Source organism: Corynebacterium sp. 122RC1 (genome assembly GCF_024580955.1).
In the GTDB taxonomy this organism is placed as follows: Bacteria; Actinomycetota; Actinomycetes; order Mycobacteriales; family Mycobacteriaceae; genus Corynebacterium; species Corynebacterium kozikiae.
Genome location: NZ_JANIKD010000003.1, coordinates 113,977 through 170,654, shown reverse-complemented (window position 1 = coordinate 170,654; position 56,678 = coordinate 113,977). Strand labels below are relative to the sequence as shown.

The window sequence follows — 56,678 nt, the reverse complement described above, 5'->3', positions numbered from 1 at the left end:
GGCTCGTGGCCGATGGCTGAGACAACCGGGGTCTGCATCTGGGCCACCTGGCGCTGCAGTGTTTCCTCAGAAAAGGGGAGGAGGTCTTCTACTGAGCCGCCGCCGCGGGCCACGATGATCACATCTACCTCAGGGTTGGCCTCCAACTCCTGCAGCGCAGCAACTACTTCCGTGACGGCGCGGGCGCCCTGCACCGCGGTGTTGCGCACGGTGAAACGCACTCCCGGCCAGCGAGACTGAGCCACCGCCAGGACGTCGCGCTCAGCCGCTGAACCACGGCCGGTGATTAATCCGATGTTGTTGGGCAAAAAGGGGAGGGGCTTTTTGCGGGCGGGGTCGAATAACCCTTCGGCGGCCAGTTGGTGGCGCAGCCGCTCAATGCGGGCGAGGAGTTCACCCACACCCACCTGGCGGATCTCGGTGACCCACAAAGAAAAGGAGCCCCGGCCGGAATAGTAGGCGGGCTTGCCATAGACGGCGATCCGGTCTCCGTCTTGCAGATTCAGCGCCCGCATCAACTGTGTGTTGCAGGTGATCTGGACGCTTTCTTCCTTTTCTGGGTCCCGCAGCGTGAGGTAGCTCAGTTTCCAGGAGGGTTTCATGCTGAGCTGGGTGATTTGGCCTTCCACCCACACAAAGCCCAAACGCTCAATCCACGCCTTCACCTTGGCATTAAGCACACTCACCGGCCATGCGGCCTCTGGTGAGTGCGCTGCCTGCTCTGCTTGGCTCATCGTTTTTGCCCGCCTTCTTGCTGCATTCCACCATCATATAAGCTCTTACAAGCCGAGCTCGGGAAATAGGTTAGGCTGGTTGCCATGACTGACGCAGCAAACCCAGCAAACGCAACCACCGAAAGTGCCTTAGCCCCGACCCCTGGCCACGGGCGCGTTCTTCTGGCTGCGCCACGAGGCTACTGCGCTGGCGTGGACCGTGCCGTGGAGACCGTGGAGAAAGCACTGGAAAAGTACGGTGCACCCGTGTACGTGCGCAAAGAGATCGTACACAACCGCTATGTTGTGGATACCCTCGCCGAACGTGGCGCGGTGTTTGTGGATCAAACCTTTGAAGCACCAGAAGGTGCTCACCTGGTGTTTTCTGCCCATGGCGTGAGCCCAGCGGTCCACGAAGAAGCCCGTAGCCTCTCCTTGAAAACCCTGGACGCCACCTGTCCACTTGTAACCAAAGTGCACAACGAGGTCAAGCGCTTCGCTCGCGATGGCTACCACATCCTGCTGGTGGGCCACGAGGGTCACGAGGAAGTAGAAGGCACCGCCGGTGAAGCTCCCGACGTCACCCACCTGGTAGATGGCGTGGAAGGCGTAGAGAAGCTCCCAGATTTCCTGCACAACGAGAAGTTGGTGTGGCTTTCCCAAACCACGCTATCCGTGGATGAAACCATGGAGATCGTGAAGCTGCTGCACGAAAAATTCGAGCACCTCCAGGATCCCCCAAGCGATGACATCTGCTACGCCACCCAAAACCGCCAGGTTGCTGTGAAGGCAATCGCTGCAGACAGCGACCTTTTCATTGTGGTAGGTTCCCAGAACTCATCGAACTCCAAGCGCCTCGTGGAAGTAGCCCTACAGGCCGGTTCTAAGGCGGCGTACCTGGTAGATTACGCCAAGCAGATCGACCCAGCGTGGCTGGAAGGCGTACACACCGTGGGTCTCAGCTCCGGGGCGTCCGTGCCGGAAATCTTGGTGCAGGAAGTACTGGCGTTCCTTGCTGAGCGCGGCTTTAGCGATGTGGAAGAGGTCACCACCGCAGCGGAGAAAATCACTTTCGCCCTGCCGCGCGACTTACGGCCGCAGCACAACTAATCTTCTGCGTAGAGGTCCTCGCTGAATCGGCGGGGGCCTTTGTTCTGAGCTGGCTGCGGGGTGACTGGCTTAGGTGCCTGAACGGGCTTCGCGCTGGGCTTGGGTGCATACGTGCGCGCGCCGCGGGTTTTGGGGGAGTCCAAAGACGAACGCCGGTTGCGCCGTGGGTTGCGTGCAAGCAATTCCTCCACCGTCACTGATCCTGAGGTCCTGGAGCGTTGCGCCTGCGTGCGGCTCTTCGTGGCTGCTTGCTGGAGAACGTCGTTACTGCGCTGCTGATGCTCCCGCGCGCGTTCTGCACGAGCCGCGCTGTTGCGCTGCTGGCGGCGGAGCAGGCCGACGCGCCCAAAGGCGAGTGCCGCTGCCGCGAGGGTGGTCAGCGCCATCCACGGGAAATGTTGGGTGAGCGGATAGATTGAAGTGACAAGTTGTGTGCGGCCAAAGGCACCCCCCGAGCTCATCACCACAATAAAGCCCGCCGCCAGCACGCTGAGGCTAAACCAAAAAGGCAGTGCCGCCACAAATAAAAACAACGCCTTGGGTTCCGTGATCAGCGCAAACACAAGCGCGAAGACCACGAATAGTACCAAGTGAAAGGTGCTGATGGTGCCAGCGTAGATGCTGAACAAGGTTCCCACAGCCAGCGCTATAAGCAGCGCTGCGTACGCGGTCCACAGGGAAAACCCGTAGAAAGGACCATTGGCAGCGTGGCTGCGAGCGCGCTTGCGGGGAAAGGCTTGAGACACGAGACTACATTCTACCGATCGTGGAGGCGTCCGAACAATTGCGTGAAGCGATCAGAGGCATCGGTGATCCGGTTGCGCCTGGCGGCGCGAACTTTGCCGGCTTCCTCGCCGTATTTGCCGGACATCGAGCCGGCGAAGGTAGCGAACTCGATCTGGTCGGCCGTCTTTTCGCCACTTCGCAGCGCCGTCATGTCCTGGAGGTAGCGCAGCAGCACCGCAACCATGGCTGCAAACGGCACGGCCAGCAATGCACCCACGATCTGGAAGAGGCTGCCACCCACGGTCACTGAAAACAGAATGATCACAGGGTGCAGGTCCATCGCCTTGGACTGCAGCATAGGGGAGAGGATGTTGCCCTCTAGCTGCTGTACCACGATGATGATCACCAGCACGATGATCGCCTCGGTGACACCGAGTGACACCAGCGCCACCAGTACCGCCAGGAAGCCGGCAACGAAGGCGCCAACCAGCGGCACAAACCCGGCAATGAAGGTGAGCACCGCAAGCGCCAAAGCCATTGGTACGCCCACGATCACCAGGCCCAGGCCAATGAACACTGCGTCCACCAAACTCACGATGGCCTGCGCTCGGATGAAGCCGCCGAGGGTGATCCAAGACCTGGTGAGCCACTCAGTAAGGTGCCAGCCTGCGCGGCGGCCCACAACTGAGCGTAGCCACGGCAGGAAGCGGTCGCCGTCTTTGAGGAAGAAGAAGGTCAGTACCAGCACCATACCGAGGGTGACCAGTGCACTCGTGGCAGCGCCAATGCCTGAGAAGATTTCGCCCGCAATGGAGCCACTGCGCTGTTGCACCCATTGCACCGCGCGGTTGATTTGCTGGTTGAGTTCGTCAGCGTCCAGATTCAGTGGCGGGCCCTGTGCCCAGATCTGCAGCGTCTGGATTCCCTCGAACGCTTGGAAATACAGGGTTTGGGATTGCCGCCCAATGTCTGGGGCAATCATCCAAATGAGTGTGCCAAAGGCACCAAAGGAGGCCAGGATGGTGAGCAGGGCTGCCACACCGGGGTGTAAGCCGGCTTTCCGCAACGCTAAGGTGGGCGGCCACAAGACGGTGCACACAATCAGGGCCAAAATGAGCGGCAGCAGGCCGCGCCAGAATTGCTGGATCAGGTAGAAGCTGGCAAAGGTCGCGGCGGCAATAATCAGCAGGCGCAGGCTCCATTGCGCGAGGACCCGCACGCCGTCCGCGATCACCTCAGTGCGGTCAACCTCGCCACCTGCGGCCTCCAGTTCTTCAAACACCTGCTCCGCTTGCTCCGCCGAGGGAGAGTCGCTGGGATGCAAAAACGCCTCACGTTCCGCACCGGAATCCGCGTTGGTAGTAGCGCTCGAATTCGGGGCGTCTTCATGAGGCGTTTGAGGTGCATTGGGAGCGTTCACAGCTCACCATTTTGCACTATTGCGCACTATTTTGCTTCCTCCTGGGCAATGAGTACTTCATCGGTGGCGTACTCGGCATCACCGAGTTGGCCGGAGGTTTCATCAGGGTGCTTCATCAAGGAAGTGAGGGAGAAGGCGAACCCGCCCCAGATCACCACGATGAACAGCAGCATCATCATGATCGCCATACCGGACATGGTTATTTCTCCTCTCGAGTCTTGCGGTACTGCTCAACTGCAAAGCCGGCTACCCGCTGAGGGTCGTACTTGCGTGGCTTGCCAGGGATGCGGGTGAGCACTGGCTCCACGCCGAAGTCCGAGCCAGGAGGGCCGTCGATTGGGGTGTCTTTTGGCCAAGAGAGCATGCTCAGCACCAGCGATGCCACAACAATCAGGCCAATCACGCCCCAACCAAACCAACCAAGTTGGGTGGTGGTGTATCCACCGTAAGGTTCTGCTATCAGTCCGGCGATCTCCTGGAACAGCGTGAAACCGAGCACCAGGGTGGTCACGTTGATCACACAGATGCGCCAAATGGTGCCAACCTGGAAGGAAGACACCATGTTGAGGTGCGCTGAGAATTCCTCGATGCGGCGCAAAATCCAGTCGATCACGATGATGGAGATCAAGGCGATGGCCACGATGCCGATGTTGTTGGTGAACTTGTCCATGATATCCAGCGAGGCAAGCCCGGAGGTGGTGGAGAACAGCACCAAGGAAATCACGGCCATGAGCAAACCAGTTGCAATAGCGGTGGTTTTGCGCGGCAAGTTCAGCTTGTCCTTGACGGCGGAGACCACAACCTCGAACAGGGAGAACAGGGAGGTGAAGCCGGCGATTGTCAAGGAGCCAAAGAAGAGCACACCGAACAGCGCGCCAAACGGCATCTCATTGATCACGGCAGGGAAGGCTACAAAAGCCAGGCCAATACCGGAGGTAGCCACCTCATCCACGGCAACGCCTTGGCTCAGCGCCATGAAGCCCAACGTTGCAAACACGCCAATGCCTGCGAGCACTTCAAAGGAAGAGTTTGCGAACGCAGTGGTGAGCGCGGTACCAGTGAGATTGGAGCGCGGCTTGAGGTAGGAGGAGTAGGTGAGCATGATGCCGAAGCCCACTGAGAGGGAGAAGAAGATCTGGCCGTAGGCCGCAACCCAGACGGTGGGGTTCTTCAGTGCTTCCCAGTTCGGGGTAAAGAAGGCGTTGAGGCCATTGATTGCGCCATCCAAGAACAGCGCGCGCACCACCACGATGATAAACAGCACGGTGAGCAGCGGCATGAAGAACTTGGACACGCGGCCAATGCCAGCGTCCACGCCCATCGCCAAGACTACGATCGCTGCAATCCACACGAGTGCCAGGGCGAGGGTGATCGATGGCACGAAGTCTAAGGAGAACGCAGCGGTTTCATCGAATTGCAGGAAGTCTGCAAAGAAGTAGGTGTTGGTGTCCGCACCCCAGGCGCGGTTGAAGGACTTTACGGTGTAAATGGCGGCCCAAGCGATGATGGCGGCGTAGTACACGGTGATGAAGAAGCTGATTCCTACCTGGATCCAGCCCACAGCCTCAGCTTTCGGGTGGAAGCGGCGGAACACCAGTGGCGCGGAGCCGCGGTAGCGGTGGCCCAATGCAAAGTCGAGGAACAGCAGTGGGATGCCGGCGGTAAGAAGTGCCACGAAGTAGGGCACAAGGAATGCGCCGCCACCGTTTTCGTAAGCTACGTAGGGGAAGCGCCAAATGTTGCCCAAGCCCACAGCGGAACCGATAGCTGCGAGGATAAACACCCACCGTGAGGAGAATGTTTCGCGGCGCTGACTCTGAGTTTCCATGAGCCAACCTTTCAAATTAATGCTTTTTCAGGTTTCAGGCGCTTGCTCGGTGGTGCTTGGTGGGCTCCTGGGTAAGCGCGTGCCCTCACACAGTGGCCTGCGTGTAAGGGTGGTTGCAGGACTGTGAAGAGGTGAAGGTACGCCTAAAACTACTGTATAAACGGTTTTAATCCCAACAAGTGGGAAACCAAAAGTTGGGGGAGTGCGCAGTCCCGCGGGGAAAAGTGCAAGAAAAGATTGCTAGGATAGCCCCTTGTGAGTCTTACACTTGGTATCGTCGGCCTGCCTAACGTGGGCAAGTCCACCCTTTTCAATGCCCTTACCCGCAACGACGTCCTCGCGGCGAATTACCCCTTCGCCACGATCGAGCCCAACGTCGGTTTGGTGGAGCTGCCGGACACCCGCCTGAACCGGCTCGCCGAAATCTTCGGCTCTGAGCGAATCCTGCCCGCAACCGTCTCTTTTGTGGACATCGCCGGCATCGTGAAGGGCGCTTCCGAGGGCGAGGGCATGGGCAACGCCTTCCTGGCGAACATCCGCGAAGCCGATGCCATCTGCCAAGTTGTCCGCGCATTCGCCGATGACAACGTGATTCACGTGGACGGCAAGGTGGACCCCTCCACGGACATTTCCGTGATCAACACCGAGCTCATCCTCGCGGACCTGCAAACCATTGAGAAGGCGTTGCCGCGGCTGGAAAAGGACGCGAAGAAAAACAAAGACCTTGCTGAAGTGGTGTCCGCAACGCAAAAAGCCAAGGAAATCCTGGAGGATGACCGCACCCTGTTCTCCGCGGCCAAGAACGGCGAGATCGACCTCTCGCTCATCCGCGAACTGCACCTCATGACCGCCAAGCCGTTCCTCTACGTGTTCAACTCCGACGAGGAAGTGCTCACTGACGACGCGCGCAAGGCTGAACTTCGGGCACTGGTTGCTCCGGCGGATGCGGTGTTCTTGGATGCAAAGACGGAAACCGACTTGCTGGAGCTCGACGAAGAAGAAGCCATGGAACTGCTGGAGTCCGTTGGCCAAACCGAGCCTGGCTTGCACTCTCTGGCTAAGGCTGGCTTTGCCACTTTGGGCCTGCAGACCTACCTCACCGCCGGCCCCAAGGAAACGCGCGCCTGGACGATCCACAAGGGTGACACCGCCCCAAAGGCAGCCGGCGTCATTCACACCGATTTCGAGCGTGGCTTCATCAAGGCCGAGATCGTGTCCTTTGATGACCTCGACGCCGCCGGCTCCATGGCAGAAGCCCGAGCCCAAGGCAAGGTCCGCCAAGAAGGCAAGGACTATGTGATGGCTGACGGCGACGTGGTGGAGTTCAAGTTCAATGTGTAGCTAGGTGCTGTCGGTCGAGGCGGGGGCTCGACCAGGGTGCAATGCCTAGGAACCAGGCGCTTTACTAGCTGATGATTGACTACTTGCTGAGTACTCAGTATTCTGACGCTATGGGTGAACGTAGTGAACGTACTGAACGTCGTATTGAACTTGAACTGACCCAAGCCGACGCAGCTCGACAGGCTAAGGTCTCTCTCGCGACTTGGCGACGCTGGGAATCTGACCCTGACTCGGTTAGTGTGAAAACTCGGATCGCTTGTGGGGACGTTCTCGAGGGTACTTCTGCGTTCGAGCGAGCGCTCGTAAAATCGGCTGAGGCGTTCACGAGTTCATGGCGAAATTCGCCTCGGCTTACGCCACGGCAAGCTTATGCAATAGCTGTCGAGCTGGACAGTTGGGCCGATGGTGAGATTGCGGAGTGGCTGCAGGATCCGAGTGCACCACTCCACGAAGTTGCTCCTTTTTGCCATTTCGATCTTCGCGTCATGATGCTTGTGGGGGAGAATCGGGCCTGGGTAGAAGGTGTCAAGCAACGCTGCCGAGTCATCTCAAACGAAATCGAGGCGGGCACGCTTCCCTTTGACCGTACAGGGCCTCTAATCGACGAGATTCTGATCGGCGCAGCACTCGATGGTGCGCAGTCGTTGCTAAAGGACATGCCTGAACTCTTCGAACGGATCCCGTCGCAGGGTGCCGTCGATGATGATGACGACTTTTACCTGATCGGGGACGACGACTGGGACGTTGTATCGGATGGTTTCGATGATATCTGTAGATGGGACGAATGGGAGGTTCCGATCCTACAAGGGCACCCGCTTCTTCCTGCTATTCTGGCCGAACGTCACCCATTCACTTGGTTCGATGGGGGCGAGGCCTCCGGGAGAGGCTACTTACAGCGACTATCAGGTCTGGTTGTCGATGAATAAACCTACGGCGCGGTGCATCGCATTGAACCACCAGGTAGAGCTGACCCGCTTCCTTGACCTGAAGCGGGCACAGGGTGTAGACTTGAACCAACACGACAGGCTTGCTTCTCGCGATGAGACGCGGGTCTGTTCTTTTTTGTCCGCGCCCCGGTGTCTGGGGACACGAGGGTGATGATTGCGTGACGACTCCGGATAGTTCTTATGCGAAACCTTTTCTAAGTGTCCCCGAACAGATTCGCCGACTACGTTCGCGTGGCATGGACTGCGGCGATGACGTGTACGCGTCCAGCATCCTCGAAAAATACGGATATTATCGGCTCTCGGGGTACTGGCACATCTACCGTGACCCCCCTGAGCCTCCTGGACCCCGGTTCAATGATGCTGGCCAAGAGATCCGTCTGGACACGTTCTTACCTGGGACCAGCCTAACCCGTGTCGTGGCGCTCTATGAGTTTGATCACGAGCTCCGCGGCAGGCTCGGGGACGCGCTCAGTATCATCGAGACGGCGTTCCGTTTTTTCATCGGTCACCGACTCGGTAGGATCGGCACATTCGCGCACCGCGATCCTGAGGCTTTAGGCGCAATGACGCGGGCTCCACAAGAGTCACCGCTGCTGCGCACTGTACCGACCACCGCTTACTGCGAATGGCTCGAAGAATACGACCGCCACGAGAGACGCGCGAAAGGAGACTTCGTTCTTCACTTTCGTGAGCATTACGGCCCTCACTTACCGATTTGGGTGGCCACGGAGGTGATGTCATTCGGACTGCTGAGTAACCTTTACAAACTAATGCCACAGTCTGACCAGGAGATTCTCGCTGCACGCTTCCAAGTCCACTCCGCCGATGGTCGTGGAGATCGCGGCGCACTGGCCAACTGGCTTAATTCCCTCAGACAGTTGCGCAACATTTGCGCTCACTATGGCCGTGTGTGGAATCGCGCTTTTGACGTCCTAATTGACGCGCCCGGTCAGGCACGCAAAAGCAACGAGGATCTCCTTGCTCCGCTCGTTGATAATAGGGTGAACAACAAGCTCTACGGCGTGCTCCTTGTGATGAGATACCTTCTGTTGAGCATCGATCCCGCTGACAACAGCGTGGCGGACCTCGTTAGATATATCGAGCAGCGGTCCCGCGACCTTGGTTTTGGCATCGGGCAACTGGGATTCCCACAAAATTGGATGCAGAACCCCCTTTGGGATAGGGGTTTTCACATTGATCGTGGACCAATGGTTGCCGCTAGTTTGCTTGACCGAGTAGACATCCTCACTGCGGCTCAAACTCGTGCAACTCTTACTTTTGCGGAGCCGAGGCCCACGGCGAAGTCTCGCACACCCGAACAGTGGGCAGCAGCTAAACGGGCAGCTCAGAAAAGCCTTCTTCGCGCATACCGCAGCCATGAAGTAGTCATTGAGGTTGAATTAGGAGGCCTGAGGTATTATCCCTCCTTCCAGTTCCGCGGCGGAAAGATCATTGACGCCCTTGCTGAGATCAACAAAGAGCTCCTCTCTTCGTGCACACACCTGAATGGGACTGACAAAGCGAGGGCGCTGCTGGACTGGTGGCAGACTCCACTTCCAAACCTGGTTACAAACGCGATTGGGGGCAACCAGTCACCGCTCCACCTGTTGAACCAGGTCCCGGAAGCACAGTTCGAGGCGATAGTGCAAGAGGCGGGCGCACTGAAGACTTTCAATCCGTAGGCGTGCCTGCTTCTTTGATCGAGCATCTGATGGCCTACAGACTATTGGAGGAATGCATACTGAAATACTTGCCGGGTGTTTTGCTATTGCGCACGAATTCTGGATCAACTCACGTTGCCTGAGCCACACGAGCCGGCGGCAGATAAAAATTGTAGATCATCTGTATCAGCAAAACTTGGTGGAGCTTAGATTGAACGAGTTTCGCAGTTCATACCCACCCGAGCAGGGCATCAATTTCGCGTTTCGCCTGTTCAGCGCCGGCTTCGTAGTTTGCCTGCAGCTTTGCTAATTTGCGCTCGGAGTTGCCGATCAACATGCGCTCCGGGTAATACACATACGCCGCGCCGCTTTGCTCCAGTGCGTCGATCTCATCGGCGGTGGCGTTGTACCGCTCGTGGCGAGTGCTCACAGCGCGCGCAACCGCGGGGTAGCGGCGCAGCACTCGCCCAGCGGAGCTCGGCTTCCGACGAAACCCGCGAGGCCGCGAACGCAGCACCACAAAACGCTCGTAGCCAGCCTCTTTGGCCGCGTCTAGGGCCAGGCCGCCGGAGGCGCCAAGGGCGCCATCAACATATGGCACGCCATCAATGTGGGTGATCGGCATGAACAGGGGCATGGTGGAGCTTGCGCGTACGCGAACCACAAGATCGTCTACGGTGGGGCAGTCTTGTTTGCCCCAATGCACTGTCTCCCCGGTGTCCGCGCGCATTGCACTGATGTCCATTGCGCTGGGATGCTGCCGGAATGCCTCAAAGTTGAAGGGGTAGGGCCCTTTGGTGGATTCCTCGTAGATGAAGCGCGAGTTGAAATACCCTTGGCCGCGCAGCCAAGAACCAAAGCCCCCTGCCCGCGGGTCTACCACCATGTCGATGAAGCTGGCTTTGGCCCGCTCCGCATCCCTGGATAAGTACGCTACGGCCAGCGACGAGCCCGCACTGATCCCCGCAACCATCCCGAAGTCCTGGCGCGCGTCGATAAGCAGCTCCACCAGGGGTGCCAGGTAGCTGTTTCGCGTGCCGCCGCCTTCAATGATCAGCGCAGTGCCGCTCATGTTAGTGCTTCTTGTGCGGAATGAAGTGCATGATGGCCACTACGATCGCGCCCACGATGAGGCCGAAGATGAGGGAGAAGAACGTGTCTACCAGCCACATCACAAAACCGCCCAGGTGCTCCACCTTGTCCGTCATGGAGTGGACAAAGCCGTAGGGAGCGTGCCAGCCGAGCTCGTCGAGGCCCACGAGGAGGATGTGGCCGCCAACCCAGAGCATGGCGAACATGCCGATGAATGCAATGACCTTGAGCACCTTTGGCATTGCGGAAACCAGGCCGCGGCCAAAGCGCTGAGCAGCTCCGCTTTCTTTCTTGGTGAGCGCCAGACCCATGTCATCCATCTTGACCAGCAGCGCCACGGCGCCGTAGACGCCCACGGTTACCGCGATTGCCACGGTGATCAGCACGGCAGCTTCCATCCAGATGGTTTGGTCAGCCACCTCGTTGAGGGAGATCGCCATGATTTCCGCGGAAAGGATGAGGTCCGTGGTGATTGCGCCGCGGACCAGCGAGTCTTCGTCCTTGGCGCCTGCCTCGTCCTCTTTTTCATGCTGCTGGCCGGAGACCAGCTCCCACACTTTCTCTGCACCCTCAAAGGCCAGGTACACGCCGCCCACCATCAGGATCGGGGTGAGCGCCCACGGTGCGATGGCGTTCAACACCAACGCGATGGGGAGGATGATCACGAGCTTGTTGAACATCGAGCCCTTGGCGATACGCCAAATGATCGGCAGCTCGCGGGCGGGCTGCACGCCCTGCACGAAACGCGGGGTCACGGCGGCGTCGTCTACCACCACACCCGCAGCTTTCGCGGAAGTTTTTGCGGCAGCGGCCGCCACATCGTCAACGTTTGCCGCTGCGGTGCGCGCGATCAGCGCGACGTCATCAAGCAGGGCAGCGAGTCCACCGGCCATAACAATTACATCCCATCTTGAAGGTGATTCGTCCCGCTCATTCTATGCGTTGGGAAAGCAGATTCCTCATAGAGCGCACTCTTTGTGATGTAATTGCGGAATGGAAGTCTTGTTTGCGTTTGGTCTCACCTTGTTTGCGGGGCTTTCCACGGGGATTGGCGGGGCAATTGGCGTTGCCACCAAAAGGTCCACTGACCGTTTCCTCGCCGCCACGTTGGGGTTTTCCGCCGGAGTGATGCTCTACGTCTCCTTCATGGAGATCTTGCCCAAGGCCACCGAGGAACTGGGCGCTGCATTGGGGGAGGTGCCCGGGAACTGGGCAGCGGTAGCATGTTTCTTTGCCGGGATTTTGCTGATCGCTGTGATCGACCGCCTGGTTCCCACGGCCATCAATCCACATGAGCGGCAGGGGGTGGAGCAGCGTAAGCGCGCCATGAAGCAGATGGGTGTGCTCACCGCCATCGCAATTGGTATTCACAACTTTCCGGAGGGCTTTGCCACCTTCCTGGCGGGCCTTACAGACCTGTCTATTGCATTGCCCGTGGCCGTTGCTATTGCAATTCACAACATCCCGGAGGGTATTGCGGTGGCTGTGCCCATGCGGGAGGCAACCGGGTCCAGGAAAGCGGGCTTTTGGTGGGCGTTCATCTCCGGCCTTGCGGAGCCCGCGGGGGCACTCGTTGGATACCTTATTCTCTTGCCATTTTTGGGTCCGGTTGCGCTGGGGGTGGCGTTTGGCATGGTGGCAGGCATCATGGTGTTTATCTGCCTGGACGAGCTTCTGCCTACCGCGGTGGCCACAGGCAAACACCACACCGCTATTTACGGGCTGATCGGGGGCATGGCAGTGATGGCGCTTTCACTGCTTTTGTTCCTGTGATATAAACATGAAATTAGTTCTACGGGTGCTCAAAAAGTGGGCTGAGAAAGACCGTTGAACCTGATCCGGGTAATACCGGCGATAGGGAGTGAACGATGCAACGTTGGCGTGTTATTGATATCCTCATTGCTTCCGTTTTGGGCATTGCCTGCGGATTGCTGTTTTGGATTTGGAATTCTATTGGCTACGCGTGGTACACCGCCGCGGACGCGTTAACACCTGGTTTCGGGGGTATAGCCACTGGCATTTGGCTGATCGGCGGGCCAATTGGTGCCCTGGTGATTCGCAAGCCGGGTGCCGCGATATATGTTGAGGTGCTGGCAGCCGCGGTGAGTGCGGCGATTGGCAACCAGTGGGGGATTGAAACCCTGTATTCGGGTCTTGCCCAGGGCATTGGTGCCGAGATCCTCTTCTTGATCTTCGCGTACCGCCGCTTTGGCCTGGTTGTTGCGGCGCTTTCCGGCGTCGGTGCCGCTGTAGGTGCCTTCCTGCTGGAGCTTGTGACCAGCGCAAATTACGCAAAGTCCTTGGCTTTCAATCTCACCTACCTCTCCACGATGGCCATTTCCGGCATCATCCTCGCCGGTGGTCTGGCGTACTTCTTGGTCAAGGCTTTGGCCGCGACTGGCGCCTTGGACCGTTTCGCCGCAGGCCGTGAGGCGCGGGAACTGGTGTGATCCCTGGTGAAGTTGTAGCGCTTGGCTATGGGTACCGCCATGCCAGCCGCAAAAACCCTGCATTCACGGGGCTAGACTTCCATATTCGCCCAGGCCAGCGAGTGCTGCTGCTGGGGCCCTCCGGAGCGGGCAAATCAACACTCCTCGCTGCAATAGCGGGGCTTGACGACGAAGGCGAGCACTTCGGCAAAATCGCAGCTACCGGCACCGTTGGCATGGTGCTTCAGGACCCCGACTCCCAGGTGATCGCTTCCAAGGTTGGCGACGACGTGGCCTTTGGCTGCGAAAACCTCCAGGTGCCGCGAGAGGAAATCTGGCGCAGGGTGCCGCTTGCCCTGCAGAAGGTGGGCCTGGACCTGCCGCTAGACCACCCAACAGCGCAGCTTTCCGGCGGCCAAAAGCAGCGTCTCGCGCTGGCAGGGGTCCTCGCGATGGGGGCTGACATCGTTCTGCTGGACGAACCAACTGCGAACCTCGACCCCACGGGAGTGGAAGAAGTGGTGCGAGCGGTGGCTGCGGTGGATGCCACTGTCATCATTGTGGAACACCGGGTGTCTACCTGGATTGAGCAGGTAGGCACCCTCATGGTGCTCACTGAAACTGGCTCCGTGATCATGGGGCCGCCGGAAGAGATCTTGGCTGAGCACGGGCAATGGCTTGCTGAGCAAGGCGTGTGGATCCCCGGGCAGGACCCGCATTTTCCGCCTGCGATTGCTAAGGATGCTCCCGCTGTGATTGAAACCCAGGACCTCGTGGTCGGGTGGGACGCTCCGGTGACCGGGCCTTTGAATCTCCACTTCCCTGAAGGAGTTTCAACGGTGATCACTGGGCCAAACGGTGCGGGAAAATCAACCCTGCTGCTCACGCTCGCCGGATTGCTACCACCACAAAGTGGCCAGGTCCGCGTGAACCTGGATTTGGGGCCGGACCCGTGGAAGTGGAAGTCGGCTCAGCTTGCCCAGCGTTTTGGTTATGTGTTCCAAGACCCTGAGCACCAATTCGTGACGGCGTCGGTAGAAGATGAGCTAGGGGGACAGGGCGGTGACCTCCTTGCCCGTTTGGGTCTTGCACACCTGGGCAAAGCGAATCCTTTTACGCTCTCCGGTGGGCAAAAGCGCAGGCTGTCCGTTGCCACCTGTTTGGTGAATTCTCCGAAAGTGGTGTTTTTGGACGAGCCCACGTTTGGCCAGGATCGTACTACCTTCCGCGAGCTCGTGGGCCTGCTGCGTGAGCTCACAGACAGGGGCACAACGGTGATTTCCATTAGTCACGATCCCTTGTACTGCCGCGCGATGGGGGACAAGGTGGTGGCGCTGTGAACCCCTTGGTAAGGATCATTGGGCTCGCGGTGCTCACCACGCCATTGCTGCTGAGCGTGGATGTTGTCTCTGCGGTGGTGGCGCTCACGTGTACGGTGCTGTGCGCACCACTGTTGGGCGTCGGCTGGGCAACGCTTCTGCGCCGCGGCGTGCCGATCTTAGTGGCTACGCCGATCGCAGGTATTTCGATGGCGCTCTACGGACGGCCTGAGGGCAGGGAGTACGCGTCGTTTCTCTTTGCCCACATCACGGACAATTCCCTGCAGTTGGCACTCGCGATTATGGTTCGTGTGCTCGCCGTGGGCCTGCCGGTGGTGGTGCTGCTCGGAAACATCGACCCCACTCGCCTCGGCGACGCCCTCGCGCAAATCCTCAAGCTCCCGAGCCGCTTCGTGATCGCCGCTGTGGCCTCCACCCGTTTGATTTCGCTCTTTCAGCGCGATTGGCAGTCCCTTGCACGTGCCCGCCGAGCCCGCGGCATCGCGGATCAGGGCCGCATTAAAAACGCTTTCTCCATGGCATTTGGCCTGTTGGTGTTGGCGCTGCGCAGGGGGTCGAAGCTGGCCACCGCCATGGAGGCCCGTGGTTTTGGGCGTTCCTCTACTCGCACCTTCGCCCGGCCTTCCTCCTTCGCCGCCGTTGATTACGCGCTCATCGCTGGTTGCGCCGCCATTTCCACCACCGCCCTCACCACTGCGGTGCTCACAGGCTCCTTCCGGTTCCTCGGCGCATGATTGTGCTTATCGACGGGCCATCGGGCGCCGGGAAAACAACGTTCGCTGGGCAGCTTGGGGCGGTGCTTAGCTGGCCCGTGGTTCACCTGGATGATTTTTATCCCGGTTGGGGTGGTCTTGCAGCTGCGCGTGACATGGTGGTGCGAGACGTCCTGGGGAGGCGGGGTTTCTGGCGTTGGGATTGGGAACAAAACGTTCGCGGTGAGTGGGTGGATCTTGACTACGAGCATCTCATCATTGAGGGGGTGGGGGCGATATCTTCGGAGTCCCTGGACGCGGGGGAGACGTTCGCAGTGGTGCTCACTGCCCCCGAACAGGTGCGCCGGGAACGTGCCTTGGCTCGTGATCCCTATTACAAACCTTATTGGGAGATGTGGGCTTGCCAAGAAAAGGAGCATTTCGCGCAGTTGCCGTGGGAAAGGGTGCATGTGATTCGGGGGTAGGGAAATGTACCCCTGTAGTGGCTTTTTGTGGGAATAGTGGCCAATGGCTCAGGATTCCCGGGTTTACGCCCGTGAGCTGCGGCGATGGGTGAAATGAACTCTAGGTAAACGGCGCATTTCCTGCTGTTTGATAGTTATTGTGATGTGTTTTGGACCCTCACCGGCTTGCATGACGTACGTCACGCATTATTATCCCTCTTGTCCCGTAGTTCATAGAGAATGAGGTTCACTTATGACCCTGAAGAAGACCTTTGCGGTGGGCATGTCCGCCGCCCTGGCACTTGGCCTTGCCGCTTGCTCCAGCAACAACTCGGAGAACGCTGCATCCTCGGATTCCGGCACGAACTACGTGTTGGCGAACGGTTCTGAGCCACAGAACCCACTGATCCCAGCGAACACCAACGAGACCGGCGGCGGCCGCATTGTGGACCTCATCTACTCCGGCCTCGTTTACTACGATTCCGAAGGCCAGGCTCACAACGAGCTCGCCGAGTCCATCGAGCTCGAAGGCGAGAAGACCTACCGCATCACGCTGATCGAGGGTGCTACCTTCGCAGACGGCACTGCGATCACCGCCGAGCACTTTGTGAACACCTGGAACCACGCAGTGCGTGAGTCCCTGCTCAACGCTTACTTCTTCGAGCCAATCCTCGGCTACGAAGAGGGCGCAGAATCCATGGAGGGTCTCCAGGTTGTGGATGAGCGCACCTTCACCGTTGAGCTCACCCAGCCAGAGTCTGACTTCCCAACTCGACTTGGCTACTCCGCGTTCTACCCACTGCCTGCAGAGGCGCTTGAGGACTACGCGGCATTCGGCGAGAACCCAGTGGGCAACGGCCCTTACAAGCTGCTCGAGTGGAACCACAACTCTGACCTCACCATCGTTCCAAACGAGAACTACGACGGCCCACGTGCCGCTCAGAACGACGGCGTGAAGTTCGTCTTCTACGCTTCCCAGGACGCTGCGTACGCAGACCTGCTGGCCGGCAACCTGGACGTGCTCGACGCAGTGCCAGACTCCGCATTCTCCCAGTTCGAGTCCGAGCTCGGTGACCGCGCTGTGAACCAGCCTGCGGCTATCTTCCAGTCCTTCACCATCCCTGAGAAGCTGGAGCACTTCTCCGGCGAAGAGGGCGTGCTGCGCCGCCAGGCAATCTCCCTGGCTATCGACCGCAACGAGGTGACCGACAAGATCTTCCAGGGCACCCGCACCCCAGCAACCGACTTCTCCTCCCCAGTGGTGGACGGCTACTCCGATGCCATCGAGGGCAACGACGTGCTGGAGTTCAACCCAGAGCGTGCACGCGAGCTGTGGGCACAGGCTGACGCCATTTCCCCATGGTCCGGTGAGTTCACCCTCTCCTACAACTCCGACGGTGGCCACCAGGCATGGGTTGACGCTGTGACCAACCAGCTCAAGAACAACCTGGGCATCGACGCGATCGGCAACCCTTACCCAGATTTCAAGTCCCTGCGTGACGACGTCACCAACCGCACCATCTCCGGTGCATTCCGTACCGGCTGGCAGGCAGACTACCCACTGGTCTCCAACTTCCTGGTTCCGCTCTACGCAACCGGCGCAAGCTCCAACGACGGTGACTACAGCAACGCAGAGTTCGACGCACTCCTCAAGGAAGCTGCAAACGCTGACTCCCCAGAAGCAGGCATCGCTCTCTACCAGCAGGCACAGGCAATCCTGATGCGCGAGCTGCCTTCCATCCCACTGTGGTACTCCAACGTGACCGGTGGCTCCTCTGAGGCTGTCTCTGGCGTGGTCTTCACCTGGAAGTCCGTACCTGAGTACCAGTCCATCACCAAGAGCTAAATAGCGTCCTCACCCTCGCCCCGCCCTAGGCGGGGCTTCGGTGTGTACCCAGAAAAGAGATCACCACAATGTTGCGCTACATTGGGCGGCGCCTGCTCCAGATGATTCCGGTCTTCTTCGGCGCGACGCTCCTGCTCTACGCACTCGTCTTCCTCATGCCCGGTGACCCCGTCGAGGCACTTGGTGGCGACCGCGGCCTCACCGAAGCTGCACGTCAACGCATCATGGAAGAGTACAACCTCGACAAACCATTTATCGTGCAGTACTTGCTCTACATCAAGGGCATTTTCATGCTGGACTTTGGTACCACTTTCTCAGGCCGCCCAGTGGCTGAGGCGATGGCGAACGCCTTTCCGGTGACGCTCCGTCTGGCAGCAATGGCGTTGGTCTTTGAGGCGGTATTCGGCGTGATTTTCGGCGTGATCGCCGGTGTACGCCGCGGTGGAATCTTTGACTCCACAGTCTTGGTAACCTCCCTGATCGTGATCGCCGTGCCTTCCTTCGTGATTGGCTTCGTGTTCCAGTACTTCGTTGGTGTGAAGTGGGGCCTGCTGCCCGTCACGGTGGGCTCCAACGTTTCATTTAAGAGTTTGCTCATGCCGGCGATTGTGCTCGGCGCGCTGTCCTTCGCCTACGTGGTGCGTCTGACCAGGCAGTCCGTGAGTGAAAACCTCCGCGCGGACTACGTTCGGACCGCTCGAGCAAAGGGTCTGAGCAACGGCGCCGTGACCACCCGCCACGTCCTCCGAAACTCGATGATCCCAGTGGCCACCTTCCTTGGTGCCGACCTCGGCGCCCTCATGGGCGGCGCCATCGTTACTGAGGGCATCTTTGCCATCAACGGCGTGGGCGGCACCATCTACCAGGCAATCATCAAGGGCGAGCCCACCACAGTGGTGTCCTTCACCACCGTCCTCGTGATCGTGTATATCGTTGCGAACTTGCTCGTGGACTTGATCTACGCAGTTCTGGACCCAAGGATTCGTTATGCATAGTGAACGCTTTGTAGCTGAAACAGATGAAACCGGCTTGGGTGCCGTAGACGCCGTCGCCGACGAGTCAGCCCCCACCTCAGTCTGGGGCGAGGCCTGGAAAACCTTGCGCCGCCGCCCCCTGTTCTGGGTATCCGCAACATTGATCCTGATCGCACTGCTGCTGGCACTGGTCCCGCAGTTGTTCACCTCTACGGATCCCAACTTCTGCGAGCTCAACAACTCCTTGAATTCGCCTACCGACGGTCACCCGTTTGGCTTTGACCGCCAAGGCTGCGATATCTACGCCCGCACCATCTACGGCGCGCGTGCGTCGGTAGCCGTGGGTGTGCTCACCACCATCGCTGTTGTGCTGATCGGTACCACGGTGGGCGCGTTGGCTGGATACTTCGGTGGCATCCTCGACTCCCTGCTGTCTCGCCTCACGGACATCTTCTTTGCCGTGCCGCTGGTGCTCGCGGCAATCGTGGTGATGCAGATGTTCAAGGAGTCGCGCACGATCGTCACCGTGGTGGTGATCTTGGCACTCTTCGGCTGGACCAACATCGCCCGTATTACCCGCGGCGCCGTGATGGCCACCAAGAACGAGGAGTTCGTCACCGCCGCCCGCGCGGTTGGTGCCTCCAAGTGGAAGATTCTTACTTCCCACATCCTGCCCAACGCGGCAGCGCCAATCATCGTGTACGCAACGGTGGCGCTGGGTACCTTTATCGTTGCAGAAGCCACCCTATCCTTCCTGGGTATTGGCCTTCCTCCGAGCGTGGTGAGCTGGGGCGGCGACATCGCAAAGGCGCAGACCTCTCTGCGTAGCCAACCCATGGTGCTCTTCTATCCCGCTGTTGCGCTTGCCGTGACCGTGCTGAGCTTCATCATGATGGGCGACGTTGTTCGCGACGCCCTGGACCCTAAGGCGAGGAAGAAATGAACCCACTCGTAGAAATCAAGGACCTGAAGGTCTCCTTCAGCTCCACCACCGGCACCGTGGATGCCGTGCGTGGCGTCAACCTCACCATTTACCCAGGCCAATCCGTGGCGATCGTGGGCGAGTCCGGCTCCGGCAAATCCACCACCGCCATGGCGCTCATCGGCCTGCTCCCAGGCAACGGCAAGGTCACGGGCGGCCAAATCCTCTTTGAGGGCAAGGACATCACCCACCTCAAGGACATGAAAGAGTACCGAGGCAACCAGATCGGCCTCGTGCCTCAGGACCCAATGAGCAACCTCAATCCCGTGTGGCGCGTTGGTACCCAAATCAAGGAAGCCCTGCGCGCCAACCGTGTGGAAGGCGACCACAACAAGCGCGTGGCCGAACTCATGGAAGAGGCAGGCCTCCCGAAGGGCCGTGAAAAGCAGTACCCTCACGAATTCTCCGGCGGCATGCGTCAGCGTGCGCTCATCGCCATGGGCTTGGCTGCGCGGCCAAAGCTCCTCATCGCCGACGAGCCCACCTCCGCCCTGGACGTGACCGTGCAAAAGCGCATCCTCGATCACCTCGAGGGTCTCACCGAAGAACTCGGCACGGCAGTGCTGTTCATCACCCACGACCTCGGCCTGGCGGCGGAACGAGCAAGCCACTTGGTAGTGATGCACCGCGGGCGCATTGTGGAGCAGGGGCCGTCGTTAGAGATTCTGCGCGACCCACGCCACCCATACACCCAGCGCCTCGTGAAAGCCGCTCCATCCCTTGCCTCCGCGCGCATCCAATCTGCGCAGGAAAAGGGCCTGGAGTCCAACGAGCTCCTGACCCACGGAACCGCTGGCCAGGAGGTTATCCGTGTGGAGAATCTCACCAAAGACTTCAAAGACCTGCGTGCGGTGAACAACGTGTCCTTCGGACTTAAGCAGGGCACCACCTTGGCTGTGGTGGGGGAGTCTGGTTCCGGCAAATCCACCGTGGCCAACATGATCCTTAACCTGCTGGAACCCACCTCCGGCAAGGTGTACTACAAAGGCACCGACCTTTCGACGCTCAACTCGAAGCAACTCTTCGAAATGCGCCGCAAACTCCAAGTGGTGTTCCAAAACCCCTACGGTTCCTTGGATCCCATGTACTCTATTTTCCGCTGCATCGAGGAACCCCTCGTGGTGCACAAGGTAGGGGACCGGAAGGCGCGCGAGAAACGAGTTGCAGAGCTCCTCGACATGGTTGCCATGCCCCGATCAGCAATGCGACGTTACCCCAACGAACTTTCCGGTGGTCAACGCCAACGCATCGCTGTAGCCCGCGCGCTCGCACTTAACCCAGAAGTGATTGTGCTCGACGAAGCCGTATCCGCCCTGGACGTGCTCGTGCAAAACCAGATCCTGGAACTCCTTGCAGGGCTCCAGAGTGAGCTCTCTTTGAGCTACCTCTTCATCACCCACGACCTTGCCGTGGTGCGCCAAACCGCAGATGAAGTAGTGGTAATGGAAAAGGGCAAGGTAGTAGAGCAAAATACCGCCGACGAGCTCTTTGCCAACCCTCAGCAGAAGTACACCCAAGACCTGATCAACGCAGTACCAGGCCTTAGCTTGGATCTATAAGCTCCACGCTTTCGGCCCACTGCAGGTCAACGCCTACGGAGCGGAGCCACGCCATGGGATCATCCCCATGGCGAATAATCCCTTCCACTGCGTTTAGGGTGGTCTCAATAGCTCGCTCTGCCTCCTCCGCACTAATCAAACCGGCGGAGGTGGCGGCAGCGAGCTCATCAATATCCTGGACCGCCACAGCGCCCCCTGCTCGCCACACAAGATCCACATACAGATCCCTGGTGGTCCACTTGCCATCGACTTCGCGGATGTCAGCTACGTCTATGTAGAGGTCTTCGCGGTCAATGCCTTCACGGTAGTGGAACACATTCACCCGCAAACCGAGTTCCGGCAGCAGCCAGCTTTCCAAGTAGCCAAAATTCGGGTGGTTTGCGCCCCGGGCCATATACAGGCCGAATTCAGTTTCTTTGAAGCTATCTACCTCGCGCAGGAAGCCTTTAGGATCCGTGTTCGTGAGGGCTTTGACATCAAAAGTCTCTTGCTTCACTGGATGCATTATTTCACCTCGAACAAAGCTGCGGTGGGAAGGTAAGAACATTGATTCGCTGCGCCTTCTGCAAGCGCGATCACGGTGCCATGGCCTGTTGCTGCCGTGCCTGACAAAGTGATGGGCCCTTCAGGATTGATCCCGTGGAATTCCAACTCGGTGCGCCCATACTGCAAGGTGTTGATATTGAACCAGTGGACATTCATATCTTGCGGCCCCTGAGCTGGGGGAGTGCCGAGCGCGGTGAACACAAAGGTAGTTTCACCGGCCTTGGCGCCCGGAAGTGGGATTTCGGCGGGGCCGGGAACTGCGATGGTGGAAGCGACTGCATTTCCGCCCTCGATGCATCCCAGGCCGAGGCTTGGCCAATAGAACTGTGTGAATTGAGGAGCGTTTTCCGGCATTGGGACACCGCCACCTGTGCCTCTGAAGAAGTCCGCAATAGGTGGTGGGAGCTGCTCTAGGATATGTGGCGCTGGGCGGCCGAGTTCATCAAGGAGCGGCGCTGCTTGAGCCGGGGTTGCTGGAAGTAGCAGTAGCGCGGCGATGCATAGACGCTTCAAATATACTCCTGTCACACGGGTTTACTTTAGTAACTTCAGTTTCTATGTCAAGCTATTCCTTAGATCGAACTCCGTGATCATTTCGTTACAAGACGTGCATAAAGGCGTGATGTGCAGTAGTGTTTTGCTAATGCATATTCACCCTGAGTTTCGCAACGTAGCAATCGTCGCTCACGTTGACCATGGCAAAACTACGCTGGTAAACGCAATGCTGGAACAATCCGGTGTTTTCGGAGACCGCGGTGAAGTGACCGACCGAGTGATGGACTCCGGTGACCTGGAAAAGGAAAAGGGCATCACCATCCTTGCTAAGAACACCGCTATCCGCCGCAAGGGCATGGGCAAAGATGGCGCTGATCTTGTGATCAACGTGATCGACACCCCAGGGCACGCGGACTTCGGTGGCGAGGTTGAGCGTGGCCTGTCCATGGTGGACGGCGTGGTTCTCCTGATCGATGCTTCTGAGGGGCCACTTCCGCAAACCCGCTTTGTGCTGGGCAAGGCGCTTGCGGCGAAGATGCCAGTGATCATCGTGGTGAACAAAACCGACCGCCCTGATGCGCGCATTGATGAAGTGGTGGAGGAAGCACAGGATCTCCTGCTGGAACTCGCCTCTTCGCTCGATGATCCAGAGGCGGCAGAGGCGGCTGAGCAGCTTTTGGACCTGCCTGTTTTGTACGCTTCGGGGCGTGAGGGCAAGGCTTCCGTGGAGAATCCTGGAAATGGCAACGTTCCAGACGCTGCAGATCTGACTGCACTCTTTGACGTTATCTACGATGCACTCCCAGAACCCTCGGCAACCGTTGATGCCCCTCTCCAGGCACACGTGACTAACCTTGACTCTTCCTCCTTCCTGGGCCGTATCGCACTCGTGCGCATTCACGCCGGCACCTTGAAAAAGGGCCAGCAAGTTGCCTGGATTCACTATGACGACGAGGGCAACCAGCACGTCAAGAATGTTAAGATCGCGGAACTGCTGAAGACCGTTGGTGTGTCTCGCGAGTCCACCGATGAAGAGATGATCGCCGGTGACATCGCTGCGATTTCGGGTATTGACAACATCATGATCGGTGACACCCTGGCGGACGTGGAGAACCCTGTTGCGTTGCCGCGGATCACCGTTGATGAGCCCGCGATTTCCATGACCATCGGCGTGAATACCTCTCCTCTTGCCGGCCGCGGTGGCGGAGACAAGCTGACCGCTCGCGTGGTGAAGGCGCGTCTTGATCAAGAGTTGATCGGTAACGTCTCCATCCGTGTGCTCCCTACTGAGCGTCCAGATGCCTGGGAGGTTCAAGGCCGCGGCGAAATGGCTCTTTCCGTTCTGGTTGAGACGATGCGCCGAGAAGGCTTCGAGCTCACCGTAGGTAAGCCACAGGTGGTGACCCACATTGTGGACGGCAAGGTCTTCGAGCCTTTCGACCACATGGTGATTGATACTCCGTCCGAATACCAGGGTGCGGTGACGCAGTTGATGGCTAACCGCAAGGGCATCATGACCTCCATGGCAAACCTGTCCGGTGACTGGGTGCGTATGGAGTTCGACGTCCCGGCTCGTGGCTTGATCGGCTTCCGTACCACTTTCCTCACCGAGACTCGTGGCGCAGGTATTGCAAATTCCTACTCCATCGATCCTCGTGAATGGGCAGGCGAAATCAAGGACCGTGCCACTGGCTCCCTGGTTGCAGACCGCTCCGGTCAGATCACGGCATACGCCCTGCAGCAGCTTGCGGACCGCGGTTCCTTCTTCGTGGAACCAGGCCTGGAAGCCTATGAGGGCATGGTTGTGGGCGCCAACAACCGTGATGAAGACATGGATGTCAATATCACGAAGGAAAAGAAGCTCACGAACATGCGCTCTGCTACTGCAGACGCAACTGTGACTCTCGCGAAGGCTCATGTGCTCTCCTTGGATGAGGCCATGGAATTCTGTGGGCAGGACGAATGTGTGGAGGTCACTCCAGATGTTCTCCGAGTTCGGAAAGTGATCCTTAACGCAACCGAGCGTGCACGTGCGCGCTCTCGCGAAAAGGCTCGCAACAAGGGCTAGGCGGCTTTTTGGGCTGCCGCCCATTTTTCATACCTGCCGCGCATTTGCTCCAGCGTGTAGGCGTTTCTCCTCAACGCCGGAGCAAGCGGGCCTTGCGGCTGGGTGTACATAATGCTGCCGTCGGGCATCACCCACTTTGTGTCGAAGGTATTTGGGTCAATTTCGCAAGAGACGATTTTCCGAGTCTTCAAAAGATGGTGTGCCCGACACAGACACTGGGCGTTCTCGGGGGTTGTCTTACCGCCATCGTTGTAGGGCACCACATGGTCGATGTCGGAGTTCCAAGCGCTGTTGTCGCACCCAGGGAATCGGCATACTCCATCCCGGGCTTGGATTTCCGCACGTTGCCGCTCGCTGAAGTGGTAACCATTTGCTTCAGATTTCTTTCTTGAGCGCGCATACGTGTATGCATCACGGGGATAGAAAGAATAGTTTTCGCAGTGAACCACATCATCTCCTTGTGGTTGGAAGAGGTGAAGTTTCACTGAGATATCGGCGCGCTCGTGGAGCAGGTGATTCAGCGCCTCCACCGGGGTGCAGTCGTGCCTTGCTTGTAGCTTGGCTAGCGTCTTCTCAAAGAGCTTGGCGGTGACAGGATCGAGGCTGGCCTCGCAAATCACATTGCTCCCACTTTTCGCAGCTCGGAAGGAGATTCGCTGCGCTGAGCCCGCCTTGCCTGCGTCGGGAAGCGGTTCGATGACTTGCCTGATTGTCCTGCAGCGTTCGGCAAATGTTCTTGGACCTGGGAGTGCCTGCATTGGTGAAGTAGGTTCCAAGAAGTGCCTGACGGCGGCGTCGTACTCGGGGTACAGCTCGCGAGCAAGGCCTCCAGCCGCTTCTCCGATGGCGATGATTCGACCTAAATCCAGAATCCAAGTCTGTTCAATGTACGAACGTACATTCTCTAGGTCGGAGACAACTAGGAGAGCTTGCATGATTTGCTTGACGCGGTGCCGCGTGGCACCTGTCTGAGCGGAAAGTATTGCCGCAAGGGCTGGAAAATCTTGATCCTTACCCTCCTTTATGAAGTCCATGAACAGCGAATATGTCAGTTTATTGATGCTTCTTTGCGTAGAGGCGACTGCGGAGTCTTCTGCTTCAAGAGCATAGTAAGTTCGTATTGGAACAATGGTTTGAGTCATGTTTCCCCCTGTTTCGTTGAAGTGCAGTGAGTGCTTGCGCATTTCGAACGTGTGGGCTAATCTTAACTCATCGAACGTGTGGCGTAAAGGGGTTGGGGGAAACTTAGCGCAAACTCCCAGCCTGGCACCGATATCTGGTGTCTGATGGATGATTTTGGAAGCACTACACTGAAGGATCATGAGAATGCGTTCATTCCGCGTGCTTTTGGCAGGCATCATCGCGGGCGTCATTTTGACGGCTTGTGCTGCTAATCCTGGGCCGCCACCACTCGCGGAGGAGCAGGCTCCTTCGCCGAGTTCCTCGGCGCCAGTGGAGCCTCCAGTGAAAACTCGAGTGGATTTGGCATTGGGAATTGACCCCGTGGCCTCGGGATTTAATCCTCATTTACTAAAAGATGATTCGGTGTTTACTCGCATGCTTGCGGAGCTCATTTTCCCCAGTGTGTTTGAGGGTGGTGAGTTAAATCGGGATCTTGTCGTCTCAGCGGAGGAAGTGGAGCCGTCGGAGGCAGAGATCGTGCAGACTATTCGCTATGAAATTGCGCCGGAGGCTCAATGGAGTGACGGAACACCGATAACGGCACAGGATTTCGGTTTCCTCTACCGTGCGATGACAACGACTCCAGGGGTCATCGATGCCGCGCCATATCGGGCAATTAGCAATGTACGGTCCTTGGACTCGGGGAAAACCGTGGAGGTGGATTTTTCACAAAGAATGATCTACTGGCCGGTGTTGTTTCGCAATTTGCTGCCGAGCCATTCAATTGAAGACTTCGGTTCAAGTCTGAATTCAGGAGTCCCTGCTTCAGGATGGCGCTATTCTTTTGACAATTTTGACCGGGCACGCGGGATTGTCACGATCAACCGGAATGACAGATTCTGGGGTGCCAAACCAGCGAATCATGACACGATTCAGTTCCGCGAGATTCGCTCAGCGGCTCAGGCGGCCGATCTGTTGCGGGCCGGTCAAGTTGATGCTGTTGATGTGACTCCAACGCAAACTATGCAACAGGCTCTTGCCCTACTACCGGAAACCGAACTTAGTACCTATTCCAGTGGGCGCACCTTGCAACTCGTTGCAAACCGCAATCTCGAACGCAATCAGCGAATCCAATTGCAGAATCTGCTAAACCGCGAGCTCATAGCGCAAATCGCTCTTGGGCGCACCAATGATATCGTGCTGCCACCGATTGAAGCGAACACGGTGTTCGATCCAAATGGCACAACGTTGCAGGGGCGATCAGTGCGGATCGGCGTGGATCCGAGTGATTCGGCTGCAGCACAGGCGGCTAGAGCTGTGGTGGATCTCCTCACGCAGCAAGGGTTCGAGGCGGAGCTTGTCTCTACCGACGCCCAACGTCTCTACGGACAAGTGCTGAGAGCGGGGGAGGTTGACGCCATCATGACGTGGTATGAAGCTCCTTCGGTAAATGCATTGCAATGCGGAGCAAACCTCGCGCGTTTCTGCAATGTAGTGACAGACCAAGAAATCGCCCAGACTCTTGCAGGGGATATGTCGCCAGAGCAGTTTGACCAAGTGGCGGCAATGATCAACGGCAACGAGCATTACGTGACCCCTATAGCACTTGACCAAAGGCTCCGAGCAGTTGGTCCTGGTGTTCGAACGGGGGAGGGGGATATCAACACATGGATCGCGGAGGAACAATGAAGGTTGTAGCAGTACACGCCCACCCAGATGACGAAGCACTCTGGACAGGCGGATTGTTGGCGCAAATGGCGGCACAAGGTCATGACGTCCTCGTGGTTACCTGCACGCTGGGTGAAGAAGGAGAAGTGATCCCAGAAGAACTCGCCCAACTCGTTGATGCCGACCAGCTCGGTGGTTATCGATATTGGGAGCTGCAGCAATCATTAGAGATCCTAGGATGTGAAGGGGCCTTCCTCGGCGGAGTAGGGAGGTGGCGTGATTCGGGGATGGTGGTCAGCGATCACCCGAGGGCGTTTGCCAATGCGGGTGCCGAAGCCGTGGATCAGCTCACAGAAATCCTCCTTAGCGCACAACCCGACCTGCTCATCACCTATGGACCTGATGGTGGTTATGGCCACCCGGACCACATCAAGGCGCATCAGATAACCCACGAGGCGGCGAAGCGCTTGGGCATCACCAACATTTGGTGGGCGGTGACAGTGTTGGAGGACGTCACATTGGACAACATTCCGAAAACTTGGCGCTTGCCGCTACCTGGTGAGATCGCCTCCGTTGCGGAAGCAGACATTTGCATTGAGCTCTCAGAATCAGACTTCAAAAAGAAAGCCCAGGCGATGGCCGTGCACCGGACTCAGCTCATGGTGGAAAACGAGATCTTTGCGCTAAGCAACCGCATCGCTCAACCGCTCTTGCGGAGGGAATATTATGAGTCACGTCACTGAACGAGTGGTGCCCACGGACCATCGACCATCTGAGATCTTTATGGGGCTGTTCTGGCTGTCGATCGGTGCGGCCATCTCGGTGCTCCTGGAGGTGGTCTACCTTGGTACATGGATCGCTGGAGTGCCGGTGCCTTTCACCATCGTGTTGGCTTTCTTCTTCAACCTGGTGCTGTGCCGAACCGCATGGCTATGGAGCCCGAGGCTCGCATTGGTTCCACTTGGAGTGTGGCTCGTCGGCTACTTCCTTATGGGAAACATGCTGGGCTCCAATTTCCGGTCCATCGCCTTGCTTTTATTTGGTATTGCAGGCGGCGTGTATGGATGTATGCGCGCAAGCCGCTAGAATCGTTAAGTCCGATCAAATCATTGAGAAAGAAGAGGAAATGACGTACACAATCGCACAGCCCTGCGTTGATGTCATGGACCGCGCATGCGTAGAAGAATGCCCAGTGGACTGCATCTACGAAGGCAAGCGCGCCCTTTACATTCACCCAGATGAGTGCGTGGACTGTGGTGCATGCGAGCCGGCATGCCCCGTGGAAGCAATCTTCTACGAAGACGACGTCCCAGATGAGTGGATCGAATACAACGATGCCAACGCAGCCTTCTTCGATGACCTCGGCTCCCCAGGTGGAGCGGCTAAGCTCGGACCACAAGACTTTGACGCCCCATTGGTAGCTGCGCTGCCTCCGCAGGCATAGCCCATGTTGCCCGATTTTCCCTGGAACCGCCTGGAACCAGCAAAAGCGAAGGCAGCTCAACATCCCGACGGCATCATTAACCTTTCGGTCGGTTCTCCGGTAGATCCAGTTGCCCCAGGCATCCAGCTCGCACTCGCTGAGGCTGCCTCTGCTTCTGGCTACCCCCAGACCATCGGCACCCCGCAACTTCGAGATTCGCTGATTCGCGCTATTGATCGCCGTTTCGGTGTGCAGGTTGAGTCCGTGCTACCGGTCATTGGTACCAAGGAAGCGATCGCATGGCTGCCTACGATTCTGCGTTCAACCAAGGTTGTTATTCCAACGATTGCGTACCCTACCTACGAGGTTTCAGCACTCCTTGCTGGGGCGCAGGTGCAGCGCGCTGACGATCCGGCAGACTTTGACCCAGACGCGAAGCTGATTTACATCAATTCGCCGTCCAACCCTACAGGTGAGGTGGCAAGCCCCGAGCGCCTGCGTGCAGTCGTGGAGTGGGCGCGAGAACATGATGCCGTGGTGGCCTCGGATGAGTGCTACCTCGGGCTGGATTGGTCGGATTCCGCCGTGTCCGTGCTCGCGGTGTGCGACGGAGACTACTCCAACGTCATCGCCATCAACTCACTGTCCAAAACCTCAAACCTCGCGTCCTACCGTGCAGGTTTCTTGGCTGGTTGTCCAAAGCTGATCGCAAAGATCACGGAGGTGCGTAAGCATGCCGGCCTTATGGTGCCTGGGCCAATCCAGGCGGCCTTCGCCGCTGCGCTAGACGACGACGCCCAGGAGGCAGCGCAAAAGCTCCGTTATGCGAGTCGCCGTGCGAAGCTCATGAGGGCTTTTAATGACGCTGGTTTTGAGATTCATCACTCGCAGGCTGGGCTGTACCTGTGGATGACTCGCAACGAGGATTGCTGGGAGACGGTGAATTGGTTGGCTGAGCGTGGCATTTTGGTTGCCCCTGGAGAGTTTTACGGGGAGCAGCAGTTCGTGAGGGCAGCGCTTACTGAAACAGATGAAGCCATCGCCGCTGTGGCGGGGCGCCTATGAACGCGTTGAGGCAGTTCCTGCAATTCGGCATCGTTGGCGCCTCTGGAACTCTGGTGAATTTGGTGGTGGTGGTTTTAGTAAAGAAGATCGTCCCATATTCAGAGCATGAGCCGTTCATGAACCTGTTTGGCTCTGCATTTCACATTCGCTGGTACCACGTGTTTATGACCATCGCGTTCATCGTGGCAAACACGTGGAACTACCAGCTCAACCGAATGTGGACCTTCAAGGCCAAGAATTCGTGGTGGAGTGGCTACTTGCCATTCCTACTCACGGGTGTCGGAGCGTTCCTGGTGAATCTGGCAACGCTGACTCTGTTGATGAACCCAGAGTCTCCGCTCGCCCTGCCTTCGGATATTTTTGATGATTCCACCGGCTTCCGCACCAAGTTCTATTGGGCTTCGGTGATTGCCATCTTGGTGGCGATGCCGGTGAACTTCATCATCAATAAGCTCTGGGCGTTTAGGAGTTCTTATGAAGTGCCTCGTTAAGGGACACTTCGCGCTTCCAGCCGGTGGCCTCCACGGCGCCGGTTTGGGAGTTTCGGCGGAATAGGAGGTTGGAGGCGCCGGAAAGCTCGGATGCCTTCACCACCTGGCCGTCAACCAGGACCTTGGTTCCGGCGGTGACGTACAAGCCTGCTTCAACTACGCAGTCGTCTCCAAGGGAGATACCCACTCCGGCGTTTGCGCCGAGTAGGCAGCGCTCGCCGATGGAGATGACCTCTTTACCGCCGCCGGAAAGGGTGCCCATGATGGAGGCGCCGCCGCCTACGTCAGAGCCATCGCCAACAACAACACCGGCGGAGATGCGGCCTTCTACCATGGAGGCGCCCAGGGTTCCGGCGTTGAAGTTCACGAAGCCTTCGTGCATGACGGTGGTGCCTTCGGCGAGGTGGGCGCCGAGGCGAACGCGGTCTGCGTCACCGATACGCACGCCGGTGGGGATGACGTAGTCCACCATGCGGGGGAATTTATCGATCAAGTGAACCGTCAGGTTTGGTAGCTTAGCGCGGACTTCCTCGAAGCCTTCGATCTTGCAAGGGCCGTAGTTGGTCCACACGACGTTTTGGAGGAGGCCAAAGACGCCGTCGAGGTTGAGGCCGTGTGGCTTGACTAGGCGGTGGGAGAGGAGGTGGAGGCGGAGGTAGGCGTCAAAGGCGTCGATTGGGGCGGCGTTCAGGTCCGCGATTTCGGTGCGGATTTCTACGCGCTCGACGCCGCGGATCTCGTCGCGGGTGGAGGCGCCGAGTTCGGTGCCGGTGTTGGTGGTTTCCTCAAGGGTGGGGTTTGGGTACCAGGCGTCAAGAACAACGCCGTCGGAGATTGTGGCAAAGCCTGTTGCAATAGTCATGGGTGTCACTTTACCGCGAAGGAGAGGCCAACGATGCCGGCGAACAGCACCGCCACAGAGATTACCTGCGGCCTGGTGCTTGGGTCTGCGATCATGAGCAGGACCAATGCGCCGATGGCCACGAGGGTGAGAATTGGCAGCCATGGGTGACCCCACATGCGTACGGTGGAGACTTCAAGTTTGGAGTGCAGCTTGAGGTAACTCAGCACGATCATGATCCATACCACGATGAGGCTGCCGCCCACGGCGTTGAGGAGGAAGGTAAGCAATCCTGGTGGGTTCCAATACTGCAGGCCCACGGAAACGAACGCGAAGAACATGCTCAGCAGCACTGCATTGGTGGGCACCCCTTGGGCGCTGAGGGAACGGAACGCCTTGGGGGCGTCGGAACGCTCTGCAAGCGAAAAACAGAGGCGCGAGGTGCCGTAGATCTGGGCGTTGAATGCGGAGAGGAGCGCCAGGACGATCACTGCTTCCATGAGGCCCACCACGCCTGGGATGTTGGCCATGCCGAGGACGATGGTGAACGGGGATTCTGCAGCGGACTCGGCTGCGCCGAGGGAGCTAGGTGGCACGAGGAATGCGATGACCAGCACGGAACCCAAGTAGAAGACGAGGATGCGCCAGATCACGGAGCGGATCGCGGTGGCAATTGCCTTGCGTGGTGCTTCAGATTCCGCCGCGGCCATGGTGACGATCTCAATGCCGCCGAAGGCAAAGGCCACAGCAAGCAAGCCCGCTGCTACGCCGGGGATGCCGTTCGGTATGAAGCCCTCCGCCATGAAGTAGCTCTCCTGGGTGAAGATCAGGTACACGCCCACCACGAGGAACACCACGATCACGGCCACTTTGATGAAGGCGAACCAGAACTCGAACTCGCCGAAGCCGCGCACGTTGGCCAGGTTGACCACGGCGAAGAACACCACGCACACGAGTGCGGGAATCCACGGGGAGACGCCGAACCAGGCACCCATGATGGCGGCGGCGCCGGTCATTTCCGCGCCCATCACCATGATGAGGGTGAACCAGTACAGCCAGCCGAGGGAGAAGCCGGCCCAGTGGCCAAAGGCTTGGTCAGCGTAGATGGAGAAGGAGCCGGAGGCTGGACGTGCCGCGGCCATCTCGCCCAGCATCTGCATCACGCAGATCACGATTGCCCCGGCGATCATGTAGGCAATCAAGACGGCGGGTCCTGCGGCGGCGAGCCCTACGCCGGTGCCGAGGAAGAGCCCGGCGCCGATTGCGGAGCCGAGACCCATCATGGTGAGGTGGCGGGTCTTGAGGCCTGTTCCGAGTTGGTTCATGAGTGTTCCTAGATTGCTCGTGCCACTGGTTGGCCAGATTCAATTTTGATCGACCAGTTGGACTGGCCTTCAAGCGAGGATGCGGGCAGGGTTTGCCCGTCGTGGGCGTAGTACAACGGTGTTTCTGGGTCCAGGACCACGTTGTTGCCCACGTGGACGTTGTCGCCCAAGTTGATGCCCAGCACCGCGCAGGAAACACCGAAGGAACAGTCGTTTCCTACGGTCATCTGCCCTTGTCCGGGCACAAGGGAGGCGGAGATTCCGACGTCCACCCCGGACCCAATCCGCATTCCCGAGTACAAACGCCCCTCAACCCGGCAGGCCCCTAGGGTTCCGGCGTTGTAGGAGACGTAGCCTTCGCGCAGCACTCGGGTGCCAGGTGCGAGGTAGGCGCCGAGGCGCACACGCTCGGCCTCAATGATTTCCACGCCGGAGGGCACCACGTAATCCACCATGCGGGGGAGGCGGTCAATTCCGTACACGTGGATGAGCCCGCGGGAGCGTAGGGAGGTGCGCACGTCTTCAAAGTTGTCGGGAAGGCAAGGGCCCTTGTTGGTCCACACCACGGGGTGCAGGTGGGAGATGGAAATGTTGATGTCGTGGGGCTTCACCAAGCGGTGTGAGAGCAGGTGGAGGCGCAGGAAGACATCGTGGGCGTCCTGAGGGGGTTCGCTGAGGTCCGCGATGGTGGTGCGGACTGCCACTTGCTCTACCATGCGGTCTTCATCCAGGCGGACCAGGGACAGCAGGCGGGCCGGGAGGTCTTGGGCGCCGAGGCGTTCGGTGCCGGAGAAGCTTGGATTGACGTCGAGCTGCGGGCTTGGGTACCAGGTGTCCAGTACGGTGCCGTTCATCGCAATGTTGGCAATACCTATAGCATGAGCTCCCAGAACTGTCATGGATTTTATGCTAGTACACGGTAGGCTACGTACCATGCTCGATCTCACTAGCTGCCCAATTGCACTCACGGCCGCCCTGGTGGACATCCCAAGCCCCTCTCATCATGAACAGGAAATCGCGGATGCTATTGAAGAGGCGCTTAAGCCTTTTGCGGAGGTGATCCGCCACGGGAACACGGTAGTGGCCCGCACGCATCGGGGGTTGGGTAGCCGGGTAATCCTGGCGGGGCATGTGGACACTGTGCCCATCGCAGATAATGTGCCGTCGAGACGCGAAGGCAACGTTTTGCACGGCTGCGGCACCGTGGACATGAAATCTGGGCTCGCGGTGTATTTGCACGCCTTTGCCACCTTGGCCAATGATCCTGCGCTGCGCCACGACCTCACCCTGATCGCATACGAGGGCGAGGAGGTTGCCAGTGAGTTCAACGGCCTGGGGCACATTGATCCTGCGCTGCTTCAGGGGGATCTCGCGCTGCTGGGGGAGCCTTCCGGGGCGATGATCGAGGCGGGTTGCCAGGGCTCCATCCGGTTTCGGGTGAGTGCCCATGGCGAGCGCGCCCACTCTGCGCGCAGTTGGCTCGGTACGAACGCCATGCACCTGTTGGCACCGGTGATCAGCAACATTGCGGCCTACCAGGCGCAGGAGATCGAGGTGGACGGCTGCCTCTACCACGAGGGGCTGAACATCGTGCACTGCGAATCCGGCGTGGCCACCAACACCATCCCCGATGAGGCCTGGATGTTCGTGAACTACCGCTTTGCCCCACACCGCAGCGTGGACGAGGCTATTCAGCACGCGCTTGAAGTGATGGACCTGCCGGAGGGCACGAGCTACGAGATCGACGATGCCGTCCCAGGCGCGCGGCCGGGGTTGGACTCGCCTGTGGTGCAGGGGCTGCTGGAGGGGCGGGAGTTCCGGGCGAAGTACGGCTGGACGGACGTCGCGCGCTTTTCCGCGCTCGGGATCCCTGCGCTGAACTTCGGCCCTGGAGATCCCTCCTACGCCCACAAGCGGGACGAACAATGCCCCGTTGAGATGATTACGGAAGTCTCCGATACCCTTATCGCATATCTGAAAGGGAGCAAATGACCAATCGCAACATCATCGGCCCGATCCAAACCCGCGAACCAAAATCCAGCACGTATGACCAACGCCTGCTGGAAACCAAGGCGGACCACGACTGGCTCCACGCCGACCCCTGGCGCGTCCTGCGCATCCAAAGCGAGTTCGTAGCGGGCTTCGACGCCCTCGCCGAGCTCCCGCGCGCAGTCACCGTCTTTGGCTCCGCCCGCATCAAAGAGGGCCACCCCTACTATGAGCAGGGGATGCAGTTGGGCAAGAAGCTTTCCGACGCCGGGTACGCGGTCATCACCGGCGGTGGCCCCGGACTCATGGAAGCGGGCAATAGGGGATGCTGCGAAAACGATGGCATGTCCGTTGGCCTGGGCATTGAGCTGCCGATGGAGCAGGGCCTCAACAACTGGGTAGACCTGGGCGTGAACTTCCGCTACTTCTTTGCTCGTAAAACCATGTTCCTCAAGTATTCCCAGGCGTTCGTATGCCTCCCCGGAGGGTATGGCACACTCGACGAGCTGTTTGAAGTGCTCTGCATGGTGCAGACCGGCAAGGTCACCAACTTCCCAATCGTGCTCTTGGGCACCACATTCTGGGGGCCGTTGGTGGAGTGGATCAAGGACCGCCTCGTAGAGGAGGGCATGATCAGCCCCAAGGACGTGGACCTGTTCCTGCTCACGGACAGCGTGGAGGAGGCAGTGGAGTACATCGTTGAGCGCCACAAATAACCTTGCCCAGGTGATGGCGATCGTCAACATCACCCCAGACAGCTTCTATGACCAAGGCGCCACCAACTCCCTGGACCTTGCCGTGGCCCGCGCCGGGGATGTGATCGCGCAGGGTGCCGGGATCGTGGATATCGGCGGTGTAAAAGCTGGCCCCGGCGCCGTGGTGACCACCTCCGAAGAGATCGAGCGGGTTGTCCCGGTAATTCAGGCCGTCCACGCAGCGCATCCCGACGTCACCATCTCCGTGGATACCTGGCGCAGTGAAGTAGCCGATGCGGCGATCCAGGCCGGCGCGACCTTGGTGAACGACACCTGGGCGGGCCACGACCCCGAACTTTCCGCCGTGGCCGGGCAGTACCAAGTGGGGTATGTGTGCTCTCACACCGGTGGTGTGACTCCCCGCACGAGGCCCCACCGCGTGCGCTTTGATGACCTCTTGGCCCAGGTCATCCAAGAGACCACCAGCCAGGCAGAGCTCGCAGTCAGTCGTGGTGTGCCAGAGGAACGTATCTTGATCGATCCAACGCACGACTTTGGCAAGAACACCTTCCACGGCCTGGAGCTGCTGCGCCGGATTGACGAGTTGGTGGCCACCGGCTGGCCCGTGCTGATGGCGCTTTCAAACAAGGACTTTGTGGGTGAAACCCTGGACCGCCCCGTGCGCGAACGCGTTGCGGGAACACTGGCCGCAACCGCCTGGGCGGCACAGCACGGCGTGGCGGCCTTCCGCTCCCACGAGGTGGCCGAAACGGTGGATGTGATCCGTATGGTCGCCGCAATCCAAGGCAAGGTTGCACCCTTGAACACCACCCGGGGGCTTGCGTGAATATCAGCGTGATCATCCCCGCGCTCAACGAGGAAGCCACCGTTGGGGAAGTGGTTCGCACGGTCCTCCCGCAGGCCAGCGAGGTGCTCGTCATCGATGCAGACTCAACCGACGCCACCGCCACGGAAGCCTCCCGCGCCGGGGCCACCGTCTTAAACTGGCGCGACATCCTGCCGGATCCCGTCTGGGCGGGCAAGGGGGAATCCTTATGGCGCGGGGTGTGGGCCGCGCGAGGCGACGTGGTGGTGTTCATCGACGCCGACCTCACCAGCTTCGCCCCAGACATCGTGAGCAGGCTCACCGCCCCCTTTTGCGACCCCACCGTCCACATGGTCAAAGCCGCATACACCCGAGCCCTGAATGGCGAGCCTTCGGGTGGCGGCAGAGTAACCGAGCTCACCGCAAAGCCCTTGCTCAAAATGTTCTTCCCGGAACTCAGCCACATTTCCCAGCCCCTGGGAGGGGAGTACGCGATTCGCCGCAGCACCGCCCTGACTATGCCCTTTGTCTCAGGATACGGTGTGGAAGCTGGGTTGCTCATCGACGTGGCCAAGGCGCACGGTCCCAGCAGCGTGGTAGAGGCCCCTTGCGGTGTCCGGGCGCACCGGAACCGGCCGTTGGCGCAGCTTGGATCAATGGCTGAGGTGGTTGCTTCAACCATTTTGTCCCGTGTTGAGGGGTGCGGGGTTGCAGGCCCTGCAACTCGTGCGGCTCATGTTGGGTAGTATGGATCGAGCTAGTGGATGAAAGGAAAGTTGGAATGGCAGCGATGAAGCCCCGCACCGGTAACGGCCCTATGGAGGCGGTTATCGAATCGCGCAAGATTGTGATGCGCATCCCCACTGACGGAGGTGGCCGCCTGGTGATCGAGCTCAACAATGAAGAGGCCGCTGAGCTCGGCGCACTGCTCACCGAGGTTTCAAGTTAAGTGCTTTCACACATCATTGATGTTCTTGCAGATCCCATCGACGGATCAGACCTCGAGCTGGTGGACAACCGCGTGGTTTCGGCCACCGGCCACAGCTATGACGTAGCCAAGCAGGGGTACGTCACCTTGGCAGGCGGCGCCGGACTGCGCTATTCAGGTGACGACACCTCGATGATCAAAGCTCGGGAAACCTTCCTCTCTCGCGGCCACTTTGCCCCGTTTGTGGAGGCAGTTTCCGAGGCGTTGAGCTACACCAGTGAGGCTCCCGTGATCGCGGAGATCGGCGCAGGTACCGGTTACTACCTCTCTCACGCACTGGATTCCATTGAGGATTCCCGTGGGGTGGGGTTGGACGTCTCCGTGCCCGCGGCAAAACTGCTGGCCAAGTGCCACCCGCGCGTTGGTGCTGTGGTTGCTGACGCCTGGGCGCGGCTGCCCATCAAGGATTCCTCCGTGGACGCCATCGCGGTGGTGTTCGCTCCGCGAAACGCAGCCGAGTTTGCTCGCGTGCTCAAGCCGGAAGGTGAAGTGGTGGTGCTCACCGCAGACACCGGGCACCTTGGCGAACTGCGCGAGCCTTTGGGAATCATTGACGTTGAACGCGGCAAAGTGCAGCGCATGATCGAACAGGCAGCCGGACACCTGGTACCGGTGGACACCCCACAGGATGTGGAGTTCACCATGCGCCTGGATCAGGAATCCATTGCCACACAGATCGGGATGAGCCCCTCTGCGCGCCACATTCACGCAGACATCCTGGCGGAACGCATTGCGGCCCTGCCTGCCACCATGGAAGTGACGGCCAAGGCTAAGATCACCCGCTTCCGCAAGGCCTAACGTACAGGGCCTTCCCAGGGGGACAACCGAGCGTCGCGCGAGAACTTCTCGCTGCGGCGCTCAATTGTTGCACCGTCGGAGGCGGTGACCACGAACTCCTCGATGCTGCCATTGAAATAGACGCGGCTGGCCATGGACACCTGGCCGCCGTCGGCAAACACCTCCACCGTGGAGCCGTCCACGATGACGGTGAGGGTATCCGGAGCGCTCAGTGGGGCGATTGCGGCGTCATTGCCGCGATCGAGCTCGAGCAGGTCACCGCGGTGGGCGAGCACCGCTGCGGTGTGGCCGATCGAGTCCACCAACTCAATTCGCACTTCTTCGCCCTGGGGGACCTCAAGCGTGCCCACCCACAGGGCGGCGTTATCCGCCTGCTCAATGGCGGACACTAGGCCAGCGGCCGGGGTTTGGAACAGCTTGCCACCTTGAAGGGTGACCTTGCGGGGAAGGGAAAGACAGTTGGCCCATCCTTCCTCGGCCAAGCTCTTGTGCGTGCTGGGGTCATCCAGGCGGCCAACGCCGTTCATCAAGCCAAATAGGTGGGTATGGTCCAAGTTTGCAGTGGCCGTTCGGGGGCGGGTGAAGTCATGGCCGTAATCAATGCGCTCGAAACCGTGCGTGACCTCAAACGTGGTGCCGTCGAGCTGGCCCACCAGGTAGCCCGAGCGGTCCACGCCATTGATCTCCACAGTGATCAGCAAGATGTCATAGATCTGCCCATCCACTTGGTCGCGAAGACGAATAACGCGAGGGGCAACGATCTCTCCGTGCACCCCGGTCTCGCCGTTGAACTCCAGCGGTCCCGCGTAGCGCCAATCCAGGCCGTCTGAGGATTCCAAAATGTGCAGGCTTGGGGTCTTACCCGCCACTGCCAACATGATCCAACCGCTCTCATGATCCGTAACCACGCATGGCGAGCGGAAATTCACCACCCCCGCTTGGTCGGAAACGGCCGTGTGGTGCCCACCAACCACCGCGCTGAGCTGCGAGGCTTCATTTGAGACCTCCTCGCAGGTGGCGGGCAGGTCTTCGATGGACGCTACCTTGATGCACGCACCCTCGGCGCTGATGGAGGTGTAGTAGAGGTCCACCACATCGCCCCGAGCCACCACGGACCCCGCCCGGAGCTGGGTCTCCGCGCCTTGGGGTGCAAGGACGTCGTCGCATTCTTCCCAACCGTACGCATCAGAGCTCACCTGATGCCCCCACCTGGCGGCGTCGGAAAGCTTTGGCCGGAATTGCAGGAATACGTGCCAGTCCTGGCCGTCGTGGAGGAGTCCGGCGGGTGCGTCGAGGACGCCGGTCTCAGCGGTGATGTGAAGCTCGGGGCGGTGGACCATAGGGGTTCCTTTCCTAACGCAGGGAGTTGTACACATCCACAGTTTGCTGGGCGATTGCGTCCCAGGAGAAGTCCTCTACAGCGCGGGCGCGGCCGGCGAGGCCGAAGGAACGGGCGAGTTCTGTGTCGCGAACCACCTGGTTGACCTTCTCCGCAATCTCACGCTCAAAGTCCTCCGGCTGGGCTTCGTCGTAGTGCACCAACAAGCCAGTTGAGCCGTCCCGGACCACCTCGGGGATACCGCCCACGTTGGAGGCCACCACCGCGGTGCCGCAGGCCATTGCCTCCAAGTTCACGATGCCCAGTGGCTCGTAAATGGAGGGGCACACGAAGACCTCGGCAGCGGAGAGGATTTCCTGGATCTTGTCCCTGCTCAGCATCTCCTGGACCCAGAAGATACCGCTGCGCCTGGACTGTAGCTCTTCTACCAGCGCCGTGGTGCGTGCCGCGATCTCCGGGGTGTCCGGGGCGCCAGCGCACAGCACGAGCTGCACGTCCTCATCGAAGTGCGCCGCGGCCTTCACCAGGTGCTCCACGCCCTTCTGGCGGGTGATGCGGCCGACGAAAGCCACGATGGGCTTGCCCAGGTCCACACCGAGCTCCTCCAGAACTCCGCGGCCCTCACGGGGCTGCCACAGCTCGGTATCAATGCCGTTGAGTACCACCTTGACGCGGTCGGGGTCGATCCGGGGGTAGGCCTCCAGCACGGATTCGCGCATCTTCGCGCTCACAGCGATCACCGCATCCGCGTACTCCATCGCGTTGCGCTCGGACCAGCTTGATACCTCGTAGCCGCCGCCGAGCTGCTCGCGCTTCCACGGGCGATCCGGCTCTAAGGAGTGGGCGGTGACCACGTGCGGGATGCCGTGCAGGCGCGCGGAGAGGTGGCCGCCCAATCCGGCGTACCAAGTATGGGAGTGCACAACATCAGCACCGACGGTTGCCTCCGCCATTCGCAAACCCGTGGAAAGAGTTTGGATCGCCGCGTTGGCATCCTTGAGCATGGGGTCTACGCCATGGACGTAGACGTCTTTCTCATCCCTGGGAGCACCCATGCAGTGCACGTCCACATGGGCAATTTCGCGCATAAAACGAGTGAGTTCGGTGACGTGGACGCCTGCGCCGCCGTAGATCTCCGGCGGGTATTCCTTGGTGAGCATTGCGACTTTCATGCCCTCGAGGTTACAGCGCAATTGCGGGCTTATGTGTGTTCTAAGTATCTAAATTGCATTTCTCCTGCGCATCTCACATATACCAGTTACATTGGTGGCGTGAGGAACCAATACAATGCCCTAGCCATCGTTCTTGCTGGCGGTGAAGGCAAGCGCCTTTTCCCGCTCACCGAGGACCGCGCCAAGCCCGCAGTGCCTTTTGGCGGAAATTACCGACTCATCGACTTTGTCCTTTCCAACCTGGTCAACGCCGGATACCTCAAGATTTGCGTGCTGACCCAGTACAAGTCCCACTCCCTGGACCGTCATATTTCTCAGGCGTGGCAGTTTAGCGGACCTACTTCCCAGTACATTGCCTCCGTTCCAGCGCAGCAGCGCCTGGGCAAGAGGTGGTACCAGGGTTCTGCGGACGCAATCCTGCAGTCGCTGAACTTGATTTACGACGAGCAGCCAGATTACGTGCTGGTATTCGGCGCGGACCACGTGTACCGCATGGACCCAGAGCAGATGGTCGAGGAGCACATCGCCTCCGGCAAGTCCGTCTCCGTGGCTGGCATCCGCGTCCCCCGCTCCGAGGCTTCGGCATTTGGCTGCATCCAGTCCGACGAACACGGTAACATCACCGAGTTCCTGGAGAAGCCAGCAGATCCACCAGGCACCCCAGATGACCCAGAGGTCACCTACGCCTCCATGGGTAACTACGTTTTCACCGCGAAGGCACTGGTGGACGCCCTCAAGGAAGACGAGAACAACCCCGATTCCACCCATGACATGGGCGGGGACATTATCCCTTACTTTGTGAAGCGCGGCGACGCCCACGTGTACGACTTCTCCAATAACGAAGTCCCAGGCTCAACCGACCGCGACCGCGGCTACTGGCGTGACGTCGGTACCATTGACGCCTTCTACGAGGCCCACATGGATCTGATCTCCGTGCACCCAGTGTTCAACCTCTACAACCGCAAGTGGGCGATCCACTCAACTGACGGCGGCGAGCTGCCTCCGGCGAAATTCGTCCAAGGCGGCATTGCGCAGTCCTCCATGGTTGCCCAAGGCTCCATCATCTCAGGCGCCACCGTGCGCAACTCGGTGCTCTCTACCGGCGTGATTGTGGAAGAGGGCGCCACCGTGGAAGGCTCCGTGCTGATGCCTGGCGTGCGCATTGGCAAGGGGGCAGTGGTGCGCCACTGCATTTTGGACAAAAACGTTGTGGTAAACGACGGCACCCTGATTGGCGTGGACCGCGACCGTGACGCCCAACGCTTTGCCATCAGCCCAGGCGGCGTGGTGGTAGTTGGCAAGAACCAGACGGTGTGACAAAAAATCCCCCTTCAAGGGGGATTTTTTTATGGCTTCACGATGAGCGTGGTGCCCGCGCCGATTGGAAGGCGGGACACATGCACGCCTTCGAGCGTTTGGAAATACTGATCCGCCTCGCGGGCGGCAACGGTGTCCCGGTCCTTGCGGGTCTCATCCGCCAACGTGCCGTCCAACAGGGCGTCTGCCAGCACAATCGCGCCACCAGGGGCGAGCAGTGGGAGTGCGGCGTCCACGAAGGCCTTGAGGTCCAGCGGTGCGATCTCGCCGTAGACCAGGTTGTAGCTTCCGTGTGCGAGCCTGCCCATCACATCGAGTGGACGGGAAGGCAGAAAACGCACGCGGGAGGGGGAGTATCCGGCGTCGCGGAACGTGGCCTTAGCACGCTTTTGGTGGTCCGCCTCGGGGTCAATGCAGGTGAGAATCCCGCCCTCCGCCATGCCTGCGAGCATGTAGAGGCCTATCACGCTGGCGGTTGGGGTGACGGCGATCGCCCCGGATGCCTTGGTGAGCGCCGCAAGGGAGCTCAGCAGGGTGCCGGTTGCGGCGTCCGGGGTGGGGAGGCCAAACTCGGCTGCGTCTTCAAGCGCCGCCTCCAGGGAGGGGCTGGTGGTGGATTCAATGTATTCGCGAAGTACGTCGCTTGGATGTTGTGCGCTCACACCAAGAAAGTCTAGCTAATGGCGGGAATATACCGCTGTATTAAGGTGTTGTGGGGGTAAGTGACAGGAAACTGGCAGGTTTCTCAATGGAAGCCTCCAAATACATCAGGCAAGATGGAGCACATGCAAGCAGATCTCGAGTTGAGCGGCACCGCGGCATTTGATGCCGGACAAGCTGAAATGCCTTCCTGGGGCGAGTTGGTGGCTGAACACGCAGATTCCGTGTATCGCTTGGCCTACCGCCTCAGCGGCAATCAGCATGACGCGGAGGACCTCACGCAGGAAACCTTCATGCGGGTGTTCCGTTCCCTGAACAACTACCAGCCGGGGACTTTTGAGGGCTGGCTGCACCGCATCACCACCAACCTGTTTTTGGACATGGTGCGTCACCGCCAGAAGATCCGCATGGAGTCCCTGCCGGAGGATTACGAGCGCGTGCCGGGCAACGAAATGTCACCTGAGCAGGCCTACAACGTGGCCCACCTGGACCCGGCGCTGCAGGTGGCACTGGATCAACTCGCCCCTGACTTCCGCGTAGCAGTTGTGCTTTGTGATGTGGTGGGCATGAGTTATGACGAGATCGCTGACACCCTCGGCGTGAAGATGGGAACCGTGCGTTCGCGTATTCACCGCGGCCGCTCCCAACTGCGTGCTAGCTTGGAGGCACAAGCGGCAACGAATGAGGATGCTCAGTTGTTGCTGCAGCGCTAAGGAGGGTTGTGATGGCTGACCAAGTGCGGTTTCTATCCATCGAATTTGCAACGGTGCGCAAAACGCTGCACGCCGTTGACCACCTAGGCCCGGAGGCCGTTGCGGCCTATGTGGACGGGGAGTTGATGCCCCAAGCGCGGGAGCGCGCGCAGATCCATGTGGCGCAGTGCGATGAATGCCGGAGGGAAATTGAGCGGCAACGACGCGCCTCGGCCCGGCTTCGTGCAGCCTGCGAGGTGCACATTCCCTCAGCGTTGCTGGATAAATTGCAGGCCCTTGGCACCCAAGTTCCGCAGGAGAAAAAGGTGGAAAAAGGGGTGTTTCGCAAGTTGAAACGTCGAGGGTAGGCTTGGGGACGTGTTTTCATCTATTGGCTGGGTAGAGATCTTCTTCATTTTCGTGGTCGCTCTCATCGTGATCGGCCCCGAACGCCTACCAGGCGTGATTAAGGACGTTCGCGCCGCCATCTATGCGGCACGAAAGGCAATCAACAACGCCAAGGCAGAGCTAGACGGCGAGTTCGGCCAAGAGTTTGAGCAGTTCCGCGAGCCAATTAACCAGCTCGCCTCCATTCAGCGGATGGGGCCGCGCGCGGCGCTCACCAAAGCGCTGTTTGACGGAGACGAGCAGTTCCTCGATGACTTTGATCCCAAGAAAGTTGCCGAGCAAGCTAAACGCGAGTCTGAAGAGAAGCCGCGTGAGAAGCCGCGCGGCAACTTCAGTTGGGACGACATCACCTAGACGTATTCAACCCCAGGGACTTGCCGGCCAGGGATTCCCTGCGTACAGCGAGCTTTGCTGCTACCGCTTGGATGGCTTTTGCAGTGGGGGAGTCACCCAGCGCAATTGGGGTGCCAGAATCCCCGCCTTCTCGCAGCTTGGGGTCCAGCGGGACACTGCCCAGCAGAGGGACTTCGGCGCCGGTGAGCGTCGTTAAGCGATCTGCTACTGCCTGCCCGCCGCCGGAGCCGAAGACGTCCATGACGCTGCCGTCGGGCAGGACCATCGCAGCCATGTTCTCGATCACGCCGGCGATCCGCTGGTGAGTCTGGAGGCTGATGGATCCGGCGCGCTCGGCAACCTCCGCCGCCGCTGCCTGCGGGGTAGTGACCACCAAAAGCTCGGCGTTTGGCAGGAGTTGGGCGATGGAGATGGCGATGTCGCCAGTGCCTGGGGGGAGGTCCAGTAGGAGGACGTCGAGGTCACCCCAGAACACGTCACCCAAGAACTGCTGAATGGCGCGGTGCAGCATCGGGCCTCGCCACACGACGGGGGCGTTGCCTTCCACGAAGTGGGCGATGGAAATGTGCTTGATGCCGTGTGCCTGCGGCGGCATGATCATTTCATCCACAGCGTGGGGGCGGTCGGTGGAGCCGAGCATGCCAGGCACTGAGTGACCATAGATGTCCGCGTCCAACACACCGACGCTCAAGCCCCGGGCAGCAAGCGCAGCCGCGAGGTTAACGGTCATGGAAGACTTACCAACGCCACCCTTGCCGGAGGCCACTGCGTACACGCGGGTTGTGGAGTTCGGTTGGGCGAAGGGGATCACGGGCTCCTCGCCGCGCAGGCTGGTGCGCAGTTCGCGGCGCTGTTCGTCGCTCATGACGTCGGTGGTCACGCTGACCTCGCCCACGCCTTCGATGTCCTGGACTGCGGCGCGGGTGTTCTCCACGATGGTGTTTTTCATGGGGCAGCCGGCAATGGTGAGGTACACCGCCACGGCCACATCAGCGCCGTGGATCTCCACGGATTTCACCATGCCGAGTTCAGTGATGGGCTTGCCGATCTCGGGGTCTTCCACACGGGCGAGTGCTGCGCGAACAGCGGAGTCTGTAATCGTTGTCATCATTGTCCTTTGGGGTCTGCAAGGTCACCCTGCACGGGGTCATTGAGTTCGTGCTCACCGCGAATCTGGTGGCGCCATGCCGCGCGTGCCGCCGCTTCGTCGTCGAGCTTCGCCTCAATGCGTTCCAGCATATTCTGGAGGTCTTCAAGTTCATGGCGCAGGTAATCACGGGTCACCATTTCGCCCACCGCAAGGCGCAGCCCGGCGAGCTCGCGGGTGATGAACTCGGTGTCCGCTTTGGTTTCAAAAGCGCGGCGACGGTCTTCGGCGAGAGAGACGCGGTCGCGGTCCTCCTGCCGGTTCTGTGCGAGCAGGATCAACGGCGCGGCGTAGGCAGCCTGGGTGGAAAATGCCAGGTTGAGCAGGATGAATGGGTAGGCATCCCAGGAGAACCACCAGCCGCCAACGTTCAGCAGGATCCAGATGACCACGAACACCGTTTGCCACATTAGGTAACTGCCGGTGCCAAAGAACCGGGCAACCTTTTCGGCGTAGGCGCCTACGGTATCGTCATCCAGCTTGAAGGGGTTTTTCCGGCTCCGCAGCGTGGGAGTGTCTAGGTTTGAGCGATTGTATTCTGCCATGGTTTAAGCGTGAGGGTCGGGGCGCAGGCCTTCGTCGCGCCAATCGTCTGGAAGCATGTGGTCAAGCAGGTCATCGACGCTCACCGCGCCGAGCAAGTGGCCGTCTGAGTCCAGCACCGGCCCGCACACTAGGTTGTATGTGGCAAAAAAGCGTGCTGCGGTCTCCTGCGAGTCATCCGTGTACAGCGGCGGAAGGTCAGGGTCCAGAATGCCGGACACCAGCGCCGAGGGCGGCTCCCGCAAGAGGCGTTGAATGTGCACGCACCCAAGGTACTTGCCGGTTGGGGTCGCCGTGGGTGGGCGCACCACAAATACCAGACTTGCCAGCGAGGTGGAAAGATCCGGGTTGCGTGCGAGTGCCAAGGCCTCCGCAACGGTGGTCTGCGGGGACAAAATGAGTGGCTCTGGGGTCATGAGCGCACCCACTGTGTCCGGGCTGAAGTTCATGAGGCGGCGCACCGGGGCGGACTCCTCAGGGTCCATCAGCTCCAGCAGCACATCTGCCTTCTCATCGTCCAACTCACCGAGCAGGTCAGCCGCATCGTCGGGATCCATTTCCTCGAGCACCTCGGCGGCGCGCTCAATGCCCAAGGCTTCAATGAGCTCTGCCTGGCGATCCTCGGAGAGTTCCTGCAGCACGTCGGCGAGGCGTTCGTCGTCCAGCTCCCGTGCCACCGCGAGGCGCCGCTGGGGTGGGAGGTCGTACATCGCGTGGGCGACGTCGGCAGGGCGCATGTCCTCGAATGTCACCAGCAGCTCTGCGGTAGGGGAGGACTCGCCGACGCCCGCAGCATGCACGCCATGCACATGGCTCCACAACGCGGTGTTCAGTTGGGGGCGCCGGCCGAACTTCGGGCGCTCGCTGATCACTGCGACCCGTGAGATCACCCAGTCGCGGGAGCGGGTGCGTTCGAGTTCCACGTCGGCGATTTCTACCGGCAGACTGTGCAGGTGCTCCAGCTCGGGGTCATCCACCTGGACCTTTTGACCCACCAAGTCACCCAACAGCGCTACCTCACCGGCGCGAGGAGTGTAGGAGCGCAGTGACACTGAACCAGTGGAAAGCGTGATCTCTTGGGGGTCGATGGCACCCACGCGCAATATTGGAACAAAGATCCTGCGCTTGTTGGTCATTTCCACAACCAGCCCAATTGCGCGCGAGGTGTGGCCCTGCGGGCGGATGTTCACCACAACGTCGCGTACACGCCCGATCGCGTCTGTATCGGGACCTCGAACTACCATGCCGGACAGGCGGCCTGCGTACACTCGGGTCACTTCACTCATGAGGCCTAAGTCTACGCATACAGTGCCAGTAACGCTAAGCTAGGAAGGTCATTTCCCGCGCCGGAGAAAAAGGATCTCACGATGCAGCACAATTCGCAGGCCGGTCACTCCCACCACGTGCGAGGCAGCGTTGCAACCCTTGCCTTGGCGCTTGTTGGCGCACTTTCCGCCTGCACTGACCTCGAAGCCCCGGTACTCCCTGAGGCGGAAAAGACTGTAGTCATCAGTGTTGATGATGCCCCTCGTGCGGTGTTTCTCGGTGAGCTCTACCGCCAGGCGCTGGAACGCCAGGGGCGCGAGGCGGTATTGGAAGTCACCGAGGAATCCAGCCTGCACCGGCTGTCCACTGGCCACGCGGACCTCACCTTGACCTGCGCCGGCAACGCACTGCAAGAGCTCAATCCTGCGCTCGCCGAAGAACTCGCCCAGGAGTACAACGGCGTAGTCACCGCGGAGTGGCGCGAGCGAACGTATGCCGCCCTCATGGGCTCGCTGGGGGATAACATGGACGCCACTGACCCCTCCAACGCCCAGGCCTGTGAAGCGGATTTCTTGCCGCAAAACCTGGTGCCCGTGTACCGAAGCCCAGTGATTGGGCGCCCGGAGCGTTCCACCATCAACGTGGTATCCGGCTCCCTGAGCACAATGGACGAAGTACCTCCCCATGAGGAAATCCCCGCGCTGCTCGATCGGGCCGGGGTATAAAAAATGCTCCCCACGGTTATCCATGGGGAGCATTTTCTAATTAGTCCGCAAATGCTTCCTTGAGCAATGCTTCCTGTTCCACTGCGTGGACCTTGGAGAGGCCGGTTGCGGTGGAGGACTGTGCGCGGCGGGAAACGCGCTTCATCGGCAGCATATCCGGGATGAGCTCGGAGAGGTGCTCATGCAGGAATGGCCATGGGCCCTGGTTTGCGGGTTCGTCCTGGCAGAAGCGGATTTCTTCTGCGTTCGGGTAGGTGGCAAAGGCTTCGCGCAGGCGGTTGAACGGAATTGGGTGCAGCATCTCGATGCGCACGATCGCCACGTCCTCGCGCTTGTCCTTTTGCGCCTTCTTGGCCAGCTCGTAGTAGAGCTTGCCGGAGACCAGCATGATCTTCTTGACCTTGTTCACATCACCAATCACGTTGCCTTCAACGTCCACAAAGCGTGGGTCGTTGATGACGGACTGGAACTTCTCCACCTTGGTGAAGTCCTCTACGGATGAGGTGGCGGCCTTCATACGCAGCATGGACTTTGGCGTGAACACCACCAGCGGGCGCTTCAGGTTGCCCAGTGCGTGACGACGTAGCAGGTGGAAGTAGTTGGCTGGGGTGGTCGGCTGAGCCACGGTCATGGTGCCCTCTGCACAGAGCTGCAGGTAGCGCTCGATACGTGCGGAGGAGTGGTCCGGGCCCTGGCCTTCGTAGCCGTGTGGCAGGAGCAGGATCACGGAGGAAAGCTGGCCCCACTTGGCCTCACCGGAGGAAACGTATTCGTCGATGATGGTCTGGGCGCCGTTTGCGAAGTCGCCGAACTGCGCTTCCCATGCCACTACGGCGTCTGGGTTTCCTACGGAGTAGCCGTACTCGAAGCCCATGCCGGCGAACTCGGTGAGCGCGGAGTTGTAGACCAGGAACTTGCCGCCGTTGCGCTTGGCCAGCTCGTGGAGGCCATTGAACTCTTCACCGGTGTTGGGGTCATACACCACAGCGTGGCGCTGGGTGAAGGTGCCGCGGCGGGAATCCTCACCTGCAAGGCGCACGAGCTTGCCGGTGTTGGCTAGGGAGGAGAAGGCGATGAGCTCGCCCCAGCCCCAGTCAATGCCGCCCTCGCGCACGGATTCCAGGCGCTTTTGTGCAACTGGAGCCACTCGTGGGTGGAACTCAAAGCCCTCAGGGGCATTGGCGTAGGCCTGGCCAATTTCCACGAGCTCTTCGCGGGTGATGTTGGTCTTGAGGCCATGAGGCAGGGCCTGGGAGCTGGTGATGCCCTCCTGTGGGGCAAAGGCCTTCTTTTCGGCTTCCTTGACCTCGTTGAACACTGCTTCCATCTGGTCGTGGAAGTCTGCTGCCACGCGCTCTGCATCGTCCTTGGTGAGGTCACCACGGCCAAGCAGATCCTCGGTGTACTGCTCACGCACGGTCTTGCGGCCGTTGATGCGCTCGTACATGAGTGGCTGGGTCATCGATGGGTCATCAGCCTCGTTGTGGCCGCGGCGGCGGTAGGAGATGAGGTCAATGAACACATCCTTGCCAAAGCGACGGCGGTACTCGGTGGCGAGCTGGCCAACCCACACCACTGCCTCTGGGTCATCACCATTGACGTGGAACACGGGGCAGCCAAAGGCCTTAGCGTAGTCCGTTGCGTAGTGGCTGGAGCGCCCGGAGTCAGGAGTAGTGGTGAAGCCGATCTGGTTGTTCACCACGATGTGGACGGTGCCGCCCACGGTGTAGCCGCGAAGCTGTGCCAGGTTGATGGTCTCCGGCACAATGCCCAGGCCCGCGAAGGCGGCGTCGCCGTGGAGCAGCAGTGGCATCACGGAGTAGCCGGACTCGCCCTTGTCCAGGATGTCCTGCTTTGCCCGGGCGATACCCTCCATGACGGGGTTCACTGCCTCGAGGTGGGATGGGTTGGCGGTCAAGGTGACCTTGATTTCACCGTCGCCGAACATCTGCAGGTGGGTGCCCTCTGCGCCCAAGTGGTACTTCACGTCACCGGAGCCACCGGCTGCCTTGGGCTCGATGTGGCCTTCAAACTCAGTGAAGATGGTTGCCAGTGGCTTGTTCACGATGTTGAACAGCACGTTGAGGCGGCCGCGGTGTGGCATACCGATGACCACTTCGTCCAAGCCCTGGCCCGCGGCGGTATCAATGGCGGAATCCATGAGCGGGATGAGGGATTCGGCGCCCTCCAAGGAGAAGCGCTTTTGGCCCACGTACTTGGTCTGCAGGAAGTTCTCAAAGGCCTCAGCGGCATTGAGCTGCTGCATGATGTACTTCTGCTGCGCAGGCGTTGGCTTAGGCATGCCCGCCTCCAGGCGGTCTTGCAGCCAGGTGCGCTCGTCGCGGTCCAGGATGTGGGTGTACTCGGATCCGACCTTCAGGGTGTAGGCGGCGCGCAGGCGGGAGAGCACCTCGCGCAGCGTCATGGTCTCCTTGCCACCAAAGCCACCGACGTGGAAGCTGCGGTCCAGGTCCCACAGGGTGAGGCCGTGCGTCTCAATGTCCAGGTCGCGGTGGTCAGGCACCGGCATGCCGGGCTGGATCCACTTCAGTGGGTTCACATCTGCAATGAGGTGGCCGCGGGAGCGGTAAGCCTCGATGAGCTGCATCACGCGGGTGTTCTTATCTAGGCCGGTGTTCGGCAGATCCTGTGCCCAGCGCATCGGGGTGTACGGCACACCAACGGAGGCAAATACCTCATCCCAGAAGGTGTCATCCACAAACAGTTGGCTCATGGTGCGCAGGAATTCACCAGATTCTGCGCCCTGGATGATGCGGTGGTCGTAGGTGGACGTGATGGTCACCAACTTGCCCACGCCGAGCTCGGCCAGGCGGTCCTCGGAAGCGCCAGCGAACTCCGCTGGGTAATCCATGGAACCCACACCGATGATCGCACCCTGGCCCTTGGTGAGGCGAGGCACGGAGTGGCGGGTGCCAATGCCACCTGGGTTGGTCAGGGAGATGGTGACGCCGGAGTAGTCATCCATGGTGAGCTTGCCCACGCGGGAGCGGGCAACGATATCCTCGTATGCCTCAACAAATGCGGCGAAGTCCAGGGTTTCGCACTTCTTGATCGCCGCAACGACCAAAGCGCGGGAGCCGTCCTTCTGGGCGACGTCGATAGCCAGACCCAGGTTGATGTGCTCCGGGGTGTGCAGGGTGGGCTTGCCGTCCTCCACGGAGTAAGAGTTGTTCATCACCGGGTGAATCATGGTGGCCTTGACCATGGCATAGCCAATGATGTGGGTGAAGGACACCTTGCCGCCGGAGGTACGCGCAAGGAAGTTGTTAATGATCGCGCGGTTTTCAAACATGAGCTTGACCGGCATATCGCGCACCGAGGTAGCGGTGGGGATTTCCAGGGACTCGTCCATGTTCTTGGCAATAGCCTTGAAGATGCCCTTGATTTGCTTGGTGCCAGGGGCTGGGAGCTCGCCCTCACGGTCCAGCGGGGACGCCTTGCGCTTCTGCGCGACGGCAGCCTTCTTTGCCTCTTCTTCTACGCGGGCTTCCGTCTTTTGGTCCGCGCGCTGTGCTACTGGCTCCGCTGGCTGCGGTGTGCTGACTGGGGCAGGGGCGGCTGGTTCAGGAGATGCTGGTGCACCCTGCTTTTCAAAAAGCTCGCGCCACTCTGCATCTACAGACTGGGGATCTTTCTTGAACTGCTGGAACATCTCGTCAACCAGCCACTGATTCTGGCCGAAGGTACTCGCGCTGCTCACGGCAGGTGCTCGCCTCATTTCTTTGTGAGATTTCTTACGTCTAACTCACTACAGGCTAACCCTTTTTGGAAAAAGGGTGTAACTGCTTTGCACAAAGTTTCCTCTTCAATGCTAAGCACGAGCGGGGGCAGGCCCCGACCCTCTCCCTAACTGGGGTTTTGCTGTGTGGTGTCCTCCCACATTTTTGCATAAATACCCCCATTAGTGCATAGCGTGTCGTGATCACCCTGCTCCGCAATTTCGCCATTGGCGATTACCACAATGTGGTCCGCGCTTTGTGCAGTGGCAAGGCGATGGGCTACCACAACGGAAGTGCGGTGTGCGGTGACCCGTTGGGAGGCCTTGAGGATGGTTGCCTCCGTGGCGGGGTCCACAGTGGCGGTGGCCTCGTCGAGAAGCATGATCTCTGGAGTGATGAGCTCGGCGCGGGCGAGGGCGATGAGCTGGCGCTGCCCCGAGGAGAGGCCGCGTCCACGCTCCCCGACGCGCGCAAGGAAGCCACCGGGGATCGCGGCGATGGCGGCGAGCGCGCCGACTCGCCTGGCCGCTTGCTCGATGTCCTCGCGGGTGGCATCGGGCAGGCCGTAGGCGATGTTGCTGGCAACCGTGCCGGCGAACAGGTGTGCCTCCTGGGGGACGTAGCCTACGCTGCGGCGCCAGGCGGCAAGTGAGAAGCTGGCGATGTCCGTACGGTTTGCCCGGACGTGGCCCGAGGTGGGGTCGTAGAAGCGCTCGATGAGTTTGACCACCGTGGATTTTCCCGCGCCCGTTGGGCCCACAATGGCAACCGTATGTCCCCTCGGGATGTTCAGCGTGAAGTCCTGGAGCACTGGCGAGTCGGTGTAACCGAAGTCCACCTGATCAAAGTGCAGATCCGCGCCCAGTGGAGGCGTGTCCGTGCCGCTGTCTGCCACAGCGGGGGAGGTACCCAGGAACTCTCCGATGCGACGGAGGCCCACTTGGGCTTGCTGGTAGGAGTCGAACACTTGGGAAAGGGAGGTGATCGGGGAGTAGAGGCGGTCCAGGTAGAGCAGGAACGCCACCAGCGCGCCCGCTGCGAGCTGCCCTTGGGCCACCATCGAGGCGCCGATCAGCAGCACACCCGCTTGCACCAGTTCTGAGATTGCATTGAGCCCTGGGAAATAGGTGGCAACAGCGAGTTGAGCGCGGATCCTCGTGCGCACATAGCGCTTCGAGCCCGAACGGAAGCTCGCGAGGGTTGCCTCTTGAAAGCCAAAGAGCTGGGTGGTTTTCAGCCCGGCAATCGCCTCCTGGAACTGCGCGTTGACCCCGCTGATTTGCTCGCGCGCCTGGCTGTAGAGTCTGGTGGAAACGCGGCGGAACACCATGGTTGCCACCACGATCACGGGGATTCCTACCAGAGACACGGCGAACAGTACCGGCGAGGTGATGCCCAGCAGCACCAGAATGCCCACGATCGTGGTGGAGCTCACCACCGCCGTGGCCAGGCTCGTCTGGAGGAACGTGTTCAGGGCGTCGATGTCCGTGGTCATTCGCGTCATGATCGCCCCAGCCATGTTCTGCTCGTAATAGTTCATGCTGAGCCGCTGCAGATGCGCGTAGCAGCGCACTCGTAACTGATAGAGCAGGCGTTCGCCGGTGGTTGCCGTGGTAATTGTTGTGGCGATCTGGGCGCCCCAGGCCAGCGCCACCAAGGCGAGCCCCACCGCGGTAATCGGGCCGATAATACCCGGCTGGTTCCCCAAAACTCCTCGGTCAATCACCATGCGCGCAAGCCAAGGCACGCTCAAGCCGGCTGCTACGGACAGCGCATACAAGCCAATCACCGCCGCGATCAGCCCCTTGACCTCGGCGAACAGCATTCGAGCGTTGAACACCTTGAGTGGTTGCTCCAGAGCCTGCTCGTCTGCCTTTGGAGTTGCTGTGGCTGGAGGGAGCTTGCCGACGCGCGCCAGGAGCTCAGGGGTCGCCGGCATTGCGGCGCCTTGCCGCCGCGCGCCTCCTTGCCCTGGGTGCATACCGGCAGAGGACGCGACCTCGCGCATGGTGCTGGCCTCCATCGCAAGGGCGTCGGCCTTTGGGGCGTCCTCCGGCCAGAGGAGGTGGGCGGGCGGTTCGGTGCCGTCGTCGAAAGGAACTGGTGTGACCTTGCCCTGAAGCTGCATGATGTGCAGGAACTGTGGGTGCTGCGCCATCTCCGCTGGCGGAAGCTGAGCCAGGGTGCGGCCCTGATGAATCAGCGCGATGCTGTCCGCATGCTCCAGTGTGCTGTGCCGGTGGGCTGCGGCGATGACGGTGGTGTTCGGAAGAGCTTGGCGAAGCGCGGTGTAAATGGCGCGTTCCGTGGTGGCGTCGATGGCACTGGTGGCGTCGTCAAACAGGAGGATGTCTGGGTCTGCCGCAACTGCGCGTGCGATGGCGATGCGTGCGCGCTGCCCACCCGAAAGCGTCAGCCCTCGCTCGCCCACAGTGGTGTTGTAGCCCTGCGGGAGCTGCTTGATGAACTCGTGTGCGCAAGCGATGCGTGCAGCGCGTTCCACCTGTTCGGTGCTGAGGCCACGACCCAAGTCAATGTTGTGGAAAACTGTGTCTGAGTACAAGAAGGGATCATCGAACACCGCACCTACGGTGCCGGCGATGCGGACGGTGCCGGATTCTTGTTGATACACCCCGGCGAGCAGCTCCAAGAGGATGGTTTTCCCCGAACCCGCCGGGCCCACCATCATGGTGGTGCTGCCGCGCGGCGCATCAAGGTCAATGCCACGCAGCACTTCTTGTTCGCCGAATTGGAAGGAGACACCCTCCACCTTGACATCACCAACTGTGCTTGCCCGCGTGCGCTCGGTGGTGGGCACAATTTCTGGTGTGAGATCGATGACCTGGTACACGCGCTCAAGGGCGCTCGCGCCGAGCTGGAACTGCACCACCAGGCCAGCGATGGAAGAAATTACCCCCGTGACCTGTGTGAGGTAGGCGCCAAACGCCAAAAACAGGCCAATGGTGATTTCCCCACGCAGCGCCAGCATGCCGCCCAAACCGATGCCGATCACCAACGCCACGTTGGGAAGCTGCTGCACAAGCGGCTGGAATCGGGCCGTGAGCTTTGCCGCGCGGATGGCGGTGGCGTAAACCTCGCGCCCGAGGATGCGCAGCGTGCCGAGTTCCCGGCGCTCCTGAGCGAATGCCTTGACCACGCGTACACCGGTGACCGTTTGCTCGATTTGGGTGCTCACCTTGGCAATTGCCTGCTGTTTTGACCAGGTGGCTGCAAAGAGCGTGCGCCTAGACAACCAAGTAATTACAGTAATCACCGGCACGCTGAGTACCGCCACTGCCAATAGTGGCAAGGAAATCCACCCAAGCAGCGCCAGGATCACAATGAGGTTCAGGACCTGGCCCAACAGCAGCGGGAACATGGCTACCACGGCCTGAACTTGGTTGAGGTCAGAGATGGAACGGGAAACCACCTGGCCGGTGTCCAGCTTGTTTTGCGCCTTTCCGTCGAGCCTCAGTAATGATTCCAACACCGCAATGCGCAAGGTGTGTTGCAGGCGGTTGGACAAGATACCCGCCACGAACCTGCGGGCGAATTGGAAGAGATAGCGCAGGAGGGCCACCACGATGAGTACGCGAACCACCTGCGGGATGTCCGCTGCATTGGCCCCGGTTGCGGCGTCCACCGCCTGGCCCGCGAGCAGCGGAATGGCCGCCTGGAATGCCGTGACCCCTACGGAGGAAAGTATTGCGCACAGCAACACAAAAGGGGATTGCCACAGTGCACGCAGCAGTTGGCGATAACGGCCCTTGTGCACGGTAGCAAACCCCTTAGGCTAGTTTTTGGCTGGTTCTAGCACATCTTCCTCGGCCTTTGCCGGTGTTGCAAAACGTGCTGGAAGAGGACCTAGAGAGTTGCGGGTGTTGCTGATCACCTTGTCTGCCAGCTTACGGTTGGCCATCGTGCCAAGGACTAATCCCACGCCCATCGGCATGAGTTTGCCCAGCCAAGCGCGGCGGATTCGCTTGTTGACCTGCTTCAATGCAAGGCGCACGAGCTGGTTGTTCACCTGCACCAAATTGCGCTTGGACATGTTGGAAATTGCAGTGATGGAGGAGGTCTCCAGCGCAGCGTCCACCAGGGCGGAGCCGGCGGAGCCCGTGATGGCCACCAGGATTAGGGCCTTCCTGCGCTCGGGGTCGCGGATTTCCGCGCCGCGCAGGTAGCCTGCGGCGACAGTGTAAAACGCCGCAGCGTCCAGGAACACCAAAGACTCCGCGCTGATTGCCAACGCGCCGGTCACAAACCCAATGCCTGGGATCGCGGCAGCGGCACCCGCACCGGCGCCGGAGCCGGTAGCCAGGCGCATGAAGTGCTTGTCCATCAGCGCCTGGATTTCCTCCGGGGTGGCCTCCGGGTTCTTGGCACGCAGCCAATCCACATAGTTCTCGATCGTGGAGGACTGCATGGAGACAGCTTTATCCAACGCGGTGATGAGCGTCTTAGCGGCCATGCCCCCGCGGGCCTCGAAGGCGTTGGGCTCTGTAACCTCGGCGCTAACGGCGTCCGTTATCTCGGCGTTGCCAGCTGGTTGTTGGTTGCTCTTTCCAAAGAATGGGAGCTCAAAACCCATTGAATTGGTCCTTCACAGTTGATGTTCTCTAATGATGCCGAGGCCCCATGTGGCCTTGGGCTCACAGGATATAACTGCCTGCTGTGCCGAAAAGGTTCCCGCACGCAGATAACGATTCTGCAACTAGCCTTCCTGGGCGTAGGCTTCCGCTGCATCCACCTGTGCTTGGGTGGGCTGCTTGCCGGTGTAGAGCACAAACTGTTCGGCGGCCTGCAGCGCCACCACTTCACCACCATTGATGCTCGGTACGCCCAGTTTCTCCGCCTTCACAATCAGTGGGGTGCGCACCGGGTAGGCCACAACATCGAAAATCATCTTTGCGCTTCGGATTTGAGTGTCGCTGAAGGCCTGGGCATCAGCTTGGTCACCATTCATTCCCAGTGGGGTGATGTTGACCAGCAGCTGAGCATTTTCCGGGACTTCGGTGGCGTATTCCCAACCGTAGCGCTCCGCAAGCGCAGTACCCGTAGCTTGGTTGCGCGCCACCACCGCGCCGCGCATGCCGTGGTCCGCGAGTGCTGCCACCACAGCGTTAGCCATGCCACCGGAGCCGCGCACGGCAACCCGCCACGCCGGGTCCACATTGTGGGTGTTCAGCAGAGACGCCACCGCCGTGTAGTCCGTGTTGTAACCGGTGAGCACGCCGGAATCATTCACGATCGTGTTCACGGCACCGATGCGCTCGGCGGAAGGATGCAGGCCGTCGATAAGCGCGATGACGTCCTGCTTGTACGGCATAGACACCGCAGCGCCGCGGATGTCGAGCCCGCGCACACCGGCGATCGCCTGTGTGATGTCGGTGGGGGCCACAGCCTTGTAGAGGTAGTTCAGGCCCAGCTCAGCAAACAGCCAGTTGTGGAAGCGCACACCGTGATTAGAGGGGCGTGCTGCGAGCGAGATGCACAGCGTTGTTTCGCGGTCGACGTAATTCACCATGTCACCTACTGTAGACAACATGAGCAAACGTGGCCGCAAAGTGCCGCGGCTGCAGCGTACAAACACACAGCTAGCCGCCGGTGAGAGTTCCGACGCGCCGCAGCGCATCCTCGCACGCACCACCGCAGGGCTGGTCGCGGGGGTCCGGCAAACAGGGATTTCCCCAGAGCTTTCCGTGCGCACATGGCGCGGGGTGCCATACGGGGAAACAACCACAGGGGAACGTCGTTTTGCAGCTCCCCGCCCAGCGAAACCATGGCCGGGCGTGCGAGAGTGCACGGAGTATGGCGAGGTTGCCGCGCAACCGATTCTCGGGCCCAGCGA

The 56,678-nt window shown here is 59.9% G+C and carries 54 protein-coding genes, 1 pseudogene and 1 riboswitch (2 of these 56 only partly in view); of the genes and pseudogenes, 32 read left to right on the top strand and 23 right to left on the bottom strand.

Features of this window, described 5'->3' with window-relative positions:
- Positions 1–734, bottom strand: the 5' portion of a protein-coding gene (gene xseA, locus NQ050_RS02645; RefSeq protein WP_257037720.1) for an exodeoxyribonuclease VII large subunit. It extends 511 nt beyond the left edge of the window; the window shows 734 of its 1,245 coding nt (coding positions 1–734); its start codon is at positions 732–734; its stop codon lies off the left edge, out of view.
- Between the two features lie 84 nt (positions 735–818).
- Here xseA and NQ050_RS02640 point away from each other — a divergent pair, with 84 nt between their 5' ends.
- Positions 819–1,823 (top strand): 4-hydroxy-3-methylbut-2-enyl diphosphate reductase, encoded by a 1,005-nt coding sequence (locus NQ050_RS02640; RefSeq protein WP_257037719.1) that lies wholly within the window; start codon positions 819–821, stop codon positions 1,821–1,823.
- Here NQ050_RS02640 and NQ050_RS02635 read toward each other — a convergent pair.
- From NQ050_RS02635 to NQ050_RS02620, 4 genes and pseudogenes are all read right to left on the bottom strand, one after another.
- Positions 1,820–2,569 (bottom strand): DUF6542 domain-containing protein, encoded by a 750-nt coding sequence (locus NQ050_RS02635; protein WP_257037718.1) that lies wholly within the window; start codon positions 2,567–2,569, stop codon positions 1,820–1,822. The two genes, NQ050_RS02640 and NQ050_RS02635, sit on opposite strands and share 4 nt — an antisense overlap.
- 74 nt (positions 2,570–2,643) lie before the next feature.
- A pseudogene (locus tag NQ050_RS02630) lies at positions 2,644–3,831 on the bottom strand (AI-2E family transporter); the annotation flags it as partial.
- A 164-nt stretch (positions 3,832–3,995) separates the two neighbouring features.
- On the bottom strand, positions 3,996–4,166 hold the full coding sequence (gene metS / locus NQ050_RS02625; protein ID WP_257037717.1) for a methionine/alanine import NSS transporter subunit MetS: 171 nt from the start codon (positions 4,164–4,166) through the stop codon (positions 3,996–3,998).
- 2 nt (positions 4,167–4,168) lie between these two features.
- Complete coding sequence (locus NQ050_RS02620) at positions 4,169–5,797, bottom strand: sodium-dependent transporter (RefSeq protein ID WP_257037716.1); 1,629 nt, start codon at positions 5,795–5,797, stop codon at positions 4,169–4,171.
- Between the two features lie 255 nt (positions 5,798–6,052).
- Between NQ050_RS02620 and ychF the strand changes: the two genes are divergently transcribed.
- From ychF to NQ050_RS02605, 3 genes are all read left to right on the top strand, one after another.
- Positions 6,053–7,138, top strand: coding sequence for a redox-regulated ATPase YchF (gene ychF / locus NQ050_RS02615; protein WP_257037715.1), 1,086 nt, complete (start codon positions 6,053–6,055; stop codon positions 7,136–7,138).
- Between the two features lie 110 nt (positions 7,139–7,248).
- Entirely contained in the window at positions 7,249–8,064 is an 816-nt protein-coding gene (locus NQ050_RS02610) for a helix-turn-helix transcriptional regulator (RefSeq protein WP_257037714.1), read from the top strand.
- Between the two features lie 257 nt (positions 8,065–8,321).
- Positions 8,322–9,767 carry an Abi family protein gene (locus tag NQ050_RS02605; RefSeq protein WP_257037713.1) on the top strand — a complete coding sequence of 482 codons (1,446 nt, stop codon included), beginning with the start codon at positions 8,322–8,324 and terminating at the stop codon, positions 9,765–9,767.
- 208 nt (positions 9,768–9,975) lie between these two features.
- Here NQ050_RS02605 and NQ050_RS02600 read toward each other — a convergent pair whose 3' ends face one another.
- Both NQ050_RS02600 and NQ050_RS02595 read right to left on the bottom strand, forming a co-directional pair.
- Positions 9,976–10,818: a patatin family protein gene (locus NQ050_RS02600; RefSeq protein WP_257037712.1), complete on the bottom strand. Its 843-nt coding sequence runs from the start codon at positions 10,816–10,818 to the stop codon at positions 9,976–9,978.
- Position 10,819: 1 nt separating this feature from the next.
- Positions 10,820–11,731 (bottom strand): DUF808 domain-containing protein, encoded by a 912-nt coding sequence (locus NQ050_RS02595; RefSeq protein ID WP_257037711.1) that lies wholly within the window; start codon positions 11,729–11,731, stop codon positions 10,820–10,822.
- Positions 11,732–11,831: 100 nt separating this feature from the next.
- Here NQ050_RS02595 and zupT point away from each other — a divergent pair, with 100 nt between their 5' ends.
- The 9 genes from zupT to NQ050_RS02550 all read left to right on the top strand — a co-directional run bounded on the left by zupT (position 11,832) and on the right by NQ050_RS02550 (position 21,124).
- On the top strand, positions 11,832–12,611 hold the full coding sequence (zupT, locus tag NQ050_RS02590) for a zinc transporter ZupT (protein WP_257037710.1): 780 nt from the start codon (positions 11,832–11,834) through the stop codon (positions 12,609–12,611).
- Between the two features lie 11 nt (positions 12,612–12,622).
- Positions 12,623–12,717, top strand: a riboswitch (TPP riboswitch).
- The gene (locus tag NQ050_RS02585) at positions 12,707–13,288 is read left to right on the top strand and encodes an ECF transporter S component (protein ID WP_257037709.1); all 582 of its coding nucleotides are present in this window, start codon (positions 12,707–12,709) and stop codon (positions 13,286–13,288) included. It overlaps the preceding riboswitch by 11 nt.
- A complete protein-coding gene (locus tag NQ050_RS02580) occupies positions 13,288–14,607 on the top strand; it encodes an ATP-binding cassette domain-containing protein (RefSeq protein WP_257037754.1) in 1,320 nt (439 codons plus the stop codon). The genes NQ050_RS02585 and NQ050_RS02580 overlap by 1 nt, the downstream gene beginning before the upstream one ends.
- Positions 14,604–15,341, top strand: coding sequence for an energy-coupling factor transporter transmembrane component T (locus NQ050_RS02575; protein ID WP_257037708.1), 738 nt, complete (start codon positions 14,604–14,606; stop codon positions 15,339–15,341). The genes NQ050_RS02580 and NQ050_RS02575 overlap by 4 nt, the downstream gene beginning before the upstream one ends.
- Positions 15,338–15,784, top strand: coding sequence for a hypothetical protein (locus NQ050_RS02570; protein WP_257037707.1), 447 nt, complete (start codon positions 15,338–15,340; stop codon positions 15,782–15,784). Before NQ050_RS02575 ends, NQ050_RS02570 begins: the two co-directional genes overlap by 4 nt.
- A gap of 232 nt (positions 15,785–16,016) precedes the next feature.
- A complete protein-coding gene (locus tag NQ050_RS02565; protein WP_257037706.1) occupies positions 16,017–17,609 on the top strand; it encodes an ABC transporter substrate-binding protein in 1,593 nt (530 codons plus the stop codon).
- A gap of 68 nt (positions 17,610–17,677) precedes the next feature.
- Positions 17,678–18,604 carry an ABC transporter permease gene (locus NQ050_RS02560; RefSeq protein ID WP_257037705.1) on the top strand — a complete coding sequence of 309 codons (927 nt, stop codon included), beginning with the start codon at positions 17,678–17,680 and terminating at the stop codon, positions 18,602–18,604.
- Positions 18,597–19,526, top strand: coding sequence for an ABC transporter permease (locus tag NQ050_RS02555; protein WP_257037704.1), 930 nt, complete (start codon positions 18,597–18,599; stop codon positions 19,524–19,526). The genes NQ050_RS02560 and NQ050_RS02555 overlap by 8 nt, the downstream gene beginning before the upstream one ends.
- A complete protein-coding gene (locus NQ050_RS02550; RefSeq protein WP_257037703.1) occupies positions 19,523–21,124 on the top strand; it encodes an ABC transporter ATP-binding protein in 1,602 nt (533 codons plus the stop codon). Before NQ050_RS02555 ends, NQ050_RS02550 begins: the two co-directional genes overlap by 4 nt.
- Here NQ050_RS02550 and NQ050_RS02545 read toward each other — a convergent pair.
- Together NQ050_RS02545 and NQ050_RS02540 are read right to left on the bottom strand one after the other, a co-directional pair.
- Entirely contained in the window at positions 21,108–21,629 is a 522-nt protein-coding gene (locus tag NQ050_RS02545; RefSeq protein WP_257037701.1) for a DUF402 domain-containing protein, read from the bottom strand. The genes NQ050_RS02550 and NQ050_RS02545 overlap by 17 nt on opposite strands.
- Positions 21,629–22,198 (bottom strand): hypothetical protein, encoded by a 570-nt coding sequence (locus tag NQ050_RS02540; RefSeq protein WP_257037700.1) that lies wholly within the window; start codon positions 22,196–22,198, stop codon positions 21,629–21,631. The genes NQ050_RS02545 and NQ050_RS02540 overlap by 1 nt, the downstream gene beginning before the upstream one ends.
- Positions 22,199–22,313: 115 nt before the next feature.
- Between NQ050_RS02540 and typA the strand changes: the two genes are divergently transcribed.
- Positions 22,314–24,233, top strand: coding sequence for a translational GTPase TypA (gene typA, locus NQ050_RS02535; protein WP_257037699.1), 1,920 nt, complete (start codon positions 22,314–22,316; stop codon positions 24,231–24,233).
- On the opposite strand, the gene NQ050_RS02530 is transcribed toward typA, so the two are convergent.
- Entirely contained in the window at positions 24,230–25,375 is a 1,146-nt protein-coding gene (locus NQ050_RS02530) for an HNH endonuclease signature motif containing protein (RefSeq protein ID WP_257037698.1), read from the bottom strand. The two genes, typA and NQ050_RS02530, sit on opposite strands and share 4 nt — an antisense overlap.
- A 184-nt stretch (positions 25,376–25,559) precedes the next feature.
- On the opposite strand from NQ050_RS02530, the gene NQ050_RS02525 reads away from it, so the two are divergent.
- From NQ050_RS02525 to NQ050_RS02500, 6 genes are read left to right on the top strand one after another with little or no spacing between them, the layout of a single operon-like run.
- Complete coding sequence (locus NQ050_RS02525; RefSeq protein WP_257037697.1) at positions 25,560–27,044, top strand: ABC transporter family substrate-binding protein; 1,485 nt, start codon at positions 25,560–25,562, stop codon at positions 27,042–27,044.
- Complete coding sequence (gene mshB, locus NQ050_RS02520) at positions 27,041–27,766, top strand: N-acetyl-1-D-myo-inositol-2-amino-2-deoxy-alpha-D-glucopyranoside deacetylase (RefSeq protein ID WP_257037696.1); 726 nt, start codon at positions 27,041–27,043, stop codon at positions 27,764–27,766. Before NQ050_RS02525 ends, mshB begins: the two co-directional genes overlap by 4 nt.
- The gene (locus tag NQ050_RS02515) at positions 27,750–28,109 is read left to right on the top strand and encodes a hypothetical protein (RefSeq protein WP_257037695.1); all 360 of its coding nucleotides are present in this window, start codon (positions 27,750–27,752) and stop codon (positions 28,107–28,109) included. The genes mshB and NQ050_RS02515 overlap by 17 nt, the downstream gene beginning before the upstream one ends.
- 40 nt (positions 28,110–28,149) lie before the next feature.
- Positions 28,150–28,467: a ferredoxin gene (gene fdxA / locus NQ050_RS02510; protein ID WP_257037694.1), complete on the top strand. Its 318-nt coding sequence runs from the start codon at positions 28,150–28,152 to the stop codon at positions 28,465–28,467.
- A 3-nt stretch (positions 28,468–28,470) separates the two neighbouring features.
- On the top strand, positions 28,471–29,511 hold the full coding sequence (gene dapC, locus NQ050_RS02505) for a succinyldiaminopimelate transaminase (protein ID WP_257037693.1): 1,041 nt from the start codon (positions 28,471–28,473) through the stop codon (positions 29,509–29,511).
- The gene (locus NQ050_RS02500; protein ID WP_257037692.1) at positions 29,508–30,002 is read left to right on the top strand and encodes a GtrA family protein; all 495 of its coding nucleotides are present in this window, start codon (positions 29,508–29,510) and stop codon (positions 30,000–30,002) included. The genes dapC and NQ050_RS02500 overlap by 4 nt, the downstream gene beginning before the upstream one ends.
- Here the strand turns inward: NQ050_RS02500 and dapD are convergent.
- The 3 genes from dapD to NQ050_RS02485 are packed head-to-tail and all read right to left on the bottom strand — an operon-like array spanning position 29,974 to position 33,067.
- Positions 29,974–30,864 carry a 2,3,4,5-tetrahydropyridine-2,6-dicarboxylate N-succinyltransferase gene (gene dapD, locus NQ050_RS02495; protein ID WP_257037691.1) on the bottom strand — a complete coding sequence of 297 codons (891 nt, stop codon included), beginning with the start codon at positions 30,862–30,864 and terminating at the stop codon, positions 29,974–29,976. The genes NQ050_RS02500 and dapD overlap by 29 nt on opposite strands.
- A gap of 5 nt (positions 30,865–30,869) precedes the next feature.
- Positions 30,870–32,168: an amino acid permease gene (locus NQ050_RS02490; RefSeq protein ID WP_257037689.1), complete on the bottom strand. Its 1,299-nt coding sequence runs from the start codon at positions 32,166–32,168 to the stop codon at positions 30,870–30,872.
- 8 nt (positions 32,169–32,176) lie between these two features.
- Complete coding sequence (locus NQ050_RS02485) at positions 32,177–33,067, bottom strand: DapH/DapD/GlmU-related protein (RefSeq protein WP_257037688.1); 891 nt, start codon at positions 33,065–33,067, stop codon at positions 32,177–32,179.
- A 34-nt stretch (positions 33,068–33,101) separates the two neighbouring features.
- Here NQ050_RS02485 and dapE point away from each other — a divergent pair, with 34 nt between their 5' ends.
- The 6 genes from dapE to NQ050_RS02455 are packed head-to-tail and all read left to right on the top strand — an operon-like array spanning position 33,102 to position 37,464.
- Positions 33,102–34,160, top strand: coding sequence for a succinyl-diaminopimelate desuccinylase (gene dapE / locus NQ050_RS02480; RefSeq protein ID WP_257037686.1), 1,059 nt, complete (start codon positions 33,102–33,104; stop codon positions 34,158–34,160).
- Positions 34,157–34,873: a TIGR00730 family Rossman fold protein gene (locus NQ050_RS02475; RefSeq protein WP_257037685.1), complete on the top strand. Its 717-nt coding sequence runs from the start codon at positions 34,157–34,159 to the stop codon at positions 34,871–34,873. The genes dapE and NQ050_RS02475 overlap by 4 nt, the downstream gene beginning before the upstream one ends.
- Before the next feature lie 13 nt (positions 34,874–34,886).
- Positions 34,887–35,699 (top strand): dihydropteroate synthase, encoded by an 813-nt coding sequence (gene folP, locus NQ050_RS02470; RefSeq protein WP_257037753.1) that lies wholly within the window; start codon positions 34,887–34,889, stop codon positions 35,697–35,699.
- The gene (locus NQ050_RS02465; RefSeq protein WP_257037684.1) at positions 35,696–36,424 is read left to right on the top strand and encodes a glucosyl-3-phosphoglycerate synthase; all 729 of its coding nucleotides are present in this window, start codon (positions 35,696–35,698) and stop codon (positions 36,422–36,424) included. Before folP ends, NQ050_RS02465 begins: the two co-directional genes overlap by 4 nt.
- 35 nt (positions 36,425–36,459) lie before the next feature.
- Complete coding sequence (locus NQ050_RS02460) at positions 36,460–36,627, top strand: DUF3117 domain-containing protein (protein ID WP_257037683.1); 168 nt, start codon at positions 36,460–36,462, stop codon at positions 36,625–36,627.
- Positions 36,628–37,464 carry a methyltransferase domain-containing protein gene (locus NQ050_RS02455; protein WP_257037682.1) on the top strand — a complete coding sequence of 279 codons (837 nt, stop codon included), beginning with the start codon at positions 36,628–36,630 and terminating at the stop codon, positions 37,462–37,464.
- Here NQ050_RS02455 and NQ050_RS02450 read toward each other — a convergent pair.
- A complete protein-coding gene (locus tag NQ050_RS02450) occupies positions 37,461–38,804 on the bottom strand; it encodes a GH32 C-terminal domain-containing protein (protein ID WP_257037681.1) in 1,344 nt (447 codons plus the stop codon). The genes NQ050_RS02455 and NQ050_RS02450 overlap by 4 nt on opposite strands.
- A 13-nt stretch (positions 38,805–38,817) precedes the next feature.
- Positions 38,818–39,975 carry a glycogen synthase gene (gene glgA, locus NQ050_RS02445; protein WP_257037680.1) on the bottom strand — a complete coding sequence of 386 codons (1,158 nt, stop codon included), beginning with the start codon at positions 39,973–39,975 and terminating at the stop codon, positions 38,818–38,820.
- A 90-nt stretch (positions 39,976–40,065) separates the two neighbouring features.
- Here glgA and glgC point away from each other — a divergent pair, with 90 nt between their 5' ends.
- Positions 40,066–41,292: a glucose-1-phosphate adenylyltransferase gene (glgC, locus tag NQ050_RS02440; protein ID WP_257037751.1), complete on the top strand. Its 1,227-nt coding sequence runs from the start codon at positions 40,066–40,068 to the stop codon at positions 41,290–41,292.
- A 29-nt stretch (positions 41,293–41,321) separates the two neighbouring features.
- Here glgC and NQ050_RS02435 read toward each other — a convergent pair whose 3' ends face one another.
- On the bottom strand, positions 41,322–41,954 hold the full coding sequence (locus tag NQ050_RS02435) for an O-methyltransferase (RefSeq protein ID WP_257037679.1): 633 nt from the start codon (positions 41,952–41,954) through the stop codon (positions 41,322–41,324).
- 114 nt (positions 41,955–42,068) lie between these two features.
- On the opposite strand from NQ050_RS02435, the gene sigE reads away from it, so the two are divergent.
- The 3 genes from sigE to tatB are packed head-to-tail and all read left to right on the top strand — an operon-like array spanning position 42,069 to position 43,406.
- A complete protein-coding gene (gene sigE, locus NQ050_RS02430; RefSeq protein ID WP_257037677.1) occupies positions 42,069–42,665 on the top strand; it encodes an RNA polymerase sigma factor SigE in 597 nt (198 codons plus the stop codon).
- Positions 42,666–42,676: 11 nt separating this feature from the next.
- Complete coding sequence (locus NQ050_RS02425) at positions 42,677–43,012, top strand: zf-HC2 domain-containing protein (RefSeq protein ID WP_257037676.1); 336 nt, start codon at positions 42,677–42,679, stop codon at positions 43,010–43,012.
- A gap of 10 nt (positions 43,013–43,022) precedes the next feature.
- Complete coding sequence (gene tatB, locus NQ050_RS02420; RefSeq protein WP_257037675.1) at positions 43,023–43,406, top strand: Sec-independent protein translocase protein TatB; 384 nt, start codon at positions 43,023–43,025, stop codon at positions 43,404–43,406.
- On the opposite strand, the gene NQ050_RS02415 is transcribed toward tatB, so the two are convergent.
- Genes NQ050_RS02415 through NQ050_RS02405 form a run of 3 tightly spaced genes read right to left on the bottom strand, consistent with a single transcriptional unit; the run spans position 43,399 to position 46,382 of the window.
- Positions 43,399–44,517 (bottom strand): Mrp/NBP35 family ATP-binding protein, encoded by a 1,119-nt coding sequence (locus NQ050_RS02415; protein ID WP_257037674.1) that lies wholly within the window; start codon positions 44,515–44,517, stop codon positions 43,399–43,401. The two genes, tatB and NQ050_RS02415, sit on opposite strands and share 8 nt — an antisense overlap.
- Entirely contained in the window at positions 44,514–45,098 is a 585-nt protein-coding gene (locus NQ050_RS02410) for a DUF1003 domain-containing protein (RefSeq protein ID WP_257037672.1), read from the bottom strand. The genes NQ050_RS02415 and NQ050_RS02410 overlap by 4 nt, the downstream gene beginning before the upstream one ends.
- Positions 45,099–45,101: 3 nt before the next feature.
- Positions 45,102–46,382: a magnesium transporter MgtE N-terminal domain-containing protein gene (locus NQ050_RS02405; RefSeq protein ID WP_257037670.1), complete on the bottom strand. Its 1,281-nt coding sequence runs from the start codon at positions 46,380–46,382 to the stop codon at positions 45,102–45,104.
- Positions 46,383–46,463: 81 nt separating this feature from the next.
- Here NQ050_RS02405 and NQ050_RS02400 point away from each other — a divergent pair, with 81 nt between their 5' ends.
- Complete coding sequence (locus NQ050_RS02400; protein ID WP_257037669.1) at positions 46,464–47,087, top strand: hypothetical protein; 624 nt, start codon at positions 46,464–46,466, stop codon at positions 47,085–47,087.
- A gap of 40 nt (positions 47,088–47,127) precedes the next feature.
- Here NQ050_RS02400 and NQ050_RS02395 read toward each other — a convergent pair whose 3' ends face one another.
- From NQ050_RS02395 to NQ050_RS02380, 4 genes are all read right to left on the bottom strand, one after another.
- A complete protein-coding gene (locus NQ050_RS02395) occupies positions 47,128–50,760 on the bottom strand; it encodes a multifunctional oxoglutarate decarboxylase/oxoglutarate dehydrogenase thiamine pyrophosphate-binding subunit/dihydrolipoyllysine-residue succinyltransferase subunit (RefSeq protein WP_373456408.1) in 3,633 nt (1,210 codons plus the stop codon).
- Positions 50,761–50,954: 194 nt separating this feature from the next.
- Positions 50,955–54,602 carry an ABC transporter ATP-binding protein gene (locus NQ050_RS02390; RefSeq protein ID WP_257037667.1) on the bottom strand — a complete coding sequence of 1,216 codons (3,648 nt, stop codon included), beginning with the start codon at positions 54,600–54,602 and terminating at the stop codon, positions 50,955–50,957.
- A gap of 18 nt (positions 54,603–54,620) precedes the next feature.
- Positions 54,621–55,418 (bottom strand): hypothetical protein, encoded by a 798-nt coding sequence (locus NQ050_RS02385; RefSeq protein ID WP_257037665.1) that lies wholly within the window; start codon positions 55,416–55,418, stop codon positions 54,621–54,623.
- Positions 55,419–55,541: 123 nt separating this feature from the next.
- Complete coding sequence (locus NQ050_RS02380; protein WP_257037663.1) at positions 55,542–56,354, bottom strand: shikimate 5-dehydrogenase; 813 nt, start codon at positions 56,352–56,354, stop codon at positions 55,542–55,544.
- Between NQ050_RS02380 and NQ050_RS02375 the strand changes: the two genes are divergently transcribed.
- Positions 56,353–56,678, top strand: the start of a protein-coding gene (locus tag NQ050_RS02375; RefSeq protein WP_257098757.1) for a carboxylesterase/lipase family protein. Its footprint extends 1,372 nt past the window's final position; only the first 326 of its 1,698 coding nucleotides appear in the window; its start codon is at positions 56,353–56,355; its stop codon lies beyond the right edge, outside the window. The genes NQ050_RS02380 and NQ050_RS02375 overlap by 2 nt on opposite strands.

Coding starts and splice junctions, on each gene's coding strand:
- mshB (WP_257037696.1), top strand. CDS start 27,041: ATGAAGGTTGTAGCAGTACACGCCCACCCAGATGACGAAGCACTCTGG.
- NQ050_RS02405 (WP_257037670.1), bottom strand. CDS start 46,382: ATGAGTGAAGTGACCCGAGTGTACGCAGGCCGCCTGTCCGGCATGGTA.
- sigE (WP_257037677.1), top strand. CDS start 42,069: ATGGAGCACATGCAAGCAGATCTCGAGTTGAGCGGCACCGCGGCATTT.
- NQ050_RS02395 (WP_373456408.1), bottom strand. CDS start 50,760: ATGTTCCAGCAGTTCAAGAAAGATCCCCAGTCTGTAGATGCAGAGTGG.
- NQ050_RS02600 (WP_257037712.1), bottom strand. CDS start 10,818: ATGAGCGGCACTGCGCTGATCATTGAAGGCGGCGGCACGCGAAACAGC.
- NQ050_RS02515 (WP_257037695.1), top strand. CDS start 27,750: ATGAGTCACGTCACTGAACGAGTGGTGCCCACGGACCATCGACCATCT.
- NQ050_RS02530 (WP_257037698.1), bottom strand. CDS start 25,375: ATGACTCAAACCATTGTTCCAATACGAACTTACTATGCTCTTGAAGCA.
- NQ050_RS02425 (WP_257037676.1), top strand. CDS start 42,677: ATGGCTGACCAAGTGCGGTTTCTATCCATCGAATTTGCAACGGTGCGC.
- NQ050_RS02525 (WP_257037697.1), top strand. CDS start 25,560: ATGCGTTCATTCCGCGTGCTTTTGGCAGGCATCATCGCGGGCGTCATT.
- NQ050_RS02550 (WP_257037703.1), top strand. CDS start 19,523: ATGAACCCACTCGTAGAAATCAAGGACCTGAAGGTCTCCTTCAGCTCC.
- metS (WP_257037717.1), bottom strand. CDS start 4,166: ATGTCCGGTATGGCGATCATGATGATGCTGCTGTTCATCGTGGTGATC.
- NQ050_RS02490 (WP_257037689.1), bottom strand. CDS start 32,168: ATGAACCAACTCGGAACAGGCCTCAAGACCCGCCACCTCACCATGATG.
- NQ050_RS02500 (WP_257037692.1), top strand. CDS start 29,508: ATGAACGCGTTGAGGCAGTTCCTGCAATTCGGCATCGTTGGCGCCTCT.
- NQ050_RS02450 (WP_257037681.1), bottom strand. CDS start 38,804: ATGGTCCACCGCCCCGAGCTTCACATCACCGCTGAGACCGGCGTCCTC.
- NQ050_RS02560 (WP_257037705.1), top strand. CDS start 17,678: ATGTTGCGCTACATTGGGCGGCGCCTGCTCCAGATGATTCCGGTCTTC.
- glgA (WP_257037680.1), bottom strand. CDS start 39,975: ATGAAAGTCGCAATGCTCACCAAGGAATACCCGCCGGAGATCTACGGC.
- NQ050_RS02595 (WP_257037711.1), bottom strand. CDS start 11,731: ATGGCCGGTGGACTCGCTGCCCTGCTTGATGACGTCGCGCTGATCGCG.
- folP (WP_257037753.1), top strand. CDS start 34,887: ATGGCGATCGTCAACATCACCCCAGACAGCTTCTATGACCAAGGCGCC.
- NQ050_RS02605 (WP_257037713.1), top strand. CDS start 8,322: ATGGACTGCGGCGATGACGTGTACGCGTCCAGCATCCTCGAAAAATAC.
- typA (WP_257037699.1), top strand. CDS start 22,314: ATGCATATTCACCCTGAGTTTCGCAACGTAGCAATCGTCGCTCACGTT.
- zupT (WP_257037710.1), top strand. CDS start 11,832: ATGGAAGTCTTGTTTGCGTTTGGTCTCACCTTGTTTGCGGGGCTTTCC.
- NQ050_RS02385 (WP_257037665.1), bottom strand. CDS start 55,418: ATGGGTTTTGAGCTCCCATTCTTTGGAAAGAGCAACCAACAACCAGCT.
- dapC (WP_257037693.1), top strand. CDS start 28,471: ATGTTGCCCGATTTTCCCTGGAACCGCCTGGAACCAGCAAAAGCGAAG.
- NQ050_RS02475 (WP_257037685.1), top strand. CDS start 34,157: ATGACCAATCGCAACATCATCGGCCCGATCCAAACCCGCGAACCAAAA.
- NQ050_RS02565 (WP_257037706.1), top strand. CDS start 16,017: ATGACCCTGAAGAAGACCTTTGCGGTGGGCATGTCCGCCGCCCTGGCA.
- NQ050_RS02620 (WP_257037716.1), bottom strand. CDS start 5,797: ATGGAAACTCAGAGTCAGCGCCGCGAAACATTCTCCTCACGGTGGGTG.
- NQ050_RS02380 (WP_257037663.1), bottom strand. CDS start 56,354: ATGGTGAATTACGTCGACCGCGAAACAACGCTGTGCATCTCGCTCGCA.
- NQ050_RS02485 (WP_257037688.1), bottom strand. CDS start 33,067: ATGACAGTTCTGGGAGCTCATGCTATAGGTATTGCCAACATTGCGATG.
- NQ050_RS02400 (WP_257037669.1), top strand. CDS start 46,464: ATGCAGCACAATTCGCAGGCCGGTCACTCCCACCACGTGCGAGGCAGC.
- NQ050_RS02460 (WP_257037683.1), top strand. CDS start 36,460: ATGGCAGCGATGAAGCCCCGCACCGGTAACGGCCCTATGGAGGCGGTT.
- NQ050_RS02415 (WP_257037674.1), bottom strand. CDS start 44,517: ATGATGACAACGATTACAGACTCCGCTGTTCGCGCAGCACTCGCCCGT.
- NQ050_RS02545 (WP_257037701.1), bottom strand. CDS start 21,629: ATGCATCCAGTGAAGCAAGAGACTTTTGATGTCAAAGCCCTCACGAAC.
- dapD (WP_257037691.1), bottom strand. CDS start 30,864: ATGACTATTGCAACAGGCTTTGCCACAATCTCCGACGGCGTTGTTCTT.
- NQ050_RS02610 (WP_257037714.1), top strand. CDS start 7,249: ATGGGTGAACGTAGTGAACGTACTGAACGTCGTATTGAACTTGAACTG.
- NQ050_RS02555 (WP_257037704.1), top strand. CDS start 18,597: ATGCATAGTGAACGCTTTGTAGCTGAAACAGATGAAACCGGCTTGGGT.
- NQ050_RS02585 (WP_257037709.1), top strand. CDS start 12,707: ATGCAACGTTGGCGTGTTATTGATATCCTCATTGCTTCCGTTTTGGGC.
- NQ050_RS02570 (WP_257037707.1), top strand. CDS start 15,338: ATGATTGTGCTTATCGACGGGCCATCGGGCGCCGGGAAAACAACGTTC.
- NQ050_RS02640 (WP_257037719.1), top strand. CDS start 819: ATGACTGACGCAGCAAACCCAGCAAACGCAACCACCGAAAGTGCCTTA.
- dapE (WP_257037686.1), top strand. CDS start 33,102: ATGCTCGATCTCACTAGCTGCCCAATTGCACTCACGGCCGCCCTGGTG.
- NQ050_RS02410 (WP_257037672.1), bottom strand. CDS start 45,098: ATGGCAGAATACAATCGCTCAAACCTAGACACTCCCACGCTGCGGAGC.
- fdxA (WP_257037694.1), top strand. CDS start 28,150: ATGACGTACACAATCGCACAGCCCTGCGTTGATGTCATGGACCGCGCA.